The organism is Pseudomonas sp. GW821-FHT01E05, from assembly GCF_059422425.1.
Genome location: NZ_JBWKWW010000010.1, coordinates 1 through 57,399, shown reverse-complemented (window position 1 = coordinate 57,399; position 57,399 = coordinate 1). Strand labels below are relative to the sequence as shown.

General features: G+C 58.4%; 46 protein-coding genes, 4 tRNA genes and 5 pseudogenes. 31 read left to right on the top strand and 24 right to left on the bottom strand.

Going from position 1 to position 57,399, the window contains the following annotated elements:
• Positions 1–33 precede the first annotated feature (33 nt).
• From clpX to AC07W5_RS21440, 5 genes are all read left to right on the top strand, one after another.
• Complete coding sequence (gene clpX / locus AC07W5_RS21460; RefSeq protein WP_494994111.1) at positions 34–1,317, top strand: ATP-dependent Clp protease ATP-binding subunit ClpX; 1,284 nt, start codon at positions 34–36, stop codon at positions 1,315–1,317.
• A gap of 278 nt (positions 1,318–1,595) precedes the next feature.
• Entirely contained in the window at positions 1,596–3,992 is a 2,397-nt protein-coding gene (gene lon, locus AC07W5_RS21455; RefSeq protein WP_494994110.1) for an endopeptidase La, read from the top strand.
• Positions 3,993–4,140: 148 nt separating this feature from the next.
• Positions 4,141–4,413 carry an HU family DNA-binding protein gene (locus tag AC07W5_RS21450; RefSeq protein WP_002552737.1) on the top strand — a complete coding sequence of 91 codons (273 nt, stop codon included), beginning with the start codon at positions 4,141–4,143 and terminating at the stop codon, positions 4,411–4,413.
• 53 nt (positions 4,414–4,466) lie between these two features.
• Positions 4,467–4,543: transfer RNA gene (locus tag AC07W5_RS21445), tRNA-Asp, on the top strand.
• 101 nt (positions 4,544–4,644) lie between these two features.
• Positions 4,645–6,516, top strand: a complete 1,872-nt coding sequence (locus AC07W5_RS21440) for a SurA N-terminal domain-containing protein (protein ID WP_495024287.1) — start codon at positions 4,645–4,647, stop codon at positions 6,514–6,516.
• An 87-nt stretch (positions 6,517–6,603) separates the two neighbouring features.
• On the opposite strand, the pseudogene AC07W5_RS21435 reads toward AC07W5_RS21440, so the two are convergent.
• Positions 6,604–6,839 (bottom strand): annotated as a pseudogene (locus AC07W5_RS21435) (MFS transporter); the annotation flags it as partial.
• Positions 6,840–6,991: 152 nt separating this feature from the next.
• Between AC07W5_RS21435 and AC07W5_RS21430 the strand changes: the two are divergent.
• The gene (locus tag AC07W5_RS21430; protein ID WP_494994108.1) at positions 6,992–7,879 is read left to right on the top strand and encodes a DUF2242 domain-containing protein; all 888 of its coding nucleotides are present in this window, start codon (positions 6,992–6,994) and stop codon (positions 7,877–7,879) included.
• Positions 7,880–8,110: 231 nt separating this feature from the next.
• Positions 8,111–8,272 carry a hypothetical protein gene (locus AC07W5_RS21425; RefSeq protein ID WP_494994107.1) on the top strand — a complete coding sequence of 54 codons (162 nt, stop codon included), beginning with the start codon at positions 8,111–8,113 and terminating at the stop codon, positions 8,270–8,272.
• A 15-nt stretch (positions 8,273–8,287) separates the two neighbouring features.
• On the opposite strand, the gene AC07W5_RS21420 is transcribed toward AC07W5_RS21425, so the two are convergent.
• Entirely contained in the window at positions 8,288–9,328 is a 1,041-nt protein-coding gene (locus AC07W5_RS21420) for an AraC family transcriptional regulator (protein ID WP_495024286.1), read from the bottom strand.
• A gap of 3 nt (positions 9,329–9,331) precedes the next feature.
• On the bottom strand, positions 9,332–10,462 hold the full coding sequence (locus AC07W5_RS21415) for a carbon-nitrogen hydrolase family protein (protein ID WP_495024285.1): 1,131 nt from the start codon (positions 10,460–10,462) through the stop codon (positions 9,332–9,334).
• 209 nt (positions 10,463–10,671) lie between these two features.
• Here AC07W5_RS21415 and AC07W5_RS21410 point away from each other — a divergent pair, with 209 nt between their 5' ends.
• Entirely contained in the window at positions 10,672–12,711 is a 2,040-nt protein-coding gene (locus AC07W5_RS21410) for an oxidoreductase (RefSeq protein ID WP_495024284.1), read from the top strand.
• Between the two features lie 207 nt (positions 12,712–12,918).
• Positions 12,919–13,851, top strand: a complete 933-nt coding sequence (locus tag AC07W5_RS21405) for a 1-aminocyclopropane-1-carboxylate deaminase/D-cysteine desulfhydrase (protein WP_495024283.1) — start codon at positions 12,919–12,921, stop codon at positions 13,849–13,851.
• On the opposite strand, the gene AC07W5_RS21400 is transcribed toward AC07W5_RS21405, so the two are convergent.
• From AC07W5_RS21400 to AC07W5_RS21390, 3 genes are all read right to left on the bottom strand, one after another.
• Complete coding sequence (locus tag AC07W5_RS21400) at positions 13,848–14,396, bottom strand: cytochrome b (RefSeq protein WP_494994102.1); 549 nt, start codon at positions 14,394–14,396, stop codon at positions 13,848–13,850. The two genes, AC07W5_RS21405 and AC07W5_RS21400, sit on opposite strands and share 4 nt — an antisense overlap.
• Before the next feature lie 199 nt (positions 14,397–14,595).
• Positions 14,596–15,423: a phosphonoacetaldehyde hydrolase gene (gene phnX / locus AC07W5_RS21395; protein WP_495024282.1), complete on the bottom strand. Its 828-nt coding sequence runs from the start codon at positions 15,421–15,423 to the stop codon at positions 14,596–14,598.
• 196 nt (positions 15,424–15,619) lie between these two features.
• Positions 15,620–16,729 (bottom strand): 2-aminoethylphosphonate--pyruvate transaminase, encoded by a 1,110-nt coding sequence (locus AC07W5_RS21390; RefSeq protein ID WP_495013177.1) that lies wholly within the window; start codon positions 16,727–16,729, stop codon positions 15,620–15,622.
• A 115-nt stretch (positions 16,730–16,844) separates the two neighbouring features.
• Between AC07W5_RS21390 and AC07W5_RS21385 the strand changes: the two genes are divergently transcribed.
• Together AC07W5_RS21385 and AC07W5_RS21380 are read left to right on the top strand one after the other, a co-directional pair.
• Positions 16,845–17,711 carry a LysR substrate-binding domain-containing protein gene (locus AC07W5_RS21385; RefSeq protein ID WP_495013178.1) on the top strand — a complete coding sequence of 289 codons (867 nt, stop codon included), beginning with the start codon at positions 16,845–16,847 and terminating at the stop codon, positions 17,709–17,711.
• 358 nt (positions 17,712–18,069) lie between these two features.
• Complete coding sequence (locus AC07W5_RS21380) at positions 18,070–18,777, top strand: YebC/PmpR family DNA-binding transcriptional regulator (RefSeq protein WP_494994098.1); 708 nt, start codon at positions 18,070–18,072, stop codon at positions 18,775–18,777.
• Between the two features lie 149 nt (positions 18,778–18,926).
• Here AC07W5_RS21380 and AC07W5_RS21375 read toward each other — a convergent pair whose 3' ends face one another.
• From AC07W5_RS21375 to AC07W5_RS21355, 5 genes are all read right to left on the bottom strand, one after another.
• Positions 18,927–20,270, bottom strand: a complete 1,344-nt coding sequence (locus AC07W5_RS21375; protein ID WP_494994097.1) for a leucine-rich repeat-containing protein kinase family protein — start codon at positions 20,268–20,270, stop codon at positions 18,927–18,929.
• Positions 20,271–20,358: 88 nt separating this feature from the next.
• On the bottom strand, positions 20,359–21,495 hold the full coding sequence (zapE, locus tag AC07W5_RS21370; RefSeq protein WP_495024281.1) for a cell division protein ZapE: 1,137 nt from the start codon (positions 21,493–21,495) through the stop codon (positions 20,359–20,361).
• 320 nt (positions 21,496–21,815) lie between these two features.
• Positions 21,816–22,739, bottom strand: a complete 924-nt coding sequence (locus AC07W5_RS21365) for a sugar ABC transporter substrate-binding protein (protein WP_495013183.1) — start codon at positions 22,737–22,739, stop codon at positions 21,816–21,818.
• A gap of 48 nt (positions 22,740–22,787) precedes the next feature.
• Positions 22,788–23,942, bottom strand: a complete 1,155-nt coding sequence (locus AC07W5_RS21360; RefSeq protein WP_495024280.1) for a phytanoyl-CoA dioxygenase family protein — start codon at positions 23,940–23,942, stop codon at positions 22,788–22,790.
• Entirely contained in the window at positions 23,939–24,787 is an 849-nt protein-coding gene (locus AC07W5_RS21355; RefSeq protein WP_495024279.1) for an SDR family oxidoreductase, read from the bottom strand. The genes AC07W5_RS21360 and AC07W5_RS21355 overlap by 4 nt, the downstream gene beginning before the upstream one ends.
• A gap of 124 nt (positions 24,788–24,911) precedes the next feature.
• Between AC07W5_RS21355 and AC07W5_RS21350 the strand changes: the two genes are divergently transcribed.
• Positions 24,912–25,937 carry a LacI family DNA-binding transcriptional regulator gene (locus tag AC07W5_RS21350; RefSeq protein WP_495024278.1) on the top strand — a complete coding sequence of 342 codons (1,026 nt, stop codon included), beginning with the start codon at positions 24,912–24,914 and terminating at the stop codon, positions 25,935–25,937.
• Between the two features lie 10 nt (positions 25,938–25,947).
• On the opposite strand, the gene AC07W5_RS21345 is transcribed toward AC07W5_RS21350, so the two are convergent.
• The 3 genes from AC07W5_RS21345 to AC07W5_RS21335 are packed head-to-tail and all read right to left on the bottom strand — an operon-like array spanning position 25,948 to position 28,317.
• Positions 25,948–27,015 carry a maleylacetate reductase gene (locus AC07W5_RS21345; protein ID WP_495024277.1) on the bottom strand — a complete coding sequence of 356 codons (1,068 nt, stop codon included), beginning with the start codon at positions 27,013–27,015 and terminating at the stop codon, positions 25,948–25,950.
• Positions 27,016–27,019: 4 nt separating this feature from the next.
• Entirely contained in the window at positions 27,020–27,433 is a 414-nt protein-coding gene (locus AC07W5_RS21340; protein ID WP_495024276.1) for a nuclear transport factor 2 family protein, read from the bottom strand.
• A gap of 38 nt (positions 27,434–27,471) precedes the next feature.
• Complete coding sequence (locus tag AC07W5_RS21335) at positions 27,472–28,317, bottom strand: dioxygenase (RefSeq protein ID WP_495013189.1); 846 nt, start codon at positions 28,315–28,317, stop codon at positions 27,472–27,474.
• 171 nt (positions 28,318–28,488) lie between these two features.
• Here AC07W5_RS21335 and AC07W5_RS21330 point away from each other — a divergent pair, with 171 nt between their 5' ends.
• The 10 genes from AC07W5_RS21330 (at position 28,489) to AC07W5_RS21285 (ending at position 39,537) form a co-directional block, all read left to right on the top strand.
• Complete coding sequence (locus AC07W5_RS21330; RefSeq protein WP_495013190.1) at positions 28,489–29,403, top strand: LysR family transcriptional regulator; 915 nt, start codon at positions 28,489–28,491, stop codon at positions 29,401–29,403.
• A 298-nt stretch (positions 29,404–29,701) separates the two neighbouring features.
• Positions 29,702–31,135, top strand: coding sequence for a sugar porter family MFS transporter (locus AC07W5_RS21325; RefSeq protein ID WP_495024275.1), 1,434 nt, complete (start codon positions 29,702–29,704; stop codon positions 31,133–31,135).
• Between the two features lie 78 nt (positions 31,136–31,213).
• Positions 31,214–32,110, top strand: coding sequence for an intradiol ring-cleavage dioxygenase (locus AC07W5_RS21320; RefSeq protein ID WP_495013192.1), 897 nt, complete (start codon positions 31,214–31,216; stop codon positions 32,108–32,110).
• A 55-nt stretch (positions 32,111–32,165) separates the two neighbouring features.
• Positions 32,166–33,038, top strand: coding sequence for a sugar phosphate isomerase/epimerase family protein (locus AC07W5_RS21315; protein ID WP_495024274.1), 873 nt, complete (start codon positions 32,166–32,168; stop codon positions 33,036–33,038).
• Positions 33,039–33,106: 68 nt separating this feature from the next.
• Positions 33,107–34,102, top strand: a complete 996-nt coding sequence (gene iolG, locus AC07W5_RS21310) for an inositol 2-dehydrogenase (RefSeq protein ID WP_495024273.1) — start codon at positions 33,107–33,109, stop codon at positions 34,100–34,102.
• A 13-nt stretch (positions 34,103–34,115) separates the two neighbouring features.
• Complete coding sequence (locus AC07W5_RS21305) at positions 34,116–35,243, top strand: Gfo/Idh/MocA family protein (protein ID WP_495013206.1); 1,128 nt, start codon at positions 34,116–34,118, stop codon at positions 35,241–35,243.
• Positions 35,244–35,363: 120 nt separating this feature from the next.
• The gene (chvE, locus tag AC07W5_RS21300) at positions 35,364–36,434 is read left to right on the top strand and encodes a multiple monosaccharide ABC transporter substrate-binding protein (protein ID WP_495024272.1); all 1,071 of its coding nucleotides are present in this window, start codon (positions 35,364–35,366) and stop codon (positions 36,432–36,434) included.
• A 41-nt stretch (positions 36,435–36,475) separates the two neighbouring features.
• Positions 36,476–38,011, top strand: coding sequence for a multiple monosaccharide ABC transporter ATP-binding protein (gene mmsA, locus AC07W5_RS21295; protein ID WP_495024271.1), 1,536 nt, complete (start codon positions 36,476–36,478; stop codon positions 38,009–38,011).
• Positions 38,008–39,198, top strand: a complete 1,191-nt coding sequence (mmsB, locus tag AC07W5_RS21290; RefSeq protein WP_495013197.1) for a multiple monosaccharide ABC transporter permease — start codon at positions 38,008–38,010, stop codon at positions 39,196–39,198. The genes mmsA and mmsB overlap by 4 nt, the downstream gene beginning before the upstream one ends.
• Before the next feature lie 36 nt (positions 39,199–39,234).
• Positions 39,235–39,537: a Dabb family protein gene (locus AC07W5_RS21285; RefSeq protein ID WP_495013198.1), complete on the top strand. Its 303-nt coding sequence runs from the start codon at positions 39,235–39,237 to the stop codon at positions 39,535–39,537.
• A 14-nt stretch (positions 39,538–39,551) separates the two neighbouring features.
• Here AC07W5_RS21285 and AC07W5_RS21280 read toward each other — a convergent pair.
• A pseudogene (locus tag AC07W5_RS21280) lies at positions 39,552–39,758 on the bottom strand (winged helix-turn-helix domain-containing protein); the annotation flags it as partial.
• Positions 39,758–40,268 (bottom strand): annotated as a pseudogene (locus AC07W5_RS21275) (tyrosine-type recombinase/integrase); the annotation flags it as partial. The pseudogenes AC07W5_RS21280 and AC07W5_RS21275, both read right to left, overlap by 1 nt.
• Here AC07W5_RS21275 and AC07W5_RS21270 point away from each other — a divergent pair.
• Positions 40,209–40,505 (top strand): winged helix-turn-helix transcriptional regulator, encoded by a 297-nt coding sequence (locus AC07W5_RS21270; protein WP_495024352.1) that lies wholly within the window; start codon positions 40,209–40,211, stop codon positions 40,503–40,505. The pseudogene AC07W5_RS21275 and the gene AC07W5_RS21270 sit on opposite strands and share 60 nt — an antisense overlap.
• 135 nt (positions 40,506–40,640) lie before the next feature.
• Here the strand turns inward: AC07W5_RS21270 and AC07W5_RS21265 are convergent, their stop codons facing one another.
• Positions 40,641–42,110: an efflux transporter outer membrane subunit gene (locus AC07W5_RS21265; RefSeq protein ID WP_495024270.1), complete on the bottom strand. Its 1,470-nt coding sequence runs from the start codon at positions 42,108–42,110 to the stop codon at positions 40,641–40,643.
• Between the two features lie 87 nt (positions 42,111–42,197).
• Here AC07W5_RS21265 and AC07W5_RS21260 point away from each other — a divergent pair, with 87 nt between their 5' ends.
• From AC07W5_RS21260 to AC07W5_RS21250, 3 genes are all read left to right on the top strand, one after another.
• Complete coding sequence (locus AC07W5_RS21260; protein WP_495013201.1) at positions 42,198–42,818, top strand: TetR/AcrR family transcriptional regulator; 621 nt, start codon at positions 42,198–42,200, stop codon at positions 42,816–42,818.
• A 179-nt stretch (positions 42,819–42,997) separates the two neighbouring features.
• Positions 42,998–44,119, top strand: a complete 1,122-nt coding sequence (locus tag AC07W5_RS21255) for an efflux RND transporter periplasmic adaptor subunit (RefSeq protein ID WP_495024269.1) — start codon at positions 42,998–43,000, stop codon at positions 44,117–44,119.
• A complete protein-coding gene (locus AC07W5_RS21250; protein WP_495024268.1) occupies positions 44,116–47,202 on the top strand; it encodes an efflux RND transporter permease subunit in 3,087 nt (1,028 codons plus the stop codon). Before AC07W5_RS21255 ends, AC07W5_RS21250 begins: the two co-directional genes overlap by 4 nt.
• A 28-nt stretch (positions 47,203–47,230) precedes the next feature.
• On the opposite strand, the pseudogene AC07W5_RS21245 reads toward AC07W5_RS21250, so the two are convergent.
• The 3 genes and pseudogenes from AC07W5_RS21245 to AC07W5_RS21235 form a co-directional block, all read right to left on the bottom strand.
• A pseudogene (locus AC07W5_RS21245) lies at positions 47,231–47,421 on the bottom strand (integrase domain-containing protein); the annotation flags it as partial.
• Positions 47,422–47,932: pseudogene (locus tag AC07W5_RS21240) on the bottom strand (tyrosine-type recombinase/integrase); the annotation flags it as partial.
• Between the two features lie 65 nt (positions 47,933–47,997).
• Positions 47,998–48,073: transfer RNA gene (locus tag AC07W5_RS21235), tRNA-Asn, on the bottom strand.
• A gap of 245 nt (positions 48,074–48,318) precedes the next feature.
• On the opposite strand from AC07W5_RS21235, the gene AC07W5_RS21230 reads away from it, so the two are divergent.
• A complete protein-coding gene (locus AC07W5_RS21230; protein WP_495024267.1) occupies positions 48,319–48,552 on the top strand; it encodes a hypothetical protein in 234 nt (77 codons plus the stop codon).
• A 6-nt stretch (positions 48,553–48,558) separates the two neighbouring features.
• Here the strand turns inward: AC07W5_RS21230 and AC07W5_RS21225 are convergent, their stop codons facing one another.
• Both AC07W5_RS21225 and AC07W5_RS21220 read right to left on the bottom strand, forming a co-directional pair.
• Entirely contained in the window at positions 48,559–48,762 is a 204-nt protein-coding gene (locus AC07W5_RS21225) for a hypothetical protein (RefSeq protein WP_123425711.1), read from the bottom strand.
• 128 nt (positions 48,763–48,890) lie between these two features.
• Positions 48,891–50,087: an amino acid aminotransferase gene (locus tag AC07W5_RS21220; RefSeq protein ID WP_494994087.1), complete on the bottom strand. Its 1,197-nt coding sequence runs from the start codon at positions 50,085–50,087 to the stop codon at positions 48,891–48,893.
• A 335-nt stretch (positions 50,088–50,422) separates the two neighbouring features.
• On the opposite strand from AC07W5_RS21220, the gene uvrB reads away from it, so the two are divergent.
• Positions 50,423–52,438 carry an excinuclease ABC subunit UvrB gene (gene uvrB / locus AC07W5_RS21215; protein ID WP_494994086.1) on the top strand — a complete coding sequence of 672 codons (2,016 nt, stop codon included), beginning with the start codon at positions 50,423–50,425 and terminating at the stop codon, positions 52,436–52,438.
• Between the two features lie 127 nt (positions 52,439–52,565).
• On the opposite strand, the gene AC07W5_RS21210 is transcribed toward uvrB, so the two are convergent.
• Together AC07W5_RS21210 and AC07W5_RS21205 are read right to left on the bottom strand one after the other, a co-directional pair.
• The gene (locus AC07W5_RS21210) at positions 52,566–54,116 is read right to left on the bottom strand and encodes an MDR family MFS transporter (RefSeq protein ID WP_495024266.1); all 1,551 of its coding nucleotides are present in this window, start codon (positions 54,114–54,116) and stop codon (positions 52,566–52,568) included.
• Entirely contained in the window at positions 54,106–55,161 is a 1,056-nt protein-coding gene (locus tag AC07W5_RS21205; RefSeq protein WP_494994084.1) for an HlyD family secretion protein, read from the bottom strand. Before AC07W5_RS21205 ends, AC07W5_RS21210 begins: the two co-directional genes overlap by 11 nt.
• A gap of 233 nt (positions 55,162–55,394) precedes the next feature.
• Here AC07W5_RS21205 and gltX point away from each other — a divergent pair, with 233 nt between their 5' ends.
• The 3 genes from gltX to AC07W5_RS21190 all read left to right on the top strand — a co-directional run bounded on the left by gltX (position 55,395) and on the right by AC07W5_RS21190 (position 57,399).
• The gene (gene gltX, locus AC07W5_RS21200) at positions 55,395–56,876 is read left to right on the top strand and encodes a glutamate--tRNA ligase (RefSeq protein ID WP_494994083.1); all 1,482 of its coding nucleotides are present in this window, start codon (positions 55,395–55,397) and stop codon (positions 56,874–56,876) included.
• 297 nt (positions 56,877–57,173) lie between these two features.
• A tRNA-Ala gene (locus tag AC07W5_RS21195) sits at positions 57,174–57,249 on the top strand.
• A gap of 78 nt (positions 57,250–57,327) precedes the next feature.
• Positions 57,328–57,399, top strand: a tRNA-Glu gene (locus AC07W5_RS21190).

The window sequence follows — 57,399 nt, the reverse complement described above, 5'->3', positions numbered from 1 at the left end:
GTGTTGCAAGCCTATCGGATTTGGATCGATCGAATGACTGACACCCGCAACGGCGAGGACAACGGCAAATTGCTCTATTGCTCCTTCTGTGGCAAAAGCCAGCATGAAGTACGCAAATTGATTGCCGGCCCCTCGGTCTTTATCTGCGACGAATGCGTCGACCTGTGCAATGACATCATCCGCGAGGAGGTGCAGGAAGCACAGGCTGAAAGCAGCGCGCATAAATTGCCTTCGCCTAAAGAAATCAGCAGCATCCTTGATCAGTATGTGATTGGTCAGGAGCGTGCGAAAAAGGTTTTGGCTGTAGCGGTGTACAACCACTACAAGCGCCTCAACCAGCGCGACAAAAAAAATGACGATGTCGAGCTCGGCAAAAGCAACATCTTGCTGATCGGCCCTACAGGCTCGGGTAAAACCCTGCTTGCAGAAACACTGGCTCGCTTGCTGAACGTGCCTTTCACCATCGCTGACGCCACCACCCTCACCGAGGCGGGTTATGTCGGTGAAGATGTTGAAAACATCATTCAGAAACTGCTGCAGAAGTGCGATTACGACGTAGAGAAAGCTCAAATGGGCATTGTCTATATCGATGAGATCGACAAGATCTCGCGTAAATCTGATAACCCTTCGATTACCCGGGACGTTTCCGGCGAAGGCGTGCAGCAGGCGCTGCTTAAATTGATCGAAGGCACCGTCGCTTCCGTTCCGCCTCAAGGTGGTCGCAAGCATCCGCAGCAAGAGTTCCTTCAGGTCGATACGCGTAACATCCTGTTCATTTGCGGTGGTGCGTTCTCCGGGCTGGAAAAGGTGATTCAAAGCCGTTCTACCCGTGGTGGCATCGGCTTCAACGCTGAAGTGCGTAGCAAGGAAGAGGGTAAGAAGGTTGGTGAATCCCTGCGTGAAGTCGAGCCTGATGATTTGGTCAAGTTCGGTCTGATCCCGGAGTTCGTTGGTCGTCTACCGGTTCTGGCAACCCTGGACGAGCTCGACGAAGCTGCTTTGATGCAGATTCTCACCGAGCCGAAAAATGCTCTGACCAAGCAGTACGCCAAGCTGTTCGAGATGGAAGGCGTCGATCTTGAGTTCCGTACCGACGCTCTCAAGTCGGTGGCCAAGCGTGCGCTTGAGCGCAAGACCGGTGCTCGTGGATTGCGTTCGATCCTCGAAGGTGTATTGCTGGACACTATGTATGAGATCCCCTCGCAATCCGAGGTGAGTAAAGTAGTGATCGACGAAAGCGTTATAGAAGGCAAGTCCAAGCCACTGTATCTCTATGAAAACAGTGAGCCGACAGCCAAGGCAGCGCCAGACGCTTAAGCGTCGCACTGCTGGATTTAAAGAAGGGGCCTTCGGGCCCCTTTGCTTTTGTTGTCTGTAGGAGCCGAGCTTGCTCGCGATGGACTCAAGGGTGGCGCGTTTATTCAGAAAGCACGCGTTATCGTTAACGTCCATCGCGAGCAATCCGGCTACTCTTACAGGTACAGACAGGCTTTAAGTACTGTTTTGAGCTTGTTTTTTTTCAAGGCAGCCCCCATCTTGGTTTCAAGCTTACTCCCATCTGTTTACGGCCTTATGGCCGCCGTAGAGGCGAAATCATGAAGACAACCATCGAATTGCCTCTCCTGCCATTGCGTGATGTTGTGGTTTATCCGCACATGGTTATCCCGCTGTTCGTGGGGCGCGAGAAATCTATCGAAGCCCTCGAGGCCGCGATGACGGGCGACAAGCAGATTCTCCTGCTGGCTCAGAGAAACCCTGCTGACGACGATCCCGGTGAAGACGCACTTTATCGCGTAGGTACCATTGCAACGGTTCTGCAGCTGCTCAAGCTGCCTGATGGCACGGTCAAAGTGTTGGTCGAGGGTGAGCAACGCGGTGCGATCGAGCGTTTCAGCGAAGTGGACGGCCACTGCCGCGCCGAAGTTTCGCTGATTGACGAAGTTGATGCTCCTGAGCGCGAGTCGGAAGTATTTGTCCGCAGCTTGCTGGCTCAGTTCGAGCAATATGTGCAGTTGGGCAAAAAAGTCCCTGCCGAGGTGCTGTCGTCCCTCAACAGCATCGACGAGCCGAGTCGCCTGGTCGATACCATGGCGGCGCACATGGCGCTGAAAATCGAGCAGAAGCAGGAAATTCTCGAAATCATCGATTTGTCGGCCCGGGTCGAGCACGTTCTGGCGTTGCTGGATGCCGAGATCGATCTGTTGCAAGTTGAAAAACGCATTCGTGGTCGTGTCAAAAAGCAAATGGAGCGCAGCCAGCGCGAGTACTACCTGAATGAGCAGATGAAGGCCATTCAGAAAGAGCTGGGTGATAGCGACGAGGGCCATAATGAAATCGAAGAGCTGAAAAAGCGCATCGATGCCGCCGGTTTGCCGAAAGATGCCATGACCAAGGCTCAGGCCGAGCTGAACAAGCTTAAGCAAATGTCGCCAATGTCAGCGGAAGCGACAGTGGTGCGTTCTTACCTCGACTGGCTGGTTCAGGTGCCGTGGAAGGCCCAGAGCAAAGTGCGCCTGGACCTGGCGCGGGCTGAAGATATTCTCGATGCCGACCATTACGGGCTTGAAGAAGTCAAAGAACGGATCCTCGAATACCTCGCAGTGCAAAAGCGCGTGAAGAAAATTCGTGGCCCGGTGTTGTGCCTGGTCGGTCCTCCAGGGGTGGGTAAAACCTCGCTGGCTGAATCGATTGCCCATGCGACCAACCGTAAATTTGTTCGCATGGCGCTCGGCGGCGTGCGTGACGAAGCGGAAATTCGTGGTCATCGGCGGACTTACATCGGTTCGATGCCAGGAAGATTGATTCAAAAGATGACAAAGGTTGGCGTGCGCAACCCGCTGTTCCTGCTCGATGAAATCGACAAGATGGGTAGCGACATGCGCGGTGACCCGGCTTCGGCTTTGCTCGAGGTGCTCGATCCCGAGCAGAATCACAATTTCAACGACCATTACCTGGAAGTCGATTACGACCTTTCCGATGTAATGTTCCTCTGCACCGCCAACTCGATGAACATCCCGGCGGCATTGCTCGACCGGATGGAAGTCATTCGTCTGCCCGGTTACACCGAAGACGAGAAGATCAACATCGCCGTCAAATACCTCTCGCCCAAGCAGATTCAGGCCAACGGCTTGAAGAAAGGCGAACTGGAATTCGACGCCGAAGCGATCCGCGACATCATTCGCTACTACACCCGCGAAGCCGGTGTACGTGGGCTTGAGCGTCAGATTGCCAAGGTTTGCCGCAAGGCGGTCAAAGAGCATTCTCTGGAAAAACGCTTTTCGGTGAAAGTGACCGCCGAGCTGTTGGAGCACTTCCTGGGCGTGCGCAAATTCCGCTACGGCCTGGCTGAACAGCAGGATCAGATCGGGCAAGTGACAGGCCTGGCCTGGACTCAGGTGGGTGGTGAGTTGCTGACCATCGAAGCCGCCGTGGTTCCCGGCAAGGGCCAACTGATCAAGACCGGTTCTTTGGGTGACGTGATGGTCGAGTCGATCACCGCGGCGCTGACTGTTGTTCGCAGTCGCGCGAAAAGCCTGGGGATCCCTCTGGACTTCCACGAGAAGCGCGATACCCACATCCACATGCCGGAAGGGGCTACACCTAAAGACGGTCCTAGCGCTGGTGTAGGCATGTGCACCGCTCTGGTGTCCGCACTGACCGGGATTCCGGTGCGTGCAGATGTCGCCATGACAGGTGAAATTACCCTGCGTGGTCAGGTTCTGGCGATTGGCGGCCTCAAGGAAAAGCTGTTGGCGGCACATCGCGGCGGGATCAAAATCGTGATCATTCCTGAAGAGAATGTCCGCGACTTGAAGGAAATTCCTGACAATATCAAGCAAGATCTTCAGATTAAACCAGTTAAATGGATTGACGAGGTCCTGCAAATTGCGCTGCAATACGCGCCGGAGCCCTTGCCGGATGTGGCTCCCGAGATAGTTGCAAAGGATGAAAAGCGCGAGTCTGACTCTAAGGAAAGAATTAGCACGCATTAGTACGCATTAGCCTGGGGGGCTTCCTTGACAGCTTTTTAGAGCCCTTGTTATAAAGCGGCTCTTAAGTGTCTGTAGGCCATTCAGCACTCGTTTTTGCTTTCACCAAAAAACTTAGAATCATACTCAAATAGATATAAGGGGACTTAGAGTGAACAAGTCGGAACTGATTGATGCTATCGCTGCATCCGCTGATATCCCGAAAGCTGCTGCTGGCCGTGCGCTGGACGCAGTAATCGAATCCGTCACTGGCGCTCTCAAGGCTGGCGACTCTGTTGTACTGGTTGGTTTCGGCACGTTCTCCGTTACCGATCGTCCAGCTCGCATTGGTCGTAACCCACAGACCGGTAAGACGCTGGAAATCGCAGCAGCCAAAAAACCAGGTTTCAAAGCCGGTAAAGCACTGAAAGAAGCTGTTAACTAAGTTTCTTTAAAGTCTTTACCCATCCGGGTCGGGGTCAGTCCTGACTTGGCAGCGGAGCGGTAGTTCAGTCGGTTAGAATACCGGCCTGTCACGCCGGGGGTCGCGGGTTCGAGTCCCGTCCGCTCCGCCAGTTACGAGAAGGCGCATCCTCGGATGCGCCTTTCTTCTATCCGGATTCTACCCACGCTCCACGGTTGCTTAATTTGAAGTACAACCGTTTATGGGGGACGCATGCTGCAGAATATCAGGGACAATTCACAAGGCTGGATTGCCAAGACCATTATTGGAGTCATCGTTGCACTGATGGCTTTGACCGGTTTCGACGCCATTTTCAAGGCCACCACACATACCAATGATGCGGCCAAGGTGAACGGCGAAGACATCAGCCAGAATGAGCTGAGCCAGGCGGTCGATATGCAACGCCGTCAGCTCATGCAACGGCTGGGCAAGGATTTCGATGCTTCCTTGCTCGACGAAAAGATGCTGCGTGAAGCCGCTCTGAAAGGGCTGATCGATCGCAAATTGTTGCTGCAAGGCGCAAACAGTTCGAAATTCGCTTTCTCCGAAGCTGCTTTGGATCAAGTGATCCTGCAAACGCCTGAGTTTTTGGTCGACGGCAAGTTCAGCTCCGAGCGTTTCGATCAGGTGATCCGTCAGTTGGGTTACAACCGTCTGCAATTCCGTCAGATGCTGACGCAGGAAATGCTGATCGGCCAGCTGCGTGCCGGTCTGGCAGGTAGCGGTTTCGTGACCGATGCACAGGTTATGGCTTTCGCCCGTCTGGAAAAACAGACTCGCGATTTCGCCTCCTTGAATATCAAGGCTGACCCGGCGGCAGTCAAACTGACCGATGATGAGATCAAGGCTTACTACGACGAGCACGCCAAGGAGTTCATGTCTCCTGATCAGGTGGTGATCGATTACCTCGAGTTGAAGAAATCCTCTTTCTTTGATCAGATCAGCGTCAAGGACGAGGACCTGCAGGCTCAGTATCAGAAAGAAACTGCGAACCTCTCCGAGCAACGTCGGGCGGCGCACATTCTGATTGAAGTGAATGACAAGGTGAACGAGGCGCAAGCCAAGGCCAGAATCGACGAAGTTCAACAACGTCTGGCCAAGGGTGAAAGCTTCGAAGCGTTGGCCAAAGAGTTCTCGCAGGATCCGGGCTCGGCAGCTAACGGCGGCGACCTCGGTTATGCAGGTCCAGGTGTCTACGACCCAAGCTTTGAAAAGGCCTTGTACGCCTTGAACAAGGATCAGGTTTCGGCACCGGTTCGCACTGACTTCGGTTGGCACTTGATCAAGCTGTTGGGCGTCGAGGCACCTCAAGTGCCGAGCTTTGCCAGCCTGAAAGACAAGCTGACCAAAGAGCTGAAAACCCAACAGGTCGAGCAGCGCTTTGTCGAGGCGACCAAGCAATTGGAGGACTCCTCGTTCGAAGCTTCCGATCTGTCTCAGCCGGCTCAAGATCTGAAACTGACCGTTCACACCTCGGCGCCATTCGGTCGTGAAGGTGGCGATGGTGTTGCCGCCAACCGTGCGGTTGTGCAAGCAGCGTTCAGTCCTGAAGTGCTGGATGAGGGGGCTAACAGCACCGCCATCGAGCTGGATCCGGAAACTGTTGTGGTGCTGCGCGCCAAAGAGCATCGCAAGCCTGAACAACTGCCTCTGGAAAGCGTTGCCGGCAGCATCCGCGTGCAATTGGCCAAGGAGCATGCAAGTGCTGCCGCCAAGGCCAAGGCTGAAACACTGATTGCCGGTCTGCGCGATGGCAAGACACCGTTGACCCAAGCGGTGGATGGTCAGAACTGGAAAGTGACTGGGGCCGTAACCCGTGGTCAGGAAGGCATCGATCCAACCGTGCTGCAAGCACTGTTCCGTATGCCGAAACCTGTAGCCAAGGACAAGCCGACTTTCAGCAGTGTGACCCTGGCTGATGGTAGCTTGGTGATCGTGCGTCTGAACGGCGTGAACGAAGCGGCAGCGCCTACCGAGGAAGAGAAAGCCCAGTATCGTCGCTTCCTTGCTTCGCGCATTGGTCAGCAAGACTTTGCGGCCTATCGCAAGCAACTTGAAAGCCAGGCGGACATCAAGCGCTTCTGATGCCTCACTGAGTCGACAAGTTGTAAACAAAGACCCCGGCCGCAAGGCCGGGGTCTTTGTTTATGGGTTATCGATGCCGGTAAGGGAGGCTGTGATACTGTTGACGATAGAAAAGCCGCCAATCGCAATCAGCAGCAAGGGGTGACGGCGCCAGCCCCGGTTGACGCTGGTCAGGGGGTCGCCGTCAGTAACGAGCCGAAGGCGTAAAGCGTGACCAACTGGCCGACCCGTGCTTGCGAAGCGCTCAGGTCCTCGCTCATTCGTGGCAGCAGGCCCGCCGGCAAGGTTTCTGTCATGACGGTAATGAAGCCTGCGGTGGCCAGGTTGCGGGTGTTCATGGATCATTTGTGTGCGTGATTTTTTCCCGCAAATAGCGATCAGTAAGTTTGTAACGCTTTTAAGACACTAAACGGTACGCCCATGAGCGTCGATCTGTTGCACAATACGCCTCGAACCGTTTTGCTCAGGATTTTCAATGTTTAAATCATTCCACTTGCGTGTTGCTGTACTGGCGCTTGTGATGGCGGGCGCAGCAGGTTGCTCGTCGCAAAAAGCCGCCATTTATGAGCATGAAAATTTCGCTGACTCCGGAACCTTCTCGCGCGACTACCCGATGAGCGATACCGCGACGTGCGAAGCCGCACGTCGCGCCTTGCTCAGTCAGGGCTATATCATCACCAGCAGCGATCCGAAGCTGGTCAGTGGTCACAAGAGCTTTCAGCAGACCGGTGAAACGCATATGGAGATCAGCTTCAGCGTTGTCTGTGCTGAAGACGGCAGTGCCGGTCACCACGCAACGATGTTCGCCAATGCCTTGCAGGATCGCTATGCGCTGAAAAAGACCAATAACTCCGCCAGTCTTGGGGTCGGTGTATTGGGTTCGGTGTCGATGCCAATTGGCTCCTCCGACGATTCGATGGTCAAGGTCGCCAGCGAAACAGTGTCTTCGGCCAAGTTTTATGAGCGTTTCTTTGCGCTGGTTGAACTGTTCTTGCCGCCTGAGGCCAAGAAGGCTGCGAATATCACCGAGAAGCCGAAGGCCGATCTGGGGGTGCCCGAGCCCAAAGTCGTGCCTGCTGCTGTAGCGCCAACGCCAACGCCTGCGCCTGCTGCTGTAGTGCCAACACCAACACCTGCGCCCGCTGTTGTACCGGCCGCAGAACCTGCGCCAGTTGTTGTGCCAGCAGAAAGCGCGCCAGCGGTCTCAGAGCCTGTGGCGCCGTCAGCGAAAACCGCACCGATTGTCCCTGAGCAAACCGCGGCGCCAGTCCCGTCGGCTGAAACCGTAACGCCACCGGCGAATCCAGCTTCGCTGCCGGCACCGACAGAGCCGATTCAGGCTCTGCCGGTTTCGGCTCAGTAAGCCCGGCCCGGACCGCTGCAGGATTGGCCTTGCCGATATCAATCCTGTAGCGGCTGATCGCTTGCGACAAGTGACTTCAGGCTGACTGCCCGTCATCGCCTGGCGCCTTCAGCGCGGCCAACACAATCATGCCAATACAATCGTTGCACCGCGGATGGCGGTAAATTCGCGGGGATCTGCTACGTTTGATTTTTAAGAGTCTGAGTGTCATGAAGGATTATTTTTTCCGTCATGAAGGCACTTTATGCTGAGAGCGAAGGTCATTTAAGCAATCGGTTTTACACTGCAACCAAAAAGGATGTCGCAATGGACGATTACCAGGAAGAGCTTCTCGAATATCAGGCGTTTGAACTCGATCCATTGGAACCTGCTGAAGACGCTACCGAGCTGTGATGGTGGTGGCGTGCTTCAGGCTGATTGGCGATGGCTTCGGCGAAATTCGCCTGGAGTCTGGCCATTCCAGCGTTTGAAGGCCCGTTGAAAGGCTTCGGCTGAGGCAAATCCCAGCAAGTAAGCAATCTCCCCGAACGCCAGCTCGGTGTCGCGGATGTAGGTCATCGCCAGATCACGCCGGGTGTCGTTGAGAATGGCGCGAAATTGCGTGCCTTCTTCGGCGAGCTTGCGGCGCAAAGTCCAGGTCGGCAGCTTCAGGCGTGCCGCCACTTCTTCCAGGTCGGGTTCCCGGCCACCATTGAGCAAGGGTCCCAGCAACTGAATAATGCGCTCACGCAGGCTGCGGGTTCGAGTCAGTTGCTCCAGTTCCCTTTCACACAGCTTGATCAGTAGACGCCAGGTACTGGGGCAATGCTCAGGGTTGCGCAGCGCCAGACTGGCCTGGCTCAGACGCAGCTGATTGTGCTCAGCACCAAAGTGGATAGGACAGTCACCCAGCATTGCATAGCATTCACGGTACTCCGGCTCGGCGAACTCGATGTCGATGCGCTCGGCGTGCAGCGGTTCGGGGCTCAGGCTGGATAACTGCTGTAGCCATCCGGCAATGATCGAATCCACCACGAAGCGGTTGTAGGCGTTATAGGGGCTGATGGAATAGAACCGCAGCCAGGCGCCTTGAGCATCTTCATGGAAGCTCGAATGGCCGCGATAGTTTGAGCCATACAAGGCTTCGAAACGGGTCAGGCAGCGCGCGGCTTCCCGAACTGTCGGTGCCTGGGCCGCCGTGACTCCGGCCAGGCCAGCCTGGCTGAGACGACTGAGCTGGCCCATGCGCAAGCCCAATGCCGGGTCTGCGGTCAGTTGAATGGCTGCGTGGCCCAGGCGCATGTAACGTGGAATCGACAGCCTTGCGCCGGCTTCGGCCAGGCGCGCCGGGTCGAGGCCATATTGATCGAGCAAATCCTGTGGGTCCAGGCCATGGCTGCGCACGGCGTCGGCAAGGCTATGGACAAAGCCAACAGATAGATCGCCGAGGCGCATCGGTAGCGGTTTCATCGGTTACAACCAGATGTTCAGCATGCGGGCACCGCGGGCATCGCCGTCGGTGAGGGTTTGGCCGTTGCAGCTGATAAAGCTCTGGCCGTCGCTGCCTTGATCCCAGAACTGGCCACGTAAAAACACGCTCACGCCGGCTATAGCGTGGTTGCCGGGAAGCTGGCTGGTCAGTGTCAGGTGATGCCAGGCGTCACCTTCGCTGAGCTCTCCGGGCTTGAGGCGGGTTTCGCTGGGAGTCGGCATGTTTTTGTACCCGCGCCAGGGTTTGTCCCATGTACCGCGACCGGTAACGAAGGCCGGGACGGCGATCAACTGCGCGCCCTGGTCATTGAGTTTGCGGTAATTGTCGGGGTACCAGCTGTCTCTGCCGATCAATACGCCAAGGCGTCCTGCCGGGGTATCGATGACGTTAATTGTCCTGTCGGCACCGGGCTGGATAAAACCGCGCTCATCGAACGCCGGATTACGTTGACGCTGGGGTTGGCCGATCGGCAAGCCGTCGCTGCCGAACACCAGCGTGCTGTTGTACAGCGCGCCGCGACCGGCTTTTAGCTGGCTGTCGCTGACACTTGGCTCAGGCAGCACGATGGAACCTGCCACCAGCGTTACACCAAATTCCCTGGCCAGCCCACCGAACAGTGCCTGGTAATCCCTGGCCATGGAGTCGGCTTTCATCCGCAGGTACGCGTCGTCCAGACGACTGTCGCCTGTGGCGCTGATGAGTGCCCGTGCAAACGCCAGTGGATTACTGATAGCCAGCCAGTTCATTGCCTCTTCAAGGCTGGTGGCTTGGTACACCTCATCTTTTTCGCCGCTGACCATCAGCCAGGTACCGATATGCTCCGGCAGCACGACGATGGTTTTGTCATTCAGCAAGCCTAGATCCAGGGCTTGCTGCAAATAGGCCGCAAGCTTGCGATGCAATTGCCGGGGGCTTTGATAATCGGTGGGGAACAGTTCGGGCTGGATGCCCAGAAGGTTGCCGCGATCGGCGCGAATACCGTGATCCACGGCGAGCTTGATCCGCAAGTCCGACAAGTAATGGCCGACGGGGCGTTCGGCGGTCCACATCGCATAGAGGGTGATGGCGGCGATCAAAGCCAAGGAAAAGGTGAGGCTGAGAAGTTTGCGCATGGGAAAACAGTAAGCGGCCGCATACAGGGTTTACCGACTAGGGTAGGGCCCATGCATGCGATTGCCAAGGGGCGCTGCACATTTGGATCAATAAGTTGTCAGTTACGGTCATTGAGCGGCGAGAGGTGTGCTCTTAGTCTGTCGAACATAACTGATGGGAGCCAAAGAGTTCCTGCACTTTTCCGTGATTGCTCGTTATGGAGTTACCGATGGCCGCCGCTCATTACCCGCACCTGTTGGCCCCGCTGGATCTGGGTTTCACCACGTTGCGCAATCGCACCCTGATGGGGTCGATGCACACTGGTCTGGAAGAAAAGCCCGGCGGTTTTGAGCGTATGGCGGCGTACTTCGCCGAGCGTGCCCGTGGTGGCGTTGGTTTGATGGTCACCGGCGGCATTGGCCCGAACGAGGAAGGTGGTGTGTACTCGGGCGCGGCCAGACTGACCACCGAGCAAGAGGCGCAAAAGCACCAGATCGTGACCCGCGCGGTACACGAGGCGGGCGGCAAGATCTGCATGCAGATCCTCCACGCCGGGCGTTATGCCTACAGCCCGAAACAGGTCGCGCCAAGCGCCATCCAGGCGCCGATCAACCCGTTCAAGCCCAAAGAACTGGACGAGGAAGGTATCGAGAAGCAAATCAGCGACTTCGTCACCTGTTCGACCCTGGCGCAAAAAGCCGAGTACGACGGCGTCGAAATCATGGGCTCTGAAGGCTACTTCATTAACCAGTTTCTGGCGGCGCATACCAACCACCGTACTGACCGCTGGGGTGGCAGCTTCGAGAACCGCATGCGTCTGCCGGTGGAAATCGTGCGCCGCGTGCGCGAGGCCGTAGGGCCGAATTTCATCATTATCTATCGCCTGTCGATGCTTGATCTGGTGGAAGGCGGCAGCACCTGGGAGGAAATCGTCCAGCTGGCCAAGGCTATCGAGCAGGCCGGTGCGACCATTATCAATACCGGGATCGGCTGGCATGAGGCGCGGATTCCGACCATCGCCACCAAAGTCCCGCGTGCTGCGTTCAGCAAGGTCACCGCCAAGCTGCGCGGTGAGGTAGCGATCCCGTTGATCACCACCAACCGCATCAACACCCCGGAAGTCGCCGAGCAGATTCTCGCTGAAGGCGACGCGGATATGGTCTCGATGGCGCGGCCGTTCCTTGCCGACCCGGACTTTGTCAACAAAGCCGCTGCCGGGCGCGGCGACGAGATCAACACCTGCATCGGTTGCAATCAGGCCTGCCTGGATCACACCTTCGGCGGCAAGTTGACCAGCTGTCTGGTGAACCCGCGGGCCTGCCACGAAACCGAACTCAATTACCTGCCGGTGCAGCAGATCAAGAAAATCGCCGTGGTTGGCGCCGGGCCTGCGGGCTTGTCGGCGGCTACCGTCGCGGCGGAACGTGGGCATCAGGTGACGCTATTCGATTCCGCCAGCGAGATCGGTGGCCAGTTCAACATCGCCAAGCGCGTGCCGGGCAAGGAGGAGTTCTTCGAAACCCTGCGCTATTTCAAACGCAAGTTGCAAACCAGCCATGTCGAGCTGTGCCTGAACACCCGGGTCGACGTCGAGCAACTGGTGGCTGGCGGTTATGACGAGATCATTCTCGCCACCGGTATCGCCCCTCGTTTGCCGGCAATTCCCGGCATCGAAAATGCCAAGGTCTTGAGCTACCTGGACGTGATTCTTGAGCGCAAGCCTGTCGGCAAAAACGTGGCGGTGATCGGTGCGGGCGGTATCGGCTTCGACGTGTCGGAATTTCTCGTCCATCAGGGGGTGTCCACCAGCCAGAACCGCGAGGCGTTCTGGAAGGAGTGGGGCATCGATACCCACCTCGCTGCACGTGGTGGTGTCGCCGGTATCAAGGCTGAGCCCCATGCACCGGCGCGTCAGGTGTTCCTGCTGCAACGCAAGACGTCCAAAGTCGGCGACGGCCTGGGCAAGACCACTGGCTGGATTCATCGCACGGGCCTGAAGAACAAGCAGGTGCAGATGCTCAACAGCGTCGAATACCTGAAGATCGACGATGCCGGGTTGCACATCCGCATCGGGGAGGCAGGCGAGCCGCAAGTATTGCCGGTGGACAACATCGTGATTTGCGCAGGACAAGACCCGTTGCGCGAGCTGCAGGACGGCCTGCTGTCGGCCGGACAGAACGTGCACCTGATTGGTGGTGCGGACGTGGCCGCTGAACTGGACGCCAAGCGGGCGATCAATCAGGGTTCGCGATTGGCGGCGCAATTGTAACGGCCCCCTGTAGCAGCTGGCGTAGCCTGCGTTCGGCCGGCACGGCCGTAATACCTGACGCCACGCTCCCGAAGCAAGATAGGGGACTCAGGTTTTACGACCGCTACGCGGCCGAACGCAGGCTACGCCAGCTGCTACAACGACGGCCGCGCTCGCTGCTAGACTGGGGTCTTTTCCACGCAGCGTGTTGCCGATGCTTTTCCTGCCATGAGCCTGGGTCCCTTCGACTGGCTACCCAGCGCGCCCCTTGAACACCTTCATCTGGATTGGCTGACACAGGCCAATATTCAGGTTGCCATCCTGCGTCTGGACCTCATCGACCCGCTGATCTGCGGCAACAAGTGGTTCAAGCTGATCAAACATCTGGCCGCAGCCGATCAAGTCGGGGCCAAGGGCATCATCAGCCTGGGCGGTGCTCACTCCAATCATTTGCACGCGCTGGCAGCGGCGGGAAAGCGTTTCGGTTTTCCCACTGTCGGTTTGCTGCGTGGTCACCCACAAGAAACCCCGACCGTACTGGATTTGCAGGCCTTCGGCATGCAACTGCATTGGCTGGGTTATGGCGGCTATCGCGCGCGGCATGAGCCTGGCTTCTGGCTGCCGTGGCAAGCGCAATACCCGCATTTGCAACCAGTACCCGAAGGCGGGGGCGGTTTACCCGGCGCGCAAGGGTGCGCGGGATTGCTGGAGATGGCGCGCAATCAACTGAGTGCACTGGGCTGGAACGACTATGACGCCTGGTGGCTGGCCGCCGGGACAGGGACCACACTGGCCGGTCTGGTACTGGCCGAGGCGGGCGCGCATCCGGTCTATGGCGCGTTGGCAGTGCCTGATGATCATGGGGTCGCTCAACAGATCGAGACGATAGTCCGGCAAGCAGGATTATGCGATCCGGTGTATGAGCTGTTCGATGGCAGTCGCGGCGGCTTCGCCAAGGTCGATCCGGCGTTGCTTGAGTTCATCGAGTTGACCGAGAAGCACAGTGGTATACCGCTTGAACCGCTGTACACCGGCAAAGCACTGTTGGCGCTCAAACAACATATCGAAGCGGGGGGCCTGGCCCAGGGAGCACGATTGATCTTTGTGCACACCGGAGGTTTGCAGGGCCGTCGGGGATTCACTGCTATGGGTAAGGATTAGCCGCGTTTTGGCATCATCCGCAGCAGCGTGTTATCGCGCACCACATAGTGGTGATACAAGCTGGCCACGGCGTGCAGGCCAATCAGCCAGTAACCGATGGTACCGCCCAGCTCGTGCCAACCCTGGAGCTGCTTGGCAAATGCCTTGTTTTCGTGAACCAGCAACGGTAAGTCCACCCCGTAGAACATGACCTGGTTGCCCTTGGCACTGGTAATCAGCCAGCCGAGGATGGGCATGGCGATCATGAATACGTACAGCGCCAGATGCATCAGTCTGGATACAAGCATCTGCCAGCCAGGTGGCGTCGGCAGGATTTTCGGCGCGACACCGAGGCTTCGTGCGAACAGGCGCAGCCAGACCAGCAGGAACACGGTCAGGCCGAGCATGTAGTGTGCTTCCGTGATCAAGGTCCGACCACCGCTGCCCTTGGGGAATATGCCGCGAAATTCGATACAGGCGTAGACCACTGCCAGCAACACCAGCATCAACCAATGCAATGCAATCGACACCGTGCTGTAACGCGACTCGGTATTTGTCCAGGGCATGCGGTGTCCCTCACTTATCAGGTCACAAGCCTCCGTTCTTGCTCGACGGAGTTCTATAACTGTAATCCTGTTTCTGTGGGATTGCCTGAGGCAGATCAGGCTTTTCTTCGGCGTATAAATACTCTGGGATGGTTATCTGACACAAAAAAGCGGCAGCCCCGATCAAGGGCTGCCGCTTTTTTGTGTCGCGTACCGGGGATCAGTTGGTTTGTGGCATCTCACCATTGGCCAGACGCTTGTTGATATCGGCGATCACCTCCGGGAGGTCGGTGATGGTGTCGATCATGTAATGCGGGCGGGAACCTTCGAACATCGCATGAATACGCTTGCGTTCGCTGGCCAGTTCCTCACTGCCCAAGGCGCGGTAGCCCTCGTAGGTCAGGCCCAGTGCATTACCCGAGCAGATCAGCGCCACGGTCCACATGCCGGCACGACGACCTTCCAGAATGCCAGGGACGGTGTCGTCGATCTTGACGCAGGCAGCGACGTCGTCGATGCCCAGCGCGATCACGTTGGCAAGTGCCTGAGCAGGCCACGGGCGACCGTTCGGGACTTCATCGGTGGCGACCACATAATCAGCAACATAGCCGTTGGTGGCCGCCAGTTCGACGACTTTGTCCATCACCTGCTTCGGGTAACCGGAGCAGGAGCCGATCTTGATACCTTGCTGACGCAGGTTGGCGATGGTGTCCAGGGCGCCGGGGATCAGCGCCGAGTGCTCGGCGATTTTCTCGATCTGCAATGGCATGAAGCGCTGATAGATGGCGGTGACATCGTCGTCGGTCGGTGCGCGACCGAACACCTTGCGATAACGCTCGGCAACTTGCGGCTGGTCGCACAGGGTGCGGATGTGGTCCCACTTGCCCATCCCCATCGGGCCACGGGCCTCTTCGATGGAGACCTGAACGTCGAACTCGGCGAAGGCTTCGATGAAGATCTGGGTCGGCGCGAACGAGCCGAAGTCGACGACAGTGCCGGCCCAGTCGAGGATGGCGGCTTGAAGTTTGGTTGGGTTGCTGTAGTTCATGTCTCTAATCCTGTGTGTGGGCATGATGAATTACATACCCGTAGCAGCTGGCGAGCTGCGCGAGCCTGCGTTCGGCTGCGAAGCGGCCGCAAACCATGCGGTTCGGTCCACCTGAAACACCGCGGTGGTTGATTTGCGACTGCTTCGCAGCCGAACGCAGCCTCGCAGGCTCGGCAGCTGCTACGGGAGGTCGTGATCAGATTTCCAGCACTTCCATTTCCCGCAGTACGTCCGCCACCGCTGCCACGGCCGCATGCATCTCGGCTTCATTGACGTGGCCGATGCAGCCGACACGGAAGGTTTCGACCTGGGTCAGCTTGCCGGGATAGAGAATGAAGCCCTTGGCCTTGACCCGTTCGTAGAACTCCTTGAACTGGTAGCGCGGATCTTTCGGCGCGTGAAAGGTGATGATGATCGGCGCCTGAATCGCCGCCGGCAGGAAGCTGCGCAAGCCCAGCCTGGCCATTTCATCGAGCAAGACTTTGCAGTTATTGGCATAACGCTGATGACGCGCCGGCAAACCGCCTTCTTCGTTGTATTGCAGCAGGGCTTCGTGCAGCGCCGCGACCACGTGGGTCGGCGGGGTAAAGCGCCACTGACCGGTTTTGGCCATATAGCTGTGCTGATCAAACAGATCCATCGCCAGCGAATGCGAGTTGCCGGCGGCATTGGCCAGTGCCTCCTTGCGAACAAAGACGAAGCCCATCCCCGGCACGCCTTCCAGGCATTTGCCGGACGCAGCGATCAGCGCCTCGAACGGCACTTGTCGGGCATCGATCGGCAGTGCGCCGAAGGAGCTCATGGCGTCGATGATCAGCCGTTTGCCGTGCCGGGCAATCACCCGGGCAATTTCCGGCAGTGGGTTGAGGATGCCGGTGCTGGTTTCACAGTGGATCAGTGCGACGTGGGTAATGCTGGTGTCGGCCCGCAGCAGACGATCGACATCGGCGGCGGTGGTCGGTTCGTCTTCGGCGGTTTCAAAGGTACTGAACGAGCGGCCGAGCACTTCACAGATTTTCGCCAGGCGTTTGCCATAAGCGCCGTTGATCAGCACCAGCACCTTGCCGTCACGGGGCACCAGGGTGCCGATGGCCGCTTCCACGGAAAACGTGCCGCTGCCCTGCAAGGGTACGCAGTGATGGCTGTCGGCACCGTCGATGATCGCCAGCAGCTGTTCGCAAAGGCTGGCAGTCAGTTGATTGAAGCGGTCATCCCATGAACCCCAGTCGACCATCATGGCCTGACGGGTGCGGGCTGAAGTGGTCAATGGGCCTGGGGTGAGCAGGATTGGCTCGGCAGTACTCATGCTGATGTCCTCGCAAAAACGCTTAGGGATGAAGGTACGGGGCATAAATTGCGGTTTGGCTTGTCATCAATCAAATTGTTTGTTGTTATGCCAGCCATCAGTGAGGCCGATAGATATGAACCTGTTCCAGCTAAGAGCGTTTGATGCCGTCGCCCGTGAAGGCAGCTTCACCCGGGCCGCTGCGCGTTTGTTCATCAGCCAGCCGGCGGTCACCGGGCATATCAAGGCGTTGGAGGAGCATTACCAGATCACCTTGTTACGGCGCACCGCACGGCGGGTGGAGCTGACGGAGGAGGGGATCAAACTGGCGGCGATCACTCGAGCCATGTTCGGCCTGGCCGAAGAGGCCCAGGCGATGCTTGAAGCCAATCGGCAGTTGCTCACCGGACGTCTGGAAGTGGCGGCGGACGGTCCGCACATGGTCATGCCGATGCTCGCCAGTCTGCGGGCGGCATACCCGGGGATCACCGTGAATTTACGCTTGGGCAATGCGCAGGAAACCCTCGCGGCGTTGCTGTCCGAACATGCGGATGTGGCGGTGCTGACCGAAGTTGAGCCGCGCAAAGGGCTGCACTTGCAACGATTGAGCGAATCCAGGATCTGTGCGTTAGTGCCGGCCAATCATCCTTGGCTGGCTTCGCCTGCGGGGATTGGCATCGAACAGTTGGATCAGGTGATCATGGTGCTGCGTGAGCCGAGTTCGATTACCCGTCGCACCTTTGACGACGCCTGTGGCCTGGCCAGCGTCAATCCGCGGGTGCTGCTGGAGCTGGACAGTCGCGAGGCGGTGACCGAGGCCGTGGCCGCCGAATTGGGTGTGGGCATCGTCTCGTCGGTGGAGGTCAGTCATGATCCGCGGGTGGCTGCGGTGCCGATCATTGGCGAAGGGTTGGTCAATCGACACATGATCGGCTGTATGGAGCGGCGGCGGGATTTGCGCTTGATTCAGGCGTTTTTTGGGTTGTCACCCAGTGTCGGGTGAGTCTTGGAGACCGAGTCGCTTCCTTCGCGGGCAAGCCTCGCTCCTACAGATATGACGCGATACCCATAGGAGCTAGGCTGCCGACCGCGGCATCTGGATGTGCGCCTGGCCAGGTTTGCTGCGGCAGCGGGCAAGGCCGACAAAGGCTGATCAGTCTTTCAGCGCCAGGTGTCTGGCTGTTCACCAGCCAATCGAAAACAGACCCGGTTCGGTGGCGGCGGCCCGAGTCAAACCCGATGTTATGGAGAAGTCGATCAGTCACTCGACTTTTTGGTCGATTGGGAACTTTAGGCCGTATAAACTTGCACAAAGCGTCGGCCAATAGATGTCTCGGCGCCACAGATCAAGAGAGTGAGTAATGGGCGCACAGTGGAAGGTTAAACACAAAGAAGCGGCATCCAATGCCAAGGGCAAGATCTTCGGCAAACTGGTCAAAGAAATTACTATTGCCGCGCGTAATGGTGCGGATGTGGCCACTAACGCGCATCTGCGGTTGGTGGTAGAGCAGGCGAAAAAAGCCTCGATGCCACGCGAAACCCTGGAGCGTGCGATCAAGAAAGGCTCGGGTCAGCTTGGCGAAACCGTTCAATACCATCGCGTTACGTATGAAGGCTTCGCGCCTCATCAGGTTCCGCTTATCGTTGAGTGTGTCACCGACAACATCAACCGTACCGTCGCGGAAATTCGTGTGGCGTTCCGCAAAGGCCAATTGGGTGCTTCGGGCTCGGTTGCCTGGGATTTCAACCATGTCGGCATGATCGAAGCGTCCCCCGATAGCCCGGATTCTGATCCAGAGATGGCGGCTATCGAGGCTGGCGCCCAGGACTTCGAGCCGGGTGAAGAAGAGGGCACGACGTTGTTCCTTACCGAGCCTGCCGATCTGGACGCGGTACAGAAAGCCTTGCCTGAACAGGGTTTTACCGTGTTGTCGGCCAAATTGGGCTACCAGCCTAAAAACCCGGTCAGTGGCTTGAGCGACGCGCAAATGGAAGAAGTCGAAGCCTTCCTTGCAGGGCTCGATAACCACGACGACGTGCAGGACATGTTTGTCGGTTTGGCGGGTTAAGAGCTTCTATCTGCAAGGGCTTCGTGGCTGCGAAAAGATCGCAGCCTGCGCCAGCTTCTACGGGATTGGCATCCATCCACACCACTGGCGGGTGTACGCAAATTCTGTAGGAGCTGCCGATAAGTTCGGGCCGCGTTCGGACGATCTTTTCAAGACGCCGCCGATTCTCGCAATGATTCAACCGCAACCCGTAGATCCTCACCAATCTCTACGAAACCCGGCCGAGCCAGCACATCCGCCTGGCAGCATCGGCTTTTCAACGCCAGCAATGGCTGTCGAGCAACCTCGCTCAACCCCGAGTCAATCCGCTCCAGCAATTCCCCCAACAAAATCCCGAACGCCCGCACCTCTATGCGTTGCAGGGCGCGTGTCTCGAAGCTGTCTGAGGTGGAGTGAAACGAAGCCGCGCCGAAGTCACCCAACAGGCAGTCGCCTTGAGCGTTCCACAGAATATTATGGCCGTAGAGATCGCCGTGGGTGATGCCCTGTTGGTGCAAGTGTGCGGCGGCCGAAGCAATACCGCTGGCGATCCGCAATGCGGACGCGGCGCTGAACCGTGTGTTGGCTTCGTAGACATCGCGAGTGCAGGAAGCGAGGCTCGGCAACGCGGCCAGATTGCCATAGCTGGGGTCGATCAAATGCATCACCAGCCCGGCTTGTGCCTGCGGGTGGTCGACGATCCTGCCTTCGACCTTGATCAGGTTGGCATGTTGGCCCGCGGTGATGCAGGCATTCATTTCATGCTGCGGTGAGCCGTCACTGGTCATGCTGCCCTTGTAGAGCTTCACCGCAACCTCGCGCGCGGCTTGTGATGGCTGTTCCCACAGTGCCTGATGAATCACCCCGGAAGCGCCTTCGCCCAGTTTCTGCTGTAGATGCAGCTGTGACCAGGGAATGTGCGGGGTGGCGTCCAGAGCGCAAGCGTCCGCCTCTGATTCCAGCGGGTTGCCCGCGTAAGCCAGCCAGGCCAGTCGTGGCAGCGATAACAGCCACTGCGGCAGCTCGGTCAGGCGGTTGGCAGCAATCCGGATCAGCTCCAGCTGATGGCATTGGCTCAGGCTCGCCGGCAGTTGTTGCAAGCAGTTTCCTGCGAGCATCAGTTTTTGCAAATGAGGTCTTTCGCCCAGCTCAGCGGGCAGTTCGCTGATGCGGTTGTCGGTCAGGATCAACCAGCGCAGCATCGGCGGCAGCGCGGCACCGGGGACGCGCTCGATGCGGTTGGCCTTGAACGCGATCATGCTCAGGCGGGCGCATTGGCCAAGACACGTCGGGAGTTCGGTGAATGCATTATCCGAGCAGAACAGAATTCGCAACTGCGTCAGCCGATGTAGGTCGTCCGGCAGTTGGCTCAAGGCATTGCCACTCAGGTTCAGCACCTCGAGGGAGTCCGCCAGTTCGAAGATCTCCTGAGGGAATTCGCTCAGCCCGCAGGACAGATCCAGACGTTTGATGCCCGCCAGTTGGCCGGCCCGAAGTTGTGCAAGGGTATCCATGAACAGATTCAATACTCGAAAAGAGAAGGGCGCGCGGCCATTGGAAATGGGCGCCATGATAACGATAAAGGGCCGCAGGTTGGATGGTTTATGACGCAGGGCCGACCTCAATCAACTGCCCTAATCGACTGCGGGTTCGCGCCAGGTCGATGGCGTTGCCGCCAAGGTGCTCGCGCAGAGGACGTTCGCCCATCAATAGCAGGCGTTTGTCCTGGTCATACAATACGTCGATCAGATTGATAAAACGCTGCTGGGCGGCAGTTGAACAGTCGGCGAGGTTGGGCAGTCTATCGATGATCCAGGTGTCGAAGCGTCGGCACAGCTCCAGATAGTCCATCACGGCGGTGGGTTGTTCACAGAGGTCGCTGAAGTCGAAGCTGATGCTCCGTTCTTCGCACCGTCGTACCTGGAATTGTCGGGCGCCTACAGGCAGGGCAAACGTTGGGGCGTTTTGCTCGGGCAATTGCAATGCCTGGCGCTGAGCCGGGCTACTGGGCCAGACGTATTGCCCGTGAGTGAAGAGCTGCTGCGAATGAGTCCGTGCCTGGCTGCGGTAGTCATGGGGGCCGCCGACCTCCATGACATGCATGCGCGCATTGATCAGATCGATCACCGGCTTGAAGCGGGCGTGGTAAAGGGGATTGGGCAGCAAGCCGGCCGGAGGGTAGTTGGAGGTGACCAGCAGCAGGATTCCACGCTGGAACAGCGCTTTGAATAGCCGGGTGATCAGCATCGCGTCGCCAATGTCGTGGACGTGGAACTCGTCGAAACACAGTACGCGGCAGTGCAGGAGTAGTTCATCCAGCGTGCTTGCCAGCGCATCGGACTGCTGGCGATGGCGGAACATGCCTTGGTGCAATTGGACGAAAAAATCGTGAAAGTGCAAGCGCTGCTTTTCAGCCATCGGCAGAGCCTGGAAAAATCCATCCAGCAGCCAGCTTTTGCCACGGCCGACGGCGCCATAGAGGTATAGGCTACGCGGAGCATGCGCATTTGCGCCGGTTTTCAGCAAGCCATCGGCTTGCCGGGCCATGCAGTCGATTACCTGCTGTTGGCTGTGACTGAGGGTATAGCCTTGATCATGGGCTTTTTGGCGGAAGTATTCATGGATCACCCGTGCGCGTGCAGTGGCTTGCGACGGTCTTGCAAAGGCCTTGCCGAGAAGTTTACCCAGCGCTGGCCAGCGTGATGTGAGTCGTGAGCGGTTTGAAGGGTTCGTGGCCAATTGATGTCCCCCCATGGTCCAGAAGCCCGCCCATCATAGAGCCGGCGGGGTAATTTAACCAAAGGCGTGTTTCACCGGCCAGCGATCTTGAGCAGGCAACCCCTTGAAATCAGGCGCACACAGGTCTTGCTGATTAACCAAACACCGGCAGATTTTACGTAGCAACGCAGACTTCAAAACGGTGCCTGCGTTTCTACACGGCCTGGACCAACAGCTGCCTGTCAGGAAGGGCTGCATTCCACAGCCCTGACCGGACACTGAAGCGCTTCAGAGCGACTTCTTCTTTCTATCCCACCTGCCGGCTGTGCAACCCACCTCATTCAAGGGTTAAGGAAGTCTTGATAGTTGGCCTTGGTAATTAGCTGATAGGGAATGGTCAACTGTGCCGTATAGGGTTCTTTCCTGATCATCTTTAGTGCCAGATCAATGGAGGCGATGGCTTGGCCTTTGTTGTCCTGGTAGACGGTCACCAGCAGTTGGTCCTTCTTGATCGCGTCCAGGCCAGCGGGGCCGCCGTCGCTGCCACCGACCAGGATGTCTTTGCCCGGGTGCATGCCGGCCTGGCTGATGGCCATGGCCGCGCCAATGGCCATTTCATCGGCGTTGGCGGCTACCGCATCGATTTTTTTGCCCGACAGAATCCAGTTGTTCATCAGGTCCATGGCCTTACTCCGCTGCCACTCGGCGCTCTGTTCTTCGACCACGTGGATGTCCGGATAGCTTTTGAGCACTTCCTTCACCCCTTGGGTGCGGTTGTGGGTGGCGTTGTTGGAAAGCAGGCCAAGCATGATCGCCAGATTGCCCTTGCCACCCATTTTTTCCGCCAGGTAGCGCATTTGCATCTCGCCGGCCTTGATCTCGTCCGAACCCACATAGCCGACTCCCGGCGGCAGTTCGGCCTGGTCGGGGCGGCGGTTGACATAGACCAGGGGAACGCTGGCCTTCTGCGCGTCATTGGTCATCCTTTGCGTGGCAGCGGTATCCACCGGGTTGACGATGATCGCGTCCATGCCCTGGGCGGTGAAGTTCTGCAGCTGGTTGAGCTGGCGCACCACATCGCCCTGGGCGTCTTCGAATTGCAGAGTCACCCCCGGCAGTTCCTTGGCGTGGGCGGCCATGTAGTCGCGCATCTGCGCCAGGAACACATCATCCACCTGGGCGATGCTGACGCCGATGCGGATATCGGCGAGTGCCAAGGGGGCGAAGAGGACGGCGAAGAGGTAGGTCAGGAGTCGTTTTTTCATGGTTTCAGTCCGGTTTTGTTGTTGTTTTTGAACACGTTGGAAATAGGGTCATGCCTGGCGTTTGGCGCTCATCTGCGCCACGCGCTCGGCAAAGGTCGCGTAGGTCCAGCGTTCCGTCAGCGCTTGCAGCATCAGTTGCTGCCCGGTCTGCGGGGCCAGGCCGTGCAGGGGCGGATCGGTGTCCAGGTTGGTGGGAAAGGCGTAGCCGTCGGCGGTGCAGGCAATCACTGCGTCCAGCTCTTGCGCGTTCAGTACCTGATCCGCCAACCGCTGCAGCAGGCAGGGGTAGAGCGCCAGCATCATGCGTTCGCGGTTCACGGTTTCCATGGGCCTGCCGAATGCCGAGGAGATTTGCAGCAGGTTGGCCATGCGCTGGCGGTCCGGCGTGTGATTGCTGCCGGCAGCGTGGAACAACGCCGGATTGAAAAACAGCAAGTCGCCCTTGCTCAGAGGCAGCTGTACTGCATGGTGCTGGAAATAGTCGATGAATTCAGGGCGGCGCCAGGCCAGATAACCCAGGGCGTACTGCTGGGAAAACGGAAGCAGCAGGGTCGGGCCGGTTTCCAGTGGCATGTCGGAGTGGGCCACGGCCCCTTGCAATGTCAGGTACTGCGACAGCGCATGCAGGGGCAACGGGAAGCGCTCGACTACTTCCTCTGTCTGGAAGCCCAGGTGGTAGTCACGATGGGGCTGTTGCGCCTGGCCGCCCGGATGCACCACGTTGACCTGGGCCGTGACTTGAAAGCCGGGGCCCAGCCAGGCTTCGGCAATCAACCCCAGTAGCGGGTTGGCGTAGTACTCGACAAAAGACGACGGAGATTGCAGCGCCGCCTTTTGCAACGAATTCCAGATGCGCCCGTTGCTGCCGGCCTTCGCGAAGTGATCGGCGCTGAGGCCCTGGGCGGCTTCCTTGGCGAAGATTGCTTCGAACACCTGGCTGTGGCGATCGACCACGTCCAGGTCTGCATAGCCCTGGCGCACAACCATGACCCCGGGGCCGTCGCGAAACAGCCGGTGCAATTCGTTCAGCACTTGCGCGCGATCGCCGTCGCGTAAAGCCTGCGCGTGATAGATCGGCACGTTGCCTTGCACTTCGCTGCAGTGGGAATATTCCTCGGGATTGACCTGTTGTTCGCAGAGTCGGGCGAAGTCCTGTAACTGCACTGAATCGGCACGCACAAAAGCTGACAGCGGCTGATTCATCGCGCGTCTCCCGTCAGGCTCAGCGGGCTGGCGGGGCGCGGAGCGGTGTCGTCGCCGCAGCCGATCACGCCTTGTTCCAGATCGATCAGTGTGCCGGTCATCATTCCCGATTCGCGGGACAGCAGGAACGCAACGCTCTGCGCCACTTCCTCGGGTTTGAGCAGGCGGCCAAAAGGCTGCGCGCGCTCGACAGTCGCCAGCCAGCCATTCTCGGCACCATGGTAGCGGCGCTGGATTTCGTCCTCATGGGGCGTGTCCATCCAGCCGATGTTCAGGCCGTTGACCCGGATGCGGTTGCGCAGGGCGCTGAAGGCCACGTTTTTGGTCAGTATCGCCAGGGCACCTTTGGAGGCCGAGTAAGGCGTCAGATACGACTGCCCGCCGTGGCTGACGATGCTTTGGATGTTGACGATGGCACCTTCCACGCCTTGGCTGATCATCAGTTTCAGCGCTTCCTGCATGAGGAAGAACGGTGCTCGCACGTTGACCGCGAATAGGCGATCGAACAGTTCAGGGGAGGTGTCGAGGATGCCGCCGCGATCAGACATGCCGGCGCAGTTGACCAGGCCATGGAGGGTGCCGAAGCGGGTGCGGGCGGCCTCGATCACCGCACGGCAATCCTCGACTCGCTCCAGGTCGGCCTCGACGAAAAATGCCTGGCAATCGAGTTCCGCCAACTGGCGCACCTGGGCCTGGCCCTGGTCCGCGCGGCGTCCGCAAATGATCAGGCCGGCGGCGCCCCGGCGCGCCAGGGTATGGGCCACCGCCGCACCGAGGCCTTGGGTGCTGCCGGTGACGACAAAGTACTGACCATTGAACGAGGTAGTGAGGTCGGTTTGAGACATGTGGTTCTCCTGGATTCTTGTTGTTGTCCTTACGCCGGCTCGACGCCTGGCGAAACTGAGACTAGCATTGGCATAACCTCAGTAATGCCCAAAAAGACCTCAAGAAAACCTCAGGTTTAAAACGATGCTCGAACGTGCCAAACACTTTTCCATCAAGCAGATCGCTACCCAGGCGGGCGTCAGCAAGGCGACGGTCGATCGCGTGCTACACCAGCGCGGCAGCGTGCATTACCAGACCCACCGCCGCATCGAGCAGGCCCTGAGCGAACTTGAGGCTCAGGAGAAGAATGGCCTGGCGGCGGGGCGTACTTTCCATGTCGACGTGATCATGCACACGCCGCAACGCTTCAGTGCGGCGGTGCAGGCGGCGATGACCGCGCAATTGAGCAGTCTGGCGCCGTTTCGCATCGCGCCGCGGTTTCACTTGTTTGAAGAAATCGAACCACAGGCGATGCACGACCAGTTGCTGCGCTGCGTAAATACCGGCAGCCAGGGCGTGGTGCTCAAGGCCGCCGATGAGCCGGCGGTAAACCTGGCGATCAAGCAACTGGCCGCGGCTGGCATTCCGGTGGTAACCCTGGTCACTGACTTGCCGCACAGCGAGCGCATCGGCTACGTCGGCATGGACAACCGCACTGCCGGGCAGACCGCCGCCTACCTGCTGTCGCGCTGGCTAGCCCCGGCACCACAGGGCGTCGCCGTGGTGATTGGCAGTGAGCTGTTTCGTGGTGAGGAAGAGCGGGAAATGGGCTTTCGCATGTGGCTGCGCAACCGTGCCGCGCATTTGCGGGTGCTGGACATCAGCGGTGGCTACGGGGTTTACGAACGCACCTTCGAGCGTGTGATCGAGGCGCTGAAACAGCATCCCGACCTCAAGGCGGTCTACAGCGTGGGCGGGGGCAACCGGGCGATCGTCGACGCGTTCGCCGCGCTGGATCGCCCGCTTGAGGTGTTTATCGGCCACGACCTGGACGAGGAAAACCGTCAATTGCTGGCGGAGGAAAAAATCACCGCGATCATCGACCACAACCTGCAGATCGATGCTCGCCAGGTATTCCTGCATATTCTGCAGTTTCATCGCCTGTGGAAGGCCGGGCCGATTGCGCCGTCACAGGTGCAGATCGTTACGCCGTTTAATCTGCCTTACTGATTCACCGTTTTTACGCCGGACGAATGCCTTCGTAGGCATCTTGCAACAGCTGCCGGATGGCTTTTGCTTCTATCGGTCTTGGATTCCAGTAGGGGTTGGACAAGGCGATATCCGTCGCGCGATCCAGATCGGCTTCGGTCAAGCCCAGATCCTTGAGCCGGGTCGGCGCGCCCAGTGAGCTGGAAAGGTCGAACAGTGCCGCCGCCGGGCTGCAATCCTCAACGTTCAGCGCCCGGCAAATGCGCGATAGGCCCGGAGCGGCAGATTGATTGTAGGCAATAGCGTGTGGCAGCACGATGGTATGGGTTTGTGCATGGGGCAAGTTGAAACTGCCGCCCAGGGTGTGACAAAGCTTGTGATGCAACGCCATGCCGACGTTGCCGAGCACGGTGCCGCAGAGCCAGGCACCATAAAGACAATCATCGCGGGCGTCGAGATCGCCCGGGTTGTGACGGATAGCCTTCATGCCAGCGGCGAGCGCCCGAATGCCTTCCTCGGCCATCAGTGACATCACCGGATTTCCGTCCTGGGCATATAAGCCTTCGGCGGCGTGGGCAATGGCGTTCATGCCGCTGGTGATGGACATGTCGACGGGCAGGCTGACGGTGAGCTGCGAGTCGTAGATCACGGTTTTGGGAAGCACGCGCGGATCTTTGCCGGTGCGCTTGAGACCATTTTCGGTAAGACCGAATACCGGCGTCATCTCAGATCCGGCATAGGTGGTTGGTATCGCCAGGATAGGCAACCCGGAATCCATTGCTATTGCCTTGCCGAGCCCTGTGGTTGAGCCGCCGCCAATGGCCACTGCGCAATCGGCGCCCAGCTTGCGTGCCAGTTCGCGGGCTTCACGGGCGGTTTCGATGGGCACGTGCATGACGGCCTTGTCGAAAATGTCCGCTGCGCGGCTGCCGAGTAATTGGGCAATGTTTTCGGCTTGGGCGCGTTGTTCTGGTGTGCAGAGGACTAGCGCACGCTTGGCACCCAGTCGATCGATTTCCGCTTCCAACTGTTGCAGCGAACCTTGGCCGAAGATGACGCGCGATGGTTGGCCGTTATAAATAAAGGGGGACGTGGACATACGTCTATTCTCCGCAAGCAGGTAGGGATGATGAACGGGTGGCGATAGGGGTCGGTTGATAGGCGAACAATTGCCAATTCATTCCTGTCCTCAGCCAGACATTTAACGTTCGGTTCTGGATTGTTTTAGCCACGCCATGGGAAGTGATATCGGCGACCATTTCGCCAAAGACGATGGCGGTGTCTCCTGATTGATAGACCTTATGAACAACGTGTTGAATTCGGTGATAGATAGAAAGTCCATCACGCAAGTTCTTCACAAAGCTGTCGCGGTTATCCACTTTGCCACTGGAGTGGACATAACTGAGTTCGGGATGAAGTAGACGCTGAATGGTCTCCAGGTCGTTACTTTGCATCGCTTGATAACGTTGTTCTTCCAGTGCTGAAATCAACGCAGTGATGGACGGCTCGTTGCTCATGGGGCCCTCGAGATTGGAATTAGCCAGGTGATCGACGACTACGCCTTCGTCAGGAAGAAATCGAACTCCAGGGTATAAAAGGGATCGCTGCTGACAGTCCCATCCGGAGTCTCGCCGGGAGGTTGTTGAGTCCAGTGGGTGATCAGGGAAGAACGCACGCCGAACACGGCATCGGAATCAAGGTAGGGATCACCTTCGCGGAAAACGTGGGTAACCAACCGTTTGTAACCGGGTGCACCAATCACGAACTCCAGGTGCGCCGGGCGCCAGGCGTGGCGATTGAGCGCGGTGAGCATTGTGCCAACTGGACCGTCATGGAGTACGCGGTGGCTTTGCGGCACGGCGGTGGAAAAAAAGTATCGGCCGAGCTGGTCGGCTTGTAGCAAGGCACGCTCGGTGTCGCTTGCCACAGGATTATTCAAGTCGCCACCTGCCTGGCTGACCTGAATGGCAGCGGACGGCAGCGGATTGCCTTTGGCGTCACGAATGGTGCCCCGCATGTACCCTTTGGCGCCGTGGAGCCCGGCACTGATGTCGGCGCCCAGGTCATACACCGTGGTGTTCTGAATCTCTGGCACGTCGAAGGCTGTTGCCTCGGTGCAACCCGACGGCTTCCTGTCATTCTGAGCCAGCACCAGGGTCGACAGCCCCAGCGTGTGTGACAGCAGCACAAACTCCTGGCGATTGGACGAGCAGGCCTTGCCCACTTGTTCGAGAAAATCAATGCCGTTTCGCCATTCCTCTTCCGTCAGTTTGGTGTCGCGAGCGAAGGCATGCAGATGTTGTACGAGGCTGGTCATTACCTCGCACAAGCGCGCATCAGTGGTGCTGCTATTACGCGCCAATACGGCTTGCGTAATGGTCGCTTCGTCCAGATTTCGCATCTTGACTCCTTGATTTTCTTAGGCCCAAGCACGCTTGGTGATTGGCGAGATACGTCTTGGGCCGCTCTTTTCAGCTCATAGCGCTGCACGTTATAGTTCCGCACAGCGTTGAAAAAGGCCGCCTGCGAAATTCTTTATTTCATATATGAAAAAATAAAAACGGAGCACTGAATGGATCGGCTGACCGAACTGGAACTGTTTGTCACCACGGCAGAAGTCGGGACCTTGACCAAGGCGGCAGAAATACTCGGGTTATCCAATGCCGCTGCAAGCAGGCACCTGGTGGCATTGGAGCAACGGCTCAACGTCAGGTTGATCGACCGCAACACGCGGCGCCTGGCCCTGACCAACTCCGGCCATCAGTTCTATGCGAGCTGCAAAAGCCTGCTCGGTGAATTGAAGGAAGCCGAGGCTTCGCTCAGCGAATCGCTGGTGCAGCCGGTTGGCACTTTGACGATTACCTCTTCAATCTCGTTCTGCATGCTGCATATCGCGCCGCTGATCCCGGCGTTTCGCAAGAAGTACCCGCATATCACGGTCAAAGTGCTGGGTGAGAACCGCTACTACGACATTATCGACAGCGAAATCGATCTGGCGATCAGGACCAAGGAATACGAGCCGGACTCCAATATCACCATTCGCCGCCTCGCCGAAACGCGTCGGGTGCTCGCCGCTTCACCGGGATATCTGCAGCGAAAGGGCACGCCCAAGACCATCGACGATCTGGCCAGCCATGATCTGTTGCTTTACAGCCACGCCAATCAGCCGCGGGTCATGCGCTTTACCAAAGGAGATGAAGAACGTGTGGTCAAGGTCGACCCTATCCTGGAAACCAACGATGGGCAGATTGTCCGCGCAGCGGCCTTGGCCAACGGTGGCATCCTGGTACAACCGAAGTACATCATCAATGCCGACCTGGTGGCGGGGCGTTTGATTCCGGTGCTGGATGATTGGGACTTGCCTCGCCTGACGATTAACATGGCTTTTCAAAGCCGTCGTTATATGCCGACCAAGCTGCGTGTATTCATCGATTTTCTGCTCGCGGACTTTGCCGAGCACGAGTACGAGCGTTACTGGACGCGCTAGAGCACTTTGAACGGCGACATTAATGGCCTCTGCTTTCGCCCGCACGAGTCATAAAGAACGTTAAATCCACCGGAAACTTTGCCAAGTGCAAGGTTGCGGCCAGCTATTGCCTGCCGATTTCCGATTATTCAATGCCACCCCTAAACCCTTTGCCGACCCTTCGTGTCGGGTATCGCGGCTGCCTGCAGTTTTCCACTTAGCGGAAAACACATTTGCCGTAGAGGCATTTTTTTTCCGTTTCAATGGCAGTAGTCTCAAATCCACTGAGCGTACAAATAATTTCAATAAGGTTGACCTCATGTCCAACAATCAAAATGCCTCCAGTGCTTCGTCAAAGATTCTTTGGCGTATCGCAGCCATCACCACCATGGGGTCGCTGGGATTTGGTTACGACACCGGAGTGATCTCCGGGGCGCTGCCGTTCATGACGCTTGATGTCAGCCAAGGTGGGCTTGGCCTCACGCCCATGACGGAAGGGCTGGTGGCTTCCTCGCTGATTTTTGGTGGCGCTTTCGGCGCTTTGTTCGCGGGTCAATTATCCGACCGCTATGGTCGCCTCGGCGTGCTCAAGGCCTTGGCCATATTGTTTGCACTGGGTGCGCTGGGTACCGCCGTAGCACCTGATATATGGACCATGGTCGTTACCCGTTTCATTCTGGGTATCGCCGTCGGCGGTGCGTCATCCACCGTGCCGGTGCTGATCGCTGAGTTGGCGGCTCCCAGACACCGTGGTCGGCTGGTGTGCCAGAGCGAGTTGATGATTGTCTCTGGCCAATGCCTGGCCTACATCACCAGCGCCGGCCTGGCGCACCTGTTCGACAGTCCGTACATCTGGCGCTACATGCTGGCCATTGCGCTGATCCCGGCGGTGCTGCTGTACGTTGGAATGCATTTTGTACCGACCTCGCCACGTTGGCTGGTCAGCAAAGGTCGTATTGCCGAAGCCAAAACGACCTTGGCCGGTATCCGTGATACCCAGCGCGAGGCGGACCGCGAGCTGAAGGAAATCATTGCCCAGTGCAACGTTGAACGGCATCACACCGGCGTGCTCGGCAAGCTCAACGAACCCTGGCTGCTCAAGCTCCTCGCCATTGGTATCGGCCTGGGTTTCGTTATCCAGTTCACCGGTGTCAATGCGTTCATGTACTACACGCCGATGATTCTCAAAGAGACTGGGATGGGTACTAATGCCGCACTGATCGCAACGATCGGCAATGGCGTGGTTTCGGTGATTGCCACCTTGATCGGTATGTGGGTGATCAACCGCATGGGCCGTCGCTCGATGCTGCTGCTGGGGCTGACCGTCGTGGTGCTGGCACAAATCTTCCTTGGTGTCGTGCTCAACTTCATGCCGCATTCGCTTCTGCAAAGTTACCTGGCGTTGTCCGGCGTGCTGGTGTTCCTGTTCTTCATGCAAATGTGCATCGGCCCGGTGTATTGGCTCTTGATGTCGGAGCTGTTTCCGACTCACGCCCGGGGCTTGATGAATGGCATTTCAGTGAGCGTATTCTGGATTTTCAATGCCATCGTCGCCTTCGTCTTCCCGGTCCTGCTGAGTGTGATGGGCGGCATGACCTTCTTCCTGTTCGCCGTGGTGAACATCGGCTCGATCATCTTCTGCACCTTGTGGTTGCCAGAGACCAAGGGCCTGACCCTTGAAGAAATCGAACAGCAGATGAAGCAGCGTTTCAGCGGGCGTAAATGGCGCGCTGTCGACGTTAAAGCGTATTGAGAACTGCTATTGCGCATGCCGGCGCCCAACCTTAAAAGCCGGCCGGCCTTCAAGAATAACGATCAAGGATCTCGAATCATGACTGCTCACCTGGACACCGACATCGCCATTGGCGGCCTTTTCGAAGAGGAAAATTCCGCCGAAATCGTCAATGCCCGAATCTCTGCCGACGCCAACCCGCGCCTGGCAGAAGTCATGGCGGTATTGACCCGGCATTTGCATGCAGCCATCAAGGAAATCGAGCCGACTCACGATGAGTGGTTCAAGGCCATCGAGTTCCTGACTCAGACCGGACAAATGTGCACCGACTGGCGTCAGGAATACATCCTGCTGTCGGACGTGCTGGGTGCGACCATGTTGATCGATGCGATCAACCATCGCCGGCCAAAGGGTGCCACGCCCAATACCATTCTCGGCCCGTTCTATGTGGCCAATGCGCCGCACTACGAAAACGGCGCGAACATCTGCCTGGACGGCAAGGGCGAACCGACGCTTGTCAGCGGACGGGTGCTGGATACGGCCGGCCGGCCGATTGCCGGCGCCACCCTGGATATCTGGCAGACCAATGACGATGGCTTCTACGACGTGCAGCAGAAAGGTGTGCAACCGGACTACAACCTGCGTGGGCTGTTCACCACCGATGCCGATGGCTACTACGCGTTCCGCACCGTCAAGCCGCGCCATTACCCGATACCGGCCGACGGTCCCGTAGGCAAGCTGTTGGGTGATCTGGGCCGGCACCCGAACCGCGCAGCGCATCTGCATTTCATCGTCACCGCCAACGGTTACGACCAAGTCATCACGCATATCTTCACGCCCGACTGCCAGTATTTGCACGAGGACACCGTGTTTGGCGTGAAGAAAGAATTGATCGCCGAGTTCACGACTCAAAGCGATCCGGCAGTCGCCGAACGTTACGACTTGCCCGTGCCGTTCCTGGCGGTCAATTGGGACTTCGTCCTGACCCCGGTCTGATTAAACGAAAGCTGTTAGCGACCGTCCTCAAACCACTCACTCAAAAGTGATCGTCATGCCAAATAACAATATTGAACTGCTTGCCGCTTATTGGACCCTCGCTGGCGATACGTACCCCGGCGCACCCAGCGAGATCAGTCCGTTTTCCTTGCAGGACCGTGCACAAGCCGCCTCGAAAGCCGGCTGGAAAGGCATGGGCCTGGTGCACGCCGACCTTGTGCACAACGTCGCCAAGCTGGGTATCTCTACGGTGCGCAATATCCTCCAGGACAATGGTATCAAGCACCTGGAAGTCGAGTTCCTGACTGACTGGCACCTGGACGGGGAACGCCGCGCGGCTTCGGACAAGATCCGCGACGAACTACTGGAAGTCGCCGGCGAACTCGGTGCGCGTAGCCTCAAAGTCGCCGCCGGCCTGTTCGAAGATGGGCCGCCCGACGTACCGCGCATGCGTGAAACCTTTGCCCTGTTGTGCGACCGGGCCCAGCCCTTCGGCGTCAATGTGGTGATCGAGTTCCTGCCGTTTTCCAGCGTGCGCACCATCGATCTCGCCATAGCGGTGGCCGAGGGCGTACGCCCCAACGGCGGCCTGTTGGTCGACACCTGGCACGTTGCACGGGGCGGTATGAGCTTCGACGAAATCGCCAAGATTCCGCTGGAGCTGATCAAGTCCATCGAGTTGGATGATGCCAACCACGCTATCGTCGAAACGCTGTTCAACGACTCCACGCACCACCGTAAATGCTGCGGCGAAGGCCAACTCGACGTGCCGGACTTTATTCAGCAAGTGGTCAATGTTGGCTACAACGGGCCTTGGGGAGTCGAACTGATCTCCGCTGAGCTGCGCAAGCTGCCGCTGGAAGTGGCGGCGAAGAAAGCCTTTGACACAACCATCGCGCAATTCGAAGGGATCAAGTTCCCGAATTGATGCGTTAAAGCCCATTGAAGTTTTGCTCGTCTACAACAACGAACAATAGCGTTTCCAGGAGATAAAAAATGGTAGGTATCGCAGTTCTCGGCGCCGGTCGTATCGGCAAGATCCACGCAGCCAATGTCGCTGCAAGCAAGTTCGCCAAGCTGGTAGTCGTGGTGGATCCTTTCGCCGATGCCGCTCAGAGCCTGGCCGATGCATTCGGCACCGAAGCCATGCTCGACTGCGAAGCGGCCATCGATCGCGACGATGTCCAGGCCATCGTTATCGGCACCCCGACCCACACCCATATCAGCCTGATGTTGCGTGCTGTGCGCCAGGGCAAAGCGGTGCTGTGCGAGAAGCCGATCGACCTGGACATGGTCAAGAGCCTGGCTGCGGTGGAGGAGGTGGAGCGCCTCAATGGGCGGGTCATGCTGGCGTTCAACCGCCGCTTCGAGTCCACGTTCGCCGAAATGCGCGCGGCCATCGACGCCGGCGATATCGGCGAAGTGCGCCAGGTGATCATCAGCAGCCGCGATCCTGGACTGGCACCTGAAGACTACATCCAGCATTCGGGCGGTATCTTCCGCGACATGACCATCCACGACCTGGACATCGGCCGCTGGTTGTTGGGCGAGGAACCCGTCGAGCTGACCGCCATCGGCAGCCGCCTGATCGATCCGCAGATGATGGAAAAGTACGACGACTACGACACCGCGATGGTGCAGATGCAAACGGCGTCGGGCAAGCAGTGCCATATCAACAACTGCCGCCAGGCGGTCTATGGCTACGACCAGCGCATCGAAGTGTTTGGCTCCAAAGGCATGCTGCAGATGGATAACCTGCGTCCGACGACCATCCGTCGCTGGAATCAGGACGTCACCGATGCTCGCGAACCGCTGCTGAACTTCTTCCTTGAGCGTTATCAGCAAGCCTACAAAGCCGAACTCGATGCCTATATCGAAGCGCTGGTGAAGGGCACTCCGATGCCGACCACCGTGCAGGATGGTCTCAAGGCCCTGCAGCTGGCCGATGCCGCGGTCGAATCGGTCAAGACCGGGCGCGCGGTCAGGCTCTGAGGCCTGAACGGTCATTGGCTATCTCGGACAAGAACACCTGGAGAACATCATGTCTTACAAGCTTGAGAGTGGCGCCACTATTGGTGTGGCCTGCCTGGGGATTACCCACCCACACACGTCGGGCCGCGTCAAAGCCTTCAAGCGCATACCCGGCGTGCAGTTTCTTGGCGCCTATGACGACAGCCCTCTGCTAGCACCGTTCTGCGATGCGCTGGACTTGCAGGCACGCAGCAAGGAAGAAATCCTCGCTGACCCGAACGTGCATGTGGTGCTGGTGCACCCCAAGAGCTACCTGATGGCTGATTGGGCCATCGAAGCGCTGGAGGCCGGCAAGGCTGTTCTCTGCGAAAAACCGGCGGGCCGCGGCACCATCGACACCAGCCGCATCGTCGACGCGGTCGAGCGCACGGGCGGGTTGTTCCAGGTCGGCTACTGCTGGCGCTACGCGCCGTCGGTGGAAAAAATGCAGCAGGTTCTGCAGAGCGGTGAAATCGGCAAGGTTCTACAGGTTCGCGCGCACGCTGGCTGCTCCCATGACGAGGCCGACACCAACCACATGAAGCAACCGGGCGACCGTGGCGGCGCCTTTTATGTGATCGGCTGCCACACCATCGACCGTTTGCTGTTGCACTTCGGCATGCCCAAATCGGTCAATGCGCGGATTACCAAGTTCGCCGGGCAGATGAGTGATTCGGCGCGCGAGGACGCAGTGGGCGCGGTGCTCAACTACGATGATAAGTTGATCACCATCGATTTCATGTCCTGGGACCCGATGCCCTGGACCGAGAGCTGGGACATTACCGCCTACGGAACCCACGGGGTGATGCATTCCACGCCGATGCCTGCGTCGTACAAGCTTTACCACGATGGCAAGAACGGCCATCAGCAAGGCTGGACGCACTGGAACGAGAACAGTTTTCCGGAGATCTGGGCGGTGCGTAAAACCGTCTATTCCCCGGAAATTGCCGAGATCGGTAACCCGGTGTATTTCGATCGTGAAGCCGCTGCCTTCGTCCAGTCGTTACGCACCGGTAGTCCTTCGACGGTGCCAGCCAGCCAGGCGCATAACATCAACGTGATACTCGAAGCGTTGTTCGAGTCCGCTGAGTTGAATGGCCAGGAAGTCAACCTGGCTAAATAGCTACTTGTAGCTCTTTAGACAAAAGCTCCATAGGCGAAATGACCCCGCCGGCTCTGTAAACAGAGCCGGAAGGGGAGTTGCATCCCCGAGAAATGCCAACAACAAAAAGAAGAGGACACTATGCACAAGATCATCAAGGTTGCCGCGGCAGTATTGTTGGGCCTGGCCGTCAGTGCCTGCTCGAAAAACGAAACCAGCACCAAGGGCACCATTGGCGTTGCCATGCCCTCGAAAACCGAAGCGCGCTGGGTTTCAGACGGTAGCAGCATCGTCGACTCGTTGAAGAAACTCGGTTACGACACCGACCTGCAGTATGCCCAGTACGAAGCGCCGACCCAGCTGTCGCAAATCGAAAACATGATGGTCAAGGGCATCAAGGGCCTGATCGTCGCGCCCATCGATGGCACGACCATGGCCGATGTGCTCAAGCAGGCCAAGGAAAAAGGTATCAAGGTCATTTCCTATGATCGCCTGATCCGCAACACCAAAGACTTCGACTACTACGTCACCTTCGACAACTACCGCACCGGGGTGCTGCAGGGACAGTCCATCGTCGACAAGCTGCAGCTCAAACAGGGCAAAGGTCCGTTCAACCTGGAAATCTTCGCCGGCTCCACGGACGACAACAATGCCCATGTGGTGTACGCGGGGGTGATGTCGCAGCTCAAGCCCTACATCGACAGCGGCAAGTTGGTTATTCGCAGCGGCCAGCAGGACCTGGACAAAGTGGCCACGCCCAACTGGGACGGTGCCCAGGCCCAGGCGCGCATGGATAACCTGCTCAGCGCTTTCTACGGCACCGCCCACCTGGACGCGGTACTGGCCATGAACGATCAGATCGCCAATGGCGTGGTGTCTTCATTGCGGGGTGTGGGCTATGGCACGGGCAAGCAAGCAATGCCGATCGTGACCGGCCAGGATGCCGAGATTTCCAGCATCAAGTCGATCATTCGCGGCGACCAGACCTCCACCATTTTCAAGGACACCCGCGCCCTCGCCGAAGCCGCCGCGCAGATGATGGACGCGACCTTGACGGGCAAGACAGTCATGGTCAACGACACCACGTCCTATGACAACGGCACCATGATCGTGCCGACCCAGTTGCTGACCCCACAACTGGTCGATGGCAACAACTGGCAGAAAGTCCTCGTCGATGACACCAGGTTCTACACCCCGGAGCAGTTGCGCTGAGGCAACCCTCGATCGGTGCGTGCTGGCAGGAGAGAAGAAAAATGACAAAAACAATTCTCGATATGCGTGATATCCAGAAATGCTTCGGCCCGGTGAAGGCGCTAAGCCGGGTCAACCTCAAGGTCGGCGATGGCGAAATCCATGCGATCTGCGGTGAGAATGGCGCTGGCAAATCGACCCTGATGAAGATCCTCAGCGGCGTCTATCCACATGGCACCTTCACCGGCGAAATTGTCTTCGATGGTGCGCCACGAACTTTCCAGGGTTTGCGCGACAGTGAGGCGCTGGGCATCTGCATCATTCACCAGGAATTGGCCCTGGTGCCAATGCTGTCGATAACCGAGAACCTGTTCCTCGGTAACGAGATCGCGCGTCATGGCGTGATCGACTGGGATGAAGCGCACCAGCGGGCCCGCGAGTTACTCGCGCGGGTCGGCCTCGATGCCCGGCCGCAGACCCTGGTGGGCAACCTTGGTATCGGCCAGCAGCAGATGGTGGAAATCGCCAAGGCGCTGGCCAAGGACGTACGCCTGCTGATTCTTGACGAGCCGACCGCGAGCCTCAACGAAAAAGACAGCGACACCTTGCTCAAGCTGATGCTCGAGCTCAAAGGGCGTGGCATCACTTCGATCATCATCTCGCACAAGCTCAATGAGATTGGGCGGGTAGCGGACGAGATCAGCGTGATCCGTGATGGCAGTACCGTCGACGTCATCGACTGCCGCGCCGAGCCTATCGATGAAGGCCGGGTGATCCGCTCCATGGTCGGCCGCGAACTGTCGGACCGCTATCCGAAGCGCGTTCCTGACATTGGCGAAACGCTGTTCGAGGTCGAAGGCTGGTCGGTCGGCGACCCGGAGCACCCCGGGCGCGACCGCATCCGCAACATCAATTTCCACGTGCGTCGCGGCGAAGTGGTGGGCATTGCCGGGCTGATGGGCGCTGGCCGTACCGAATTCGCCATGAGTGTATTTGGCTGCTCCTATGGCTCGAACATCCGCGGCAAGGCTCGTCTCGAAGGGCGTGAAGTGGACCTTGGCAGCGTCCGCAAGGCCATCGATCAAGGTTTGGCGTACGCCACCGAAGACCGCAAGGGCGCCGGTCTGGTACTGGGTGAAAGCATCACCCGCAATACCAGCATGGCCAACCTGGCCGCCGTGTCCAAACGCTGGGTGATGAACGAACTGGCCGAGACCGCGGTGGCGGTCGATTTCCAGGCGCGCCTGCGCATTCGCAGCCCAGACGTTTTGCAGACGGTGGACAAGCTCTCGGGGGGTAACCAGCAAAAGGTCGTGTTGGCTAAATGGCTGTTTTCCGATCCCAAGGTATTGATCCTGGACGAGCCCACCCGCGGCATCGACGTCGGTGCCAAGTACGAGATTTACGCGGTGGTCAATCAGGTAGTGAGCGAGGGCAGGGGCGTCGTCATGATTTCCTCGGAAATGCCTGAGCTGCTGGGTACCTGTGACCGAATCTATGTGATGAATGAAGGGCGCTTTGTCGGCGAGTTTCCGATCGCAGAGGCATCGCAGGAAAAAATCATGCACGCAATCATGAAAAATGAGGTGATCCAGTGAGCGAAGTAAGCATACCTCTCACATCCAAACCAACGGCGCTCACGTCATTCAAGCGCGGCGCGCGCGAATACGGTCTGCTGGCATCGTTGATCGTCATCATGGTGTTCTTCCAGGTGGCTACCGGCGGGGCGCTGATGCAGCCGCTCAACCTCACCAACCTGTTGTTGCAGAACAGCTACATCGTGGTCATGGCGTTGGGCATGCTGATGGTGATCGTCTGCGGCCACATCGACCTCTCGGTCGGTTCGGTAGTCGGCGTGATCGGCGCGCTTGCCGCCGTGCTGATGGTCCAGTATCGATTGGACTTCTTCACCGTAACGGTGATCTGCCTGGCGGCGGGTGCGCTGATTGGCGCGGCGCAGGGTTACTGGGTGGCGGTGTGGGGCATGCCGTCGTTCATTGTTACCTTGGCTGGCATGTTGATCTTTCGTGGCGCGACCATCGCGATCTCCCAAGGGCAGTCGATCGGGCCGTTTCCGCCAGCCTTTTCGGCGATCAGTTCGGGCTTCATCCCGGATGTCTTTGCCAACGAAAACCTGCGCATTACCTCGTTGCTGCTGGGGATTGCCGTCGCAGCAGCGTTCTGGGTGGTCGAGTATCGCAGTCGCAAACGCACCCTCAAGAGCGGCGGCAATGTCGCCCCTATGACCCTGTTCGCGCTGAAGAATGGCGTGATCACGGCACTCATCGTGTACTTCTGCTACCTGCTCTCGACATACCGCGGCATCCCCACGGTGCTGGTGATCATGAGTGTGTTGATCGGCGTGTACACCTTCATCATGAACCGCACCGTGATCGGCCGCTGGATCTACGCGGTGGGTGGCAATCTCAAGGCCGCCAAGCTGTCGGGGATCAACACCTCGCGGGTGACCTTCTTCGCCTTCGTCAACATGGGCGTGCTGGCGGCGGTGGCAGGTCTGATTTTCGTCGCTCGCCTTAACAGCGCGACACCGCGGGGCGGTACCGGGTTCGAGCTGGATGTTATCGCTGCGGTGTTCATCGGTGGCGCCTCGGCATCCGGCGGAGTTGGCAAGGTGGTCGGCGTGGTGATCGGCGCTTTCATCATGGGTGTGCTGAACAACGGCATGTCGATTATGGGTATTGGTATCGACTACCAACAGATGATCAAAGGCGCTGTGTTGCTGGCGGCGGTATTCGTGGACGTATATCAGAAGAGCAAGGGTTGATATGGCAGGCATGACTGGCGCCGCAGGGAGACAGCGATGATCAAGCACATTGTGATGTGGAACCTGGAGGGTGAAACGCCTGAACAGCACAGGCAAGCTTGCCTGTTCCTCAAGGAACGTTTTGAAGGGCTCGCCGGACTGATACCTGGACTTCTGAAGATCGAGGTCGGCGTGGATTTGAGTCGAATCGACTATGCCTGCGACGTGGTGCTCTACAGCGAGTTTGATTCGCAGGAAGCTCTGGATGCCTATGCCTCCCACCCTGAGCATTTGCGGGTGAGGGGCGAGTTGGGGAATTCTCGCATCGCGCGGCATCAGGTCGACTACGTGTGCACGTAAGTCACGATGACGCATTAGTCGTCGGCGAACTGAAACCGATAGCCCACGCCATACAACGACTCGATTGGGGTTCTCCCCCAGGCAGGCTTGTTCGAGCTTGCGCCGCAGATTACGGATATGGCTGTCGACCGTGCGGTCGGTAACCACTCGGTGATCGGAGTAGATCTTGTCGAGCGACTGATCCGAGAAAATACTCGTCCTGGAGTGCGGGCGAGAGTGCTGTGTTTTCGGACATCGGTTTCCAAGAACTGGTATCGCCTGCCATCTTCGTACCCCTTGTGGAAAAGGGTACGCCTTCCAACGCGGGTCGCGTGTCGGGTATTTCCCAGACGCCACGCTTGAGGTCGAACTCGTTCCAGCGGGCGAAACGCAGCTCGCTGGAGCGTACAAACACGTGCAGAGAGAGCAAAACCGTCAGCCGGGTAAGTGCGCGGCCTTTATAGGTGTCGATCCGTTCCTGCAATTCAGGCAAGCGCGATAAGGATAAAGCGGGGCGGTGGACGACCCGCGAGGCTTTGATCGAGCCTACGAGGTCGTAAGCAGGGTTTACGGTGATAAGCCGGAGGCGCTTTGCCTCGCGCATGATGCTCTGCAGGTAGTTTTGTACTTAAAGCGACGTCTATCGTTCCGCGCTTCTTGATCGCTTCCAGGGGCCGCATAAAGTCGTGGGTATCGAGGTCGACAATTGCACGGGCGCCGATCAGCGGGAAGAGGTGGGTTTTGAGGCGACTCGGTTCTCCGAACTGGAGAAGCTCATTCCCGACGTCACGCAGAAGATGCTTATCCAGCAGTTGAAGGGGCTGCAACAAGACGACATCGTTCACCGAACCGTTTACCCAGAGGTGCCTCCGCGGGTGGAGTACGCCCTGACAGAGCTGGGTCATGCACTTGCCCCTACAATGACCGCGCTTATCGACTGGGCCGAACTCCGTCACCTGCACCATGCAAAGCGTGTCGAAACCACTTAACGACGACAAATCCTCGGGCTCGCTAATTCGCTTGGCGGACGAAGCTTAGCTGGGGCTGAGGGAGGGCGCTGGCTGATACCCCTCCAAAAAAACGGCCGGTTAAGATCGTTAAGAGGGATGACACAGGTCACAGTTCTACTGTGTCTTTGAGGCAACGCGAGCATCTGAGTCGTCCCGCTGCCAACCGCCGCCCAATGCTTTGAACGTGGCCACTGCAGCGCGAGCCGATTCGGTTTGTGCCTGAGCTCTGCCATCAGATGCCGCTAAAAGGTGTTCATCGGCATCCAGTACTTCGATCAGGCTGACCACGCCTTTTTCATAGGCGACAAACGACGTCGCTCGGGCTTTCGCATACGCCGACTCGCCCTGGGCGAGTTGTGTCGATTGTTGCTCGTGGTTGATCAGCGCCGAAAAAGCGCTTTCAACATCTTCGCAGGCCCGCAGAACGGACTGGCGGTAAGCGGCTAAGGCTTCGGCTTCTTGGCCTTTCGCCAAATCAATTTGAGCGTTGATGCGGCCAAAATCGAACAGCCTCCAACGTAATCCCAGTGCCGCCGAAGCCTGACTGGCGCCATTGCTGAACAGGTTTGCACTGGATACCGAGGTAGCACTGCCGAGCAGCGCCCCCACAGACAGTTTGGGGTAGTACTCGGACATGGCTTCGCCGATGCGTGCGTTGGATGCCGCAAGTCGGCGCTCAGCGACGATCAAGTCTGGACGCCGACGCAGCAGGTCGGCCGGAGCACCCATGTCCGAGAGGCCTGGCACATCAGGGATGGGCGCCGGCTTAGTCAACTGCGCGCTATAAGTGCCGGGCGCCTTGCCCAACATGACATCCAGCGCATTCATTGCCGCGTCAATGCCTGCTTGCAGTACCGGAACGGTGGCCTGCGCTTGATTCAGCGCGCCTTGGGTCTGGTTCAACTGCAGTTCAGCCGCCAGGCCTTTTGCGTAGAGATGTTCGATGGTGGTGAGCAGTTGTTGTCGTGTGTCTACTTGCTGCCGGGCAATTTCCAGGCGTGCTTGAAGGCCACGGATGCTAATGTAAAGATCGGCTGTCTGCGCGACCACTGCCAGGCGTGTGGCAATCGCCCCGGCTTGTGAGGCCTGATAATCGGCGAAGGCGGCTTCTTTACCTCGGCGCAGCCCGCCAAACACATCCAGCTCCCAGCTGGCATTCAAATTCGCCTCATAGGCACTGCCGTAGCGATTATAGGAAGGGTTTGAGTTCAGCACTTGGCCCAACGGAGTCTCCAATGACTGACGGGCTCGGGCCGCTTGACCGTTGACGGTAGCCGACGGCAGGAGGGCTGCGTTAGCTGCGCCCAAACCGGCGCGAGCCTGCTCGATCCTTGCACTTGCCTGGGCTAAATCGAGGTTCTGTTCAAGTGCTCGATTTATCAGCTGATTGAGTATCGGGTCATTAAATGCGTTCCACCAAGCGGCGAGATCGGCATTTGCGGCGCCCACTTGTCGTGCCTTGGACGTTTGCGCCGAGAAATGCTCGGGCAATTCCACACTGGGTTCTGAGTAGTCGGGGCCCACTGCGCAACCTGCAACCATACCCAAACACAGTAAGACGGCGAAACGAGGAGGAGGGTGCATGCGATACCTGCGAAAGGGTCGTTTTGTGACGATGTTACAATTTGGTCACAAGTTGTCAACCACCTTTGGGATGAGTAAGCTGCTCGCATGAATCAGCCATCAGTTTCTTCGCCCAGCGCCCGTGGCCCAGTCGATCACGACATTCGAGACCAGATTGTCGCGGCGGCCAACGAGCATTTCAGTCAGTACGGTTATGGCAAAACAACGGTTTCTGACCTAGCCAAGGCCATCGGCTTTTCCAAGGCTTACATCTACAAATTCTTTGAGTCCAAGCAGGCGATTGGTGACGCAATCTGTACAAATTGCCTGACTGAAATCGTTGCGGCAGTGGAGCAGGCCATCAATGTAGGCGGCATCTCGCCGACTGAACGTTTTCGGCGCCTGGTCAAAACCTTAATCGCTACAGGTGTGAGCCTGTTCTTTAACGACCGTAAACTCTATGACATCGCAGCGTTCGCCGCGTCGGAGCGCTGGCCCAGCTCACAAGTCTATGACGCTCAGATCAAGAGCTTCGTGTCGCAAATCGTGCGTGAGGGGCGAGAGCTCGGCGAGTTTGAACGCAAGACACCACTGGACGAGACGGTAGAGGCGATTCATCTCGCTCTGCGGCCTTTCATCAATCCTTTGCTATTGCAGTACAACCTCGATTTTGTTGAAGAAGCCCCTTCTCTTATCTCCAATCTTGTTCTGCGCAGCCTGATGCCTTAAACCGTCTGCTGACGGATGCGCTGCGCATCCGTATCGGCGTGTGCGCCTGAAAAAACTAGATATCAAGCCTCTCTGCTTTGCTCTGATCAAGTGGGGGAATGTTCATTCGTCTCGGTAGTGACTATTGACAGAATTGGTCACTTGAATAAGCATGGTGCATCCGCTACCGGGAGGTCTTTATGATCCAGCGCCACCGCATGTCACTCATTTTCATTGTCTTGTTGCCGTTTGCCCTGGCAGCCTGCAACGAGGCCACACCTGCCGATCCTCGCCTTCAAGTGCCCTTGGTGCGCATCGGCGTGGTTCAACCCTCTGCGCCTGCGGCACGGGTATTCACCGGTATCGTCGCGGCTCGAGTTCAGAGCGATCTCGGTTTTCGGGTGCCTGGGAAAGTCTTGGAGCGCTTGGTGGACTCTGGGCAGAGTGTCAAACGTGGGCAGCCACTCATGCGCATCGATGCCAACGACCTGACGCTGGCCGCGAGGGCGCAGCAGGAAGCGGTGCTGGCCGCTATGGCCCGAGCGCGGCAGGCCTCCGATGATGAGCTTCGCTACCGTGATTTGGTGTCCGTCGGTGCGGTATCTGCCTCAGCTTACGCAGGGATCAAAGCGGCTGCCGACTCGGCGAAAGCTCAGCTAAACGCTGCCCAGGCTCAGGCTGATGTGGCGAAAAACGCGACCGGTTATTCGACGTTGCTGGCGGATGCTGATGGGGTTGTAGTGGATACCTTGGCGGAGCCGGGGCAGGTGGTTGGCGCAGGACAGATGGTGGTACGCGTTGCCCATTCAGGGCAACGCGAGGCCGTGATCCAGTTACCCGAGACGCTACGTCCTGAGCTGGGCTCGGCGGCGACGGTTGAGCTCTACGGGCAGAACCAGCGTGCAGGCAGCGCCCGTTTACGTCAGCTGTCCGACTCTGCGGACCGACAGACCCGAACGTTTGAAGCGCGTTATGTGCTGGAGGGAGCGCTCTCCAACACCACCCTGGGTTCGACGATCTCAGTGGTTATCGCCGACACGGATGTTGCTGATGCCAAGGAATTACAGGTGCCCATGGGGGCCCTCTACGACGCGGGTAAAGGCCCGGGTGTCTGGGTGGTTGGGGGAGAACCGGAGCATGTGGTATGGCGCCCGATCAAGGTTCGCAGCTTGAATAACGAGGCCAGCGTGCGCGTGACGGGTGATCTCCAGGTGGGTGATCGTGTCGTCGCATTGGGTGCACACCTATTGAATGAGGGAGAGAAGGTCAGGACTGAAGTTGCCGGTGCCACGCAAAAAACGGTGGTTGAGGTGAGTCGATGAGCGGCTTCAATCTTTCGGCGCTGGCAGTACGCGAGCGTTCAATCACCCTGTTTTTGATCCTGCTGATTTCTGTGGGTGGGTTGTACGCCTTCTTCAAACTGGGGCGTGCGGAAGACCCCGCATTCACTATTAAACAAATGACGGTGGTCACCGCCTGGCCTGGGGCGACGGCCCAGGAGATCCAAGACCAGGTGGTAGAAAAGCTGGAAAAACGCATGCAGGAACTGCGTTGGTACGACCGGACCGAGACCTTTACCCGGCCCGGCTTGGCATTCACCACGGTTTATCTGCTCGATAGCACGCCGCCCCCAGCCGTCCAGGAGGAGTTTTACCAGGCGCGCAAGAAAATCCTGGATGAGCAGAAGGGGTTGCCGTCTGGGGTGATCGGCCCAATGGTCAATGATGAGTATTCCGATGTCACCTTCGCGCTCTATGCGCTCAAGGCCAAGGGCGAGCCGCAACGTCTGTTGGTGCGCGAAGCCGAGAGCTTGCGCCAGCGTCTGCTGCATGTGGCGGGTGTGAAGAAGGTCAACATCATCGGTGAACAGCCCGAGCGCATTTTTGTCGAGCTGTCCTACGAGCGTCTGGCGACACTGGGCATTTCTGCACGAGACATCTTCAGTGCGTTGAACACGCAGAACATGATAACGCCGGCCGGCTCGGTTGAAGCGAAGGGCCCACAGGTTTTCATCCGCCTGGATGGCGCGTTTGATGACCTGCAGAAGATTCGTAATACCCCACTGACGGTGCAGGGCAGAACCCTCAAGTTGTCCGATGTGGCTGAGGTCAAGCGCGGTTATGAGGACCCTGCGACGTTCCTGGTACGCAACAATGGCGAGCCCGCATTGTTGCTCGGCGTGGTCATGCGCGATGGCTGGAACGGTCTGGATCTGGGGAAGTCGCTGGAGGCCGAGGCGACAACGATCAACGAGCAGATGCCTTTGGGCATGAGCCTGACCAGGGTCACGGATCAGGCGGTGAATATTGGCGCATCCGTCAACGAGTTCATGGTGAAGTTTTTTGCTGCCCTGGGCGTGGTGCTGCTGGTGTGTTTTCTCAGCATGGGCTGGCGTGTCGGCGTTGTGGTTGCCGCGGCGGTGCCGCTGACCCTGGCGGCCGTGTTCATTGTCATGGCGGCCACGGGCAAAGACTTCGATCGAATTACCCTGGGCTCGTTGATTCTGGCGCTGGGACTGCTGGTGGACGATGCAATCATTGCCATTGAAATGATGGTGGTGAAGATGGAGGAGGGCTACGACCGAATCAAGGCCTCCGCTTATGCCTGGAGCCACACGGCCGCGCCGATGTTGTCGGGGACGTTGGTGACGGCGATCGGCTTTATGCCCAACGGTTTTGCCAAGTCGACGGCTGGTGAGTACACCGCGAACATGTTCTGGATCGTTGGCATTGCGCTGATCACTTCCTGGGTGGTGGCCGTGGTGTTTACCCCTTACCTGGGCGTCAAACTGCTGCCGCAGATCAAGGTGCCTGAAGGCGGGCATACGGCGATTTACGGTACACCGAACTACCAGCGTTTCAGGCGCCTGCTGGGCAGTGTGATCCGCCGCAAAGGCTTGGTGGCGACATCCGTCGTTGGCTTGTTTGTTGTTGCGATTCTGGGCATGGGCGTGGTCAAGAAGCAGTTCTTTCCAACGTCCGACCGACCTGAGGTGCTGGTTGAGGTGCAGATGCCTTACGGCACCTCTATAGAACAGACTGAGGCGGCCGCGGCCAAGGTCGAGGCGTGGTTGGCTCTGCAGTCGGAAGCCAGGATCGTCACCGCTTACATTGGCCAGGGTGCGCCGCGCTTCTATTTGGCGATGGCCCCTGAGCTACCCGATCCATCCTTCGCAAAAATCGTCGTCCTGACCGCGAGTCAGCAAGAGCGCGAGGCGCTCAAGCTCCGCCTCAGGCAAGCCGCAGCCGATGGCTTGGCGCCTGAAGCCCGGGTGCGGGTGACGCAGTTGGTATTTGGTCCTTATTCACCGTATCCAGTGGCCTTTCGGGTGATGGGCGCCGACCCCGCGGTGTTGCGGGATATCGCCGCGCAGGTGCGTGAGGTCATGACCGCCAGCCCCATGATGAGGACCGTCAACACCGACTTGGGCGAGCGCACACCGGCGCTTCATCTCACGCTGGATCAGGATCGCCTGCAAGCATTCGGCTTGACCTCGACTGATGTCGCGCAACAGTTGCAATTCCTGCTCACGGGGGTGCCTGTCACCGAGGTGCGCGAGGACATTCGTTCGGTTCAGGTGGTCGCTCGCTCGGCGGGAGAGACGCGTCTGGATCCGTCGAAAATTGCCGCCTTCACGCTGACCGGCGCCCAAGGGCAGCGCGTGTCGCTGTCCCAGGTAGGGGCGGTGGATGTGCGCATGGAGGAGCCCATTCTGCGACGTCGTGATCGTACGCCGACGATTACCGTGCGCGGTGACGTGGCTGAAGGTCTTCAGCCTCCCGATGTCTCCAACGCCTTGATAACGCAGTTGCAGCCCATCATCGAAAAACTGCCGGCGGGCTACCGGATTGAGTTTGCCGGCTCGATCGAGGAGTCGGGCAAAGCGAACAAGGCATTGCTACCGTTGTTCCCGATCATGATCGCGCTGATGTTGCTGACCATCATTATTCAGGTGCGCTCGATGTCGGCAATGATGATGGTGTTCGCCACCGCGCCTTTGGGCCTGATTGGTGTGGTGCCAATTCTGCTGCTGTTCCAGCAACCATTCGGGATCAACGCCTTGGTGGGACTGATTGCCTTGTCAGGGATTCTGATGCGCAACACGCTGATCCTCATCGGACAGATTCACTCCAATGAGCAAGCCGGCCTGTCGCCTCACAACGCCGTGGTCGAAGCCACTGTGCAGCGCGCGAGGCCCGTGATTCTCACGGCGTTGGCGGCAATGCTGGCGTTCATTCCGCTGACCCATTCGGTGTTCTGGGGAACGCTGGCCTACACCCTGATTGGCGGTACGTTTGCCGGCACCGTGCTGACCCTGGTGTTCCTGCCAGCGATGTACGCCCTCTGGTTCAAGATCAAGCCTGAGCCCGTGCATGAGCTTGCAGCGAACACTCATGTTGCTTGATACCTGCGTGCCTGGATCGTCTCAAAAAACCTTGTTCAACTTGGTGACGCAGATATATGGCGTAGTCAGCAAGGTCTGCCGATCAATTAGTCGCGCATCGTTAAACCCTGGTCCATCCTCCGAGCGACACCAGCGTACAAACGCCTGCCACCGATCACTGTGCGCTTTGACCGTGCCGTAATGCCCGCTGCCAAATAGATCTTTCAGCGCTTGCGGTCCGATCCGTTCCTGCAATTCAGGCAAGCGCGATAAGGATAAAGCGGGCGCGGTGGACGACTCGCGAGGCTTTGATCGAGCCTACGAGGTCGTAAGCAGGGTTTACGGTGATAAGCCGGAGGCGCTTTGCCTCGCGCATGATGCTCTGCAGGTAGTTTTGTACCCTTAAAGCGACGTCTATCGTCCCGCGCTTCTTAATCGCTTCCAGGGGCTGCATAAGGTCGTGGGTATCGAGGTCGACAATTGCACGAGCGCCGATCAGCGGGAAGAGGTGGGTTTTGAGGCGACTCATCCCTGTCTTGGAATAGTCTGGTGTCCATTTGGCTGACATTTCCGTGTGCCAGCCGAGGGCAACGCTTTCAAAGGTGCGGCCTTTGATCAGGGCTTGGGTCTTGGCTTGGTTCTTGGCTCCTATGGGGGCAATGCCATCCGCCAGCATCCGCTTGACCTCCAGGCGCTTGCGGCGCGCATCGGCGAGGCCAACGATGAGGTAGTTGCCGAAAACGAAAAAACCCGCCAAAAGAAGGCGGGTTTTTCGGGAGTTTCAGAGATTTTGGAAGCCTTCTCTGGAGCCTTGTCTGGCTCCACGACCTGGACTCGAACCAGGGACCCAGTGATTAACAGTCACTTGCTCTACCAACTGAGCTATCGCGGAATGTGGCCTATGTTACTGATTGAAAAGGAGAAGTCAAGTGCCGCTTGGCATCTTCGATGCTTTTCAAGTCGGGTCAGGGGATGGCTGGCCAGGCAAAATGCGATTGGCGGTTACCAGAAGGCAGGCAGAGGTCTACCATGACGCCCCGGAAGTGGTTTCACGCGCTGCCGGCCCCCAGCCGAAAAGGTACGTGTCATGACCCATCAACAAGTGTTTTGCGTTTCACAGCCTGTGGCGGTGAGCGCATGAGCATTGCCCAGATCAGCCTGCCCAAAGGTGTTGGCCCGCACGTCGAGAAGCTTTTCGAGGCGATCATTCAGGCCGGTTCTGCCGAGGACCTGAATCGTGCTGGCGGCAAGGCCGAAGGGTTTGTGCTGGGGCTGGAAAGCACCAAGGCGATCAAAAGCCAGGTCGCCGAATCGCTGTATGTGGCCTTTGAAGACGCCGCCAGTCAGCGTTCGACCGAACTGGCGGGCTGATCGACCTTATCCGCCGAAGGTAAAGGTGCCGAGCATGAACTTGGCGTACAGCGAGGTGGCAGCCAGTTGCACCAGCCACAGGGCCAGGCCACCGAGAAACACGCCCAAGGCAACCTGCCACACCAGTCCGCTGCTGCGTTTGGTCTGGTTGCGCGGCACGAAGTGATCCAGGTCTTCATCGCGGTCAGCGCGTAAATCATCGTTTTTCATAAGATATCTCGAATAGGCAGGGCGCTAGACCATCAGTCTAGAGTGCATGTGCGCCACGCTGTTGATTTTCTGGGCAGCAACGAAAAGGGGAAGCCAAACGGCTTCCCCTTTTCTGTCGCGCGTGTGGCTTAGATCACCTGAACGATGGCCTTGGTCACCACATCGATATTGCTCTGGTTCAGCGCGGCGACGCAGATGCGGCCGGTGTCCAGTGCATAGATGCCGAACTCGGTGCGCAGGCGGGTAACCTGCTCAACGGTCAGGCCGGAGTAAGAGAACATGCCACACTGACGACCGACGAAGCTGAAGTCGCGGTCAGGCGCGTTTTTCGCCAGCAGATCGACCATCTGCGTGCGCATGCCGCGAATGCGCAGACGCATCTCGGCCAGTTCCTGTTCCCACTGGGCGCGCAGCTCAGGGCTGTTCAGTACGGCGGCAACAATGGCTGCACCGTGGGTCGGCGGGTTGGAGTAGTTGGTGCGGATCACGCGTTTGACTTGCGACAGTACGCGCGCGCTTTCTTCTTTCGATTCGCTGACGATCGACAGCGCGCCAACACGCTCGCCGTACAGCGAGAACGACTTGGAGAACGAGCTGGAAACGAAGAAGTTCAGGCCCGACTCGGCGAACAGGCGCACAGCAGCGGCGTCTTCGTCGATGCCGTCGCCAAAGCCCTGGTAGGCCATGTCGAGGAACGGTACGAGGTTTTTCGCCTTGACCACGTCCAGAACGTTTTTCCAGTCAGCCGGGCTCAAGTCGACGCCGGTCGGGTTGTGGCAGCAAGCGTGCAGTACAACGATCGAGCCGGCTGGCAGGGCGTTCAGGTCTTCCAGCAGGCCAGTGCGGTTTACGTCGTGAGTCGCGGCGTCGTAGTAGCGATAGTTCTGAACCGGGAAACCGGCGGTTTCGAACAGCGCGCGGTGGTTTTCCCAGCTTGGGTCGCTGATGGCAACGACGGCGTTCGGCAGCAGTTGCTTGAGGAAGTCAGCACCGATTTTCAGCGCGCCGGTACCGCCGACGGACTGGGTGGTGACAACCCGGCCAGCCGCGAGCAGTGGCGAGTCTTTACCGAACAGCAGCTTTTGCACGGCCTGGTCGTAGGCGGCAATGCCGTCGATCGGCAGGTAGCCACGGGAAGCATGTTGAGCGGCGCGAATCGTCTCGGCTTCGACAACGGCTCGCAGGAGTGGAATTCGCCCCTCCTCGTTGCAGTAAACACCAACCCCCAGGTTGACCTTGTCAGTGCGGGTGTCAGCGTTGAATGCTTCGTTGAGGCCCAGGATTGGATCGCGTGGTGCCATTTCGACAGCGGAGAACAGGCTCATTATTACGGCGGCTCTGAATGGAGTGTGGAGGGACGTGCAGCGCTCCAGCCGAATGCACTAGAGCGGTGCACAAACGGGGAGCTAGTATAGAGGCCATCACCGATCGCTGCGACAGGCGATTGGGCTTTTAAGGCAAGTTTTTCGGTTTATTTCTCGACCGTTAGTCAAATTGCAACATCAAGGGGGTTGTGAGGATGTAGGGCGTTTGCCTTGAAACCTGTGGCATTTGGCTCCACATCGAGCACAATCCAGTTTTTTCCCGGCGACATTGATCGTTTGCGGTCTTTCTCGTTGCTGTCCGGCATTGCCGGGCAGGCCTTCACCAGAGGTACGTTATGTCTGATTTCCAGCTAGTCACCCGCTTTGAGCCCGCTGGCGATCAGCCGGAAGCCATTCGCCTGATGGTCGAAGGTATCGAGGCCGGGCTGGCGCACCAGACGCTGCTCGGTGTGACCGGCTCGGGCAAGACGTTCAGCATTGCCAACGTGATCGCTCAGATCAACCGCCCGACCCTGGTGCTGGCGCCGAACAAGACCCTGGCGGCGCAGCTGTATGGGGAATTCAAGGCGTTTTTCCCGAACAACGCGGTGGAGTACTTCGTTTCCTACTACGACTACTACCAGCCTGAAGCCTACGTACCGTCTTCCGACACCTTTATCGAGAAAGACGCTTCGATCAACGATCACATCGAGCAGATGCGGTTGTCCGCGACCAAGGCCTTGCTGGAGCGCAAGGACGCGATCATTGTCACCACGGTTTCGTGCATCTACGGCTTGGGCAGTCCGGAAACCTATTTGAAGATGGTGCTGCACGTGGATCGCGGCGACAAGCTCGATCAGCGTGCCTTGTTGCGCCGGCTCGCCGACTTGCAATACACCCGCAATGACATGGACTTTGCCCGTGCGACCTTTCGCGTACGCGGCGATGTGATTGATATCCACCCGGCGGAATCTGATTTTGAAGCGATCCGCATCGAACTCTTCGATGATGAAGTGGAGAAGATTTCCGCCTTCGATCCGCTGACCGGCGAAGTGATCCGCAAACTGCCGCGTTTCACCTTCTATCCGAAAAGCCACTACGTGACGCCACGGGAAACCCTGCTGGATGCCATCGAAGGGATCAAGGTCGAGCTTCAGGAGCGCCTGGAATATCTGCGCTCCAATAACAAGCTGGTGGAAGCGCAGCGTCTGGAGCAGCGCACCCGTTTTGACCTGGAGATGATTCTCGAGCTGGGTTACTGCAACGGCATCGAAAACTACTCACGCTATCTGTCGGGCCGTGAATCGGGTGAGGCGCCGCCAACCTTGTTCGACTATCTGCCAGCCGATGCCTTGCTGGTGATCGACGAATCCCACGTCAGCGTGCCGCAGGTCGGCGCGATGTACAAAGGCGACCGCTCGCGCAAGGAAACCCTGGTGGAATACGGTTTCCGTCTTCCATCGGCGCTGGACAACCGGCCAATGCGTTTTGACGAATGGGAAAGCATCAGCCCGCAGACGATTTTCGTATCGGCAACACCGGGTAACTATGAGGCCGAGCACGCCGGTCGCGTGATCGAGCAGGTGGTGCGGCCGACCGGTCTGGTGGATCCGCAGATCGAGATTCGTCCGGCGCTGACTCAAGTCGATGATTTGCTCTCGGAAATCAACAAGCGTGTGGCACTGGAAGAGCGGGTGCTGGTGACCACACTGACCAAACGTATGTCCGAAGACCTCACCGATTATCTGGCCGACCATGGCGTGCGAGTGCGTTACCTGCACTCGGACATCGATACGGTGGAGCGGGTCGAAATCATTCGCGATTTGCGCCTGGGGACGTTTGATGTGCTGGTGGGGATCAACCTGCTGCGTGAAGGTCTGGACATGCCCGAGGTGTCACTGGTGGCGATTCTCGATGCGGACAAGGAGGGCTTCCTGCGTTCCGAGCGTTCACTGATTCAGACCATTGGTCGTGCAGCGCGTAACCTCAATGGGCGGGCGATTCTCTACGCTGACCGGATCACCGGTTCGATGGAGCGGGCGATTGGCGAGACCGAGCGTCGTCGCGAGAAGCAAATTGCCTTCAACCTGGCCAACGGCATTACCCCCAAAGGCGTGTTCAAGGACGTTGCCGACATCATGGAAGGCGCTACCGTGCCGGGTTCGCGCAGCAAAAAGCGCAAAGGCATGGCCAAAGCTGCCGAGGAAAGCGCCAGGTACGAAAACGAACTGCGCTCGCCGAGCGAAATTTCCAAGCGTATTCGCCAGCTCGAAGAGAAGATGTACCAGTTGGCGCGAGACCTTGAGTTTGAAGCCGCTGCGCAAATGCGCGACGAGATCGCCAAACTGCGCGAGCGGTTGATGGTGGTTTGATGATCGAGGTCGATCGTTCCCACGCTCTGCGTGGGAATGCATCCAGTGACGCTGCGCGTCACATCCAGAGCGGACGCGGAGCGTCCGGGGTGGCATTCCCGGCGTGGGAACGATCACTAACTCGGTGTCAGTGCGCTTCCCCAGTCTTGATCCCCGCCGGCAATGCCTTGGTCAGCAGAATCGCCAGCATGCTGATCCCCAATGCAATCCCGACAAAATGAAAGGCATCGTTGTAGGCCATGATCGACGCCTGTTGATGGGCGATCTCGCTGAGTTTGCCTAGCGCTGCGGTCTCATTACCGAGTTTTTCTGTCAGTACCGCCATACGCTCGGCGACCTGCGGGTTGCTCGGGACGATGGACTCTCGCAAATAGTCGAAGTAGGTCTTGGTTCGGGCGTCGAGCAATGTGGCGAGGAGGGCGATCCCGATCGCACCACCGAGGTTGCGCAGGATGTTGAACAGGCTCGAAGCAGACCCTGCATCCTGCGGCAGGATGTAGGCAGTGGCGATCAACGAGATGGTTACCATGATCAGTGGCTGGCCCATGGCGCGGACGAGCTGGATCTGATTGAACTGCGGTCCGGCAAAGTCCGGGTTGAGTGCGCCCGACAAGAAACTCGCCAGCCCGAATAGTCCGAATCCCAAAGTGCACAGCAATTTGGGCGGGATGAACTTCATCAGCTTGGGCACCAGCGGGATCAGAAACAGCTGCGGCACGCCCATCCACATAATCACTTCGCCGATCTGCAAGGCGTTGTAGCTCTGGATCTGCGCCAGATACAGCGGCAACAGATAAATCGATCCGTACAGCCCGACACCCATCCCCAGGCTGGAAATGCTCGACAGACCGAAGTTGCGGTTACGCAGGATGCCAAGATTGATCAGCGGGTCAGGCTTGGAGATCTGCACGATCACAAAGGTGATCAGGCTCAACAGCGCGATGCTGCCCAGGGTCACGATCAGATTCGATTCCAGCCAGTTTTTGCGATGGCCTTCTTCAAGAAAAACCTGCAAACAGCCCAGGCCGATGCCAAGTGTAAGAATGCCGGTGTAGTCGGTGCTTTTCAGCAGTTCCCAGTGGGCTTCCTTTTTCTCCAGGCCATAGAGCAACCCGGCGATCATGATCAGACCGGGCGGGACGTTGATGTAGAAGATGTATTGCCAGCCCCAGTTTTCGGTGAGCCAGCCGCCGATGGTCGGGCCGATGGACGGAGCGAAGGTCGCGGTCATGGCGAACATGGCCATGCCTTTGGCGCGGTGGTGTTCGGGGAGCTTGATCAGCGTCAGCGTGAACGCCAGCGGAATCAGCGCGCCGCCGGTGAAGCCTTGTAAGGCACGAAAGACGATCATGCTCTCCAGGCTCCAGGCGATGGAGCACAGCAATGAGGCCGCCAGAAAGCCCAGCGAGACCCATACCGCCAGTCGTCGTGCGGACAGCAGCTGCACCAGCCAGGCGGTGAGGGGGATCATGATGATCTCCGCCACCAGGTACGAGGTGGAAATCCACGAGCCTTCTTCGAGAGTGGCCGACAGCGCGCCCTGAATATCCTTGAGCGAGGAGTTGGTGATCTGGATGTCGAGCACCGCCATAAAGGCACCGAGCATCGCGCTCATCACCGCAATCCAGTCGCGCCGGGTCGGTTCACCGACCGGACGGATCAGTTGATCACCGGCCATTTTCTGCGTCAGCGTCGGCTTTGATGTTGACTTTGACGGTGACCGACATGCCCGGGCGAATTTTGCCGCGCAGCGGATTATCAGCGGCGAAGGTCAGTTTGACCGGGATGCGCTGAACCACCTTGGTGAAGTTGCCAGTGGCGTTGTCCGGCGGCAGCAGACTGAACTGCGCGCCGGAGGCGGCGAACAGGCTGTCGACTCGGGCCTCGATCGGTGTGTCGCCATAAGCGTCGAAAGTCAGCTCGGCTTTTTGCCCGGGCTTCATGTGGCCGATCTGGGTTTCCTTGAAGTTGGCCTGAATCCAGATGTCCTGATCCGGCACGATCGACAGCAAGTAGGCGCCGGCCTGCACATATTGGCCGTTGCGGGCGGCGCGCTGGCCGATCAGGCCGCTGATCGGTGCATGGATTTCACTGCGGGCCAGGTTCAGCTCGGCCTGAGCCAGGTCGGTTTTGGCATTGGCGATCTGCGCGTCGAGGCGTTTGATCTCGGCGCTGAGGGCATTGACCTGCTGGCGCTGGGCTTGCAAGTCAGCCTGGGCCTTGGCCACTTGCGAACGGGCGATATGGTTGTCGGCGGAGAGGGTGGTGACCCGTTCTTCCGAGACATAACCTGGTTTACGGAGGGTCTGCGCGCGGGACAGGTCGATCTGTGAACGTCCGAGGCTGGCCTGGCTGGACGCAACCTGTGCCTGGCTGGCGGCGATCAGGCTCGCCTGTTGGGTCAGCTTGCTCTGGGCTTGCAGGCGTTCTGCCTCGCGGGTGGCCAGCGTGGCGTTGGCGCGGTCGACGGCGAGATGGAAGTCAGCGCCTTCGAGTCTGATCAGAAGTTCGCCTTTTTCCACGTGCTGGTTGTCGCGCACCAGCACTTCGTCGATGCGTGCGCCCAGTTGGCTGGACACGCGAGTGATTTCGCCCTGGACATAGGCGTTATCGGTGCTTTCATAAAATCGTCCCTTGAAGAACCACTGGGCGAAAAGGCTCAGTGCGATCAGCAGGACGATCGACAGAAAAGTAAGCAGGCGACGCTTGAGTGGGGCAGGCATGGGCAGACTGTAGTCGATAGGTGTAAGGAAATTTAACAGGGGGGGCGAATCTGGCATATAGCCAGCGGGGGGTAAATGCCGGTTGCTGATAATCGGCCATTCAGCTGCTTTAGAGCGGTTTGTAGCCTCAACCTTGGCTTAAATGCCCTGCTCACTGGAGCCGGGTCGGTGTCGCCTGTTACCATTCGCCCCTTGTTTCATCTCCGCTTTTTATATTCTTTCCGAGACATGCCATGACCACCGTCCGCACTCGCATCGCGCCATCGCCAACCGGGGATCCCCACGTCGGCACCGCCTACATCGCTTTGTTCAACTACTGCTTTGCCAAGCAGCATGGCGGTGAGTTCATCCTGCGGATCGAAGACACCGATCAATTGCGTTCGACCCGAGAGTCCGAACAGCAGATCTTCGATGCCTTGCGCTGGCTGGGCATCGACTGGAGCGAAGGTCCGGATGTCGGCGGCCCGCACGGCCCGTATCGCCAGAGCGAGCGCGGTGATATCTACCAGAAGTACTGCCAGCAGCTGGTCGACCTGGGCCATGCCTTCCCGTGCTTCTGCACCAGCGACGAGCTGGACCAGATGCGCGCCGAGCAAATGGCCCGCGGAGAAACCCCACGCTACGACGGCCGTGCGCTGTTGCTCTCCAAAGAAGAAGTCGCCTCCCGCCTGGCCGCTGGCGAGCCCCACGTGATCCGCATGAAGGTGCCGACAGAAGGCGTCTGCGTGGTACCGGACATGCTCCGTGGCGACGTCGAGATCCCATGGGATCGCATGGACATGCAAGTGCTGATGAAGACCGACGGCTTGCCGACCTACTTCCTTGCCAACGTGGTCGACGATCACCTGATGGGCATCACCCACGTCCTGCGCGGCGAAGAGTGGCTGCCCTCGGCGCCGAAACTGATCCTGCTTTACGAATACTTCGGCTGGGAACAACCGCAGTTGTGCTACATGCCGCTGCTGCGTAATCCGGACAAGAGCAAACTGTCCAAGCGCAAGAACCCGACCTCGGTGACCTTCTACGAGCGCATGGGCTTCATGCCGGAAGCGATGCTCAACTACCTGGGTCGTATGGGCTGGTCGATGCCGGACGAGCGCGAGAAGTTCTCACTGCAGGAAATGGTCGACAACTTCGACCTGTCGCGGGTTTCCCTGGGCGGGCCGATCTTTGACATCGAGAAGCTGTCCTGGCTCAACGGCCAGTGGCTGCGTGATCTGCCGGTGGCAGAGTTCGCCAGTCGCGTGCAGACCTGGGCGCTGAATCCTGAATACATGATGAAGATCGCACCGCACGTGCAGGGTCGGGTTGAGACCTTCAGCCAGATCGCGCCGTTGGCCGGGTTCTTCTTCGCCGGTGGCGTGACGCCGGATGCCAGGCTGTTCGAGTCCAAGAAGCTCTCGGGCGACCAGGTGCGTCAGCTGATGCAACTGATCCTGTGGAAGCTGGAAAGCCTGCGTCAGTGGGAGAAGGACAGCATCACCGCGACCATTCAGGCCGTGGTCGAGTCCCTGGAGCTGAAGCTGCGTGACGCCATGCCGCTGATGTTCGCTGCCATCACTGGCCAGGCCAGCTCGGTGTCGGTGCTCGATGCGATGGAAATCCTCGGTCCGGACCTGACGCGTTTCCGCCTGCGCCAGGCCATCGACTTGCTCGGTGGTGTGTCGAAGAAGGAAAACAAGGAGTGGGAAAAACTCCTGGGCGCTATCGCCTGAGACGGCTGAGTCGGCACGTTCCCTCTGTAGCAACTGCCGCAGGCTGCGTTGGGCTGCGAAGCGGCCCTTAAATGGCCTCGACTCAATTTGCTGATAAAGGGCAGGACGCCCGATTCAGGAGCACTTCATGGTCCAACGCAGCCTTCGGCAGCTGCTACAGAGTGGATGCCCTCCCCGGATTCTCTAGGGGAGGGCGGTAAGTGGTTGTTATGCCGACAAAAAATATTGGAAATTGTTGAAAAAGAATTTGACAGCCTCCCAATACGCCCTTAAGATTCGCCCCGTCCTCACCGACGAGGGGCTATAGCTCAGCTGGGAGAGCGCTTGCATGGCATGCAAGAGGTCAACGGTTCGATCCCGTTTAGCTCCACCAATTTTACAGTTCAAGGTCTGGCCACACCGGCCTTGAATCGATCAGACTCAGCCTGATCGGTTGTATAGAAGGGTTTGCGTCCCCTTCGTCTAGTGGCCTAGGACACCGCCCTTTCACGGCGGTAACAGGGGTTCGAGTCCCCTAGGGGAC

Bases quoted from the DNA above. Each gene is read 5' to 3' on its own strand.
- AC07W5_RS21340 (WP_495024276.1), bottom strand. From the start codon at position 27,433: ATGAGCAACGAGCCGTCCATCACTGCGTTGATTTCAGCACTGGAAGAA.
- mmsA (WP_495024271.1), top strand. From the start codon at position 36,476: ATGACAAAAACAATTCTCGATATGCGTGATATCCAGAAATGCTTCGGC.
- AC07W5_RS21405 (WP_495024283.1), top strand. From the start codon at position 12,919: ATGAGCCTGGGTCCCTTCGACTGGCTACCCAGCGCGCCCCTTGAACAC.
- AC07W5_RS21360 (WP_495024280.1), bottom strand. From the start codon at position 23,942: ATGAATCAGCCGCTGTCAGCTTTTGTGCGTGCCGATTCAGTGCAGTTA.
- chvE (WP_495024272.1), top strand. From the start codon at position 35,364: ATGCACAAGATCATCAAGGTTGCCGCGGCAGTATTGTTGGGCCTGGCC.
- AC07W5_RS21205 (WP_494994084.1), bottom strand. From the start codon at position 55,161: ATGCCTGCCCCACTCAAGCGTCGCCTGCTTACTTTTCTGTCGATCGTC.
- phnX (WP_495024282.1), bottom strand. From the start codon at position 15,423: ATGAACTACAGCAACCCAACCAAACTTCAAGCCGCCATCCTCGACTGG.
- AC07W5_RS21225 (WP_123425711.1), bottom strand. From the start codon at position 48,762: ATGAAAAACGATGATTTACGCGCTGACCGCGATGAAGACCTGGATCAC.
- AC07W5_RS21265 (WP_495024270.1), bottom strand. From the start codon at position 42,110: ATGCACCCTCCTCCTCGTTTCGCCGTCTTACTGTGTTTGGGTATGGTT.
- AC07W5_RS21255 (WP_495024269.1), top strand. From the start codon at position 42,998: ATGATCCAGCGCCACCGCATGTCACTCATTTTCATTGTCTTGTTGCCG.
- lon (WP_494994110.1), top strand. From the start codon at position 1,596: ATGAAGACAACCATCGAATTGCCTCTCCTGCCATTGCGTGATGTTGTG.
- AC07W5_RS21285 (WP_495013198.1), top strand. From the start codon at position 39,235: ATGATCAAGCACATTGTGATGTGGAACCTGGAGGGTGAAACGCCTGAA.
- AC07W5_RS21425 (WP_494994107.1), top strand. From the start codon at position 8,111: ATGAAGGCACTTTATGCTGAGAGCGAAGGTCATTTAAGCAATCGGTTT.
- uvrB (WP_494994086.1), top strand. From the start codon at position 50,423: ATGTCTGATTTCCAGCTAGTCACCCGCTTTGAGCCCGCTGGCGATCAG.
- AC07W5_RS21365 (WP_495013183.1), bottom strand. From the start codon at position 22,739: ATGAAAAAACGACTCCTGACCTACCTCTTCGCCGTCCTCTTCGCCCCC.
- AC07W5_RS21380 (WP_494994098.1), top strand. From the start codon at position 18,070: ATGGGCGCACAGTGGAAGGTTAAACACAAAGAAGCGGCATCCAATGCC.
- AC07W5_RS21260 (WP_495013201.1), top strand. From the start codon at position 42,198: ATGAATCAGCCATCAGTTTCTTCGCCCAGCGCCCGTGGCCCAGTCGAT.
- AC07W5_RS21325 (WP_495024275.1), top strand. From the start codon at position 29,702: ATGTCCAACAATCAAAATGCCTCCAGTGCTTCGTCAAAGATTCTTTGG.
- AC07W5_RS21410 (WP_495024284.1), top strand. From the start codon at position 10,672: ATGGCCGCCGCTCATTACCCGCACCTGTTGGCCCCGCTGGATCTGGGT.
- AC07W5_RS21390 (WP_495013177.1), bottom strand. From the start codon at position 16,729: ATGAGTACTGCCGAGCCAATCCTGCTCACCCCAGGCCCATTGACCACT.
- gltX (WP_494994083.1), top strand. From the start codon at position 55,395: ATGACCACCGTCCGCACTCGCATCGCGCCATCGCCAACCGGGGATCCC.
- AC07W5_RS21440 (WP_495024287.1), top strand. From the start codon at position 4,645: ATGCTGCAGAATATCAGGGACAATTCACAAGGCTGGATTGCCAAGACC.
- AC07W5_RS21330 (WP_495013190.1), top strand. From the start codon at position 28,489: ATGGATCGGCTGACCGAACTGGAACTGTTTGTCACCACGGCAGAAGTC.
- AC07W5_RS21335 (WP_495013189.1), bottom strand. From the start codon at position 28,317: ATGCGAAATCTGGACGAAGCGACCATTACGCAAGCCGTATTGGCGCGT.
- AC07W5_RS21345 (WP_495024277.1), bottom strand. From the start codon at position 27,015: ATGTCCACGTCCCCCTTTATTTATAACGGCCAACCATCGCGCGTCATC.
- AC07W5_RS21250 (WP_495024268.1), top strand. From the start codon at position 44,116: ATGAGCGGCTTCAATCTTTCGGCGCTGGCAGTACGCGAGCGTTCAATC.
- AC07W5_RS21415 (WP_495024285.1), bottom strand. From the start codon at position 10,462: ATGCGCAAACTTCTCAGCCTCACCTTTTCCTTGGCTTTGATCGCCGCC.
- AC07W5_RS21220 (WP_494994087.1), bottom strand. From the start codon at position 50,087: ATGAGCCTGTTCTCCGCTGTCGAAATGGCACCACGCGATCCAATCCTG.
- AC07W5_RS21230 (WP_495024267.1), top strand. From the start codon at position 48,319: ATGAGCATTGCCCAGATCAGCCTGCCCAAAGGTGTTGGCCCGCACGTC.
- iolG (WP_495024273.1), top strand. From the start codon at position 33,107: ATGGTAGGTATCGCAGTTCTCGGCGCCGGTCGTATCGGCAAGATCCAC.
- AC07W5_RS21420 (WP_495024286.1), bottom strand. From the start codon at position 9,328: ATGAAACCGCTACCGATGCGCCTCGGCGATCTATCTGTTGGCTTTGTC.
- AC07W5_RS21315 (WP_495024274.1), top strand. From the start codon at position 32,166: ATGCCAAATAACAATATTGAACTGCTTGCCGCTTATTGGACCCTCGCT.
- AC07W5_RS21320 (WP_495013192.1), top strand. From the start codon at position 31,214: ATGACTGCTCACCTGGACACCGACATCGCCATTGGCGGCCTTTTCGAA.
- AC07W5_RS21210 (WP_495024266.1), bottom strand. From the start codon at position 54,116: ATGGCCGGTGATCAACTGATCCGTCCGGTCGGTGAACCGACCCGGCGC.
- AC07W5_RS21355 (WP_495024279.1), bottom strand. From the start codon at position 24,787: ATGTCTCAAACCGACCTCACTACCTCGTTCAATGGTCAGTACTTTGTC.
- AC07W5_RS21385 (WP_495013178.1), top strand. From the start codon at position 16,845: ATGAACCTGTTCCAGCTAAGAGCGTTTGATGCCGTCGCCCGTGAAGGC.
- clpX (WP_494994111.1), top strand. From the start codon at position 34: ATGACTGACACCCGCAACGGCGAGGACAACGGCAAATTGCTCTATTGC.
- AC07W5_RS21350 (WP_495024278.1), top strand. From the start codon at position 24,912: ATGCTCGAACGTGCCAAACACTTTTCCATCAAGCAGATCGCTACCCAG.
- AC07W5_RS21430 (WP_494994108.1), top strand. From the start codon at position 6,992: ATGTTTAAATCATTCCACTTGCGTGTTGCTGTACTGGCGCTTGTGATG.
- AC07W5_RS21400 (WP_494994102.1), bottom strand. From the start codon at position 14,396: ATGCCCTGGACAAATACCGAGTCGCGTTACAGCACGGTGTCGATTGCA.
- AC07W5_RS21375 (WP_494994097.1), bottom strand. From the start codon at position 20,270: ATGGATACCCTTGCACAACTTCGGGCCGGCCAACTGGCGGGCATCAAA.